Here is a 54,028-nt window from a genome sequence, read left to right as displayed (position 1 = left end):
CGCGTCGCGCAGGCCGCCCCCAGCCACTTCAACAGCCAGCCGTGGCGTTTCGTGCTGATCGAGAACCCGGACACCATCGCGCAGGTCGCCGCCATCGCCGGGCAGAGCATGACCGAACTCATCGAGGGCGGCGTGTTCTTCGAACGCTACCGCCGCTACTTCCGCTTCACGCAGCAGGAAATGGAGGACCGGCGCGACGGCATTCACATCGACCACCTGCCCGGCCCACTGAAACCCTTCACGCGGCAGGTGTTCAGCGACGCCGGACTGAAACTCATGCGGCAACTCGGCGTGCCGAAAAAACTCGGGGAGGACAACCGCAAACTCGTCGCGGGCAGCCCCCTGCTGCTCGCCGCCCTGCTCGACAAGGGCGAGTACCGCCCCGGCGAACTGTCCGGCTTCTACTCCGTGTTCGGCCTGGGCGCCGCCATGGAGAACATCTGGAACGCCGTCGGCGCGCTCGGCATGGGCATCCAGTTCGTCAGCACGCCCATGGAGATCCCCCGCCACTGGCAGGCCATCCAGGACCTCCTGCGCGTCCCGGACGACCTGGAACTCATGGCCGTGTACCGCCTCGGGTACCTGCCGCCCGACCAGGCGCGGCCCAGCATCGACTGGAGCAGCCGCCACCGCAAACGCCTCGACCAGTTCGTGTACCGCGACACCTGCGACCAGCCCGAACGCGATTCTGGTGCAGATGGGTTCTGAATGACCCCAGGGGTGATAACCTCGGGTGCTAGGGGGTAGCGACAGAACAGGAGAAAGCGGAAGCTCCGGTATGCCTACCAAAGAACTTCCGCTCCATCAGCATACCGTCGTCGACCTATTCATCATCATCTACGTCTACGTCGACGATTACCTCAAGGCCGCTGCGTGCAGCGGCCTTTTCACGCTCCCGAACGAGCCGCACCAAAAGGGCAGTTACGCTGAATTGATGACCATTGCGCTCGTCGGCGATTTGCTCGCACAGCCCTCGGCACAGCAGTGGTACGCCCAGGTGCGAGCCACGTATGGCTTCCTCTTTCCCGTCCTTCCGGATCGCACGCGGTATCTGCGGATTCAACAGAATCTCGAACGGATCTACGCGGATCTCGCGTTGCGCCTGCCCCACTTCGACGACGACACGGTGTACGTCATCGACAGTAAGCCGCTGGTGTGTTGTGTCGGAGGGCGGCACAAACGGCCCAGAGCGATGACCACGGCCACCAGTGGCCGTGGTGGTCAGGGGGGATACGGCAAAACGGGGTTCTTTTACGGCTTCAAGCTGCATGCCGTGATCGACGATCACGGCATGCTCGTGCGCTTTGCCATTGTGCCAGGTCGAGAAGGTGATCCACCGGTAGCACGGGCTCTCCTGGAAGTTCAGGAAGCCAGACTGGTCCTTGGGGATCGGGGATACCAGGGATGCGGCGTGTATGCGCAGCCGAAGAAGAACTTCAAAAGGCCGCGCCCCTGGTGGGGCGCGATGCGGTGGGTTCGGAAGACCATCGAGACTGTTTTTTCTCGGTTGGATCGTTCATTTCACTTGATGCTGCCGCAACTGAATTCAGAGCGCTCCATCCGGGCGCATGTGTGTCGGAAGGTTGCGGCACACAACCTGGGGCTTTTTTTCGGGGCATTCTGATTCCCTAGCACCCGAGGTTGATAGGCAGAACCGGGAGCGAAGAGAAGACGCTGCGTTTCCGCTTGCTCCAAACTGGTTTGTGCTGCAAACTGAAGGTATGTCCCATCCCTCCTTACCGTCTGGCATGCCCACCTCCTGGCAGATCACCGCGCCGGAGGGACGCCGCGCCCTGATCCCGCTGCTGACCCTGGCGACCCTGGGTACCGTCCACCAGACCGGATTCGGGGTCATGACCTGGGCGTGGGTGATCACGGTTGCCGGAATCCTGCTCGCCGCGGCGTGCCGCTCCCGTCCCGCCGGTGTCCTGCTGGGCCTGGGCGCCCTGCTGTTCGCCCTGGGCCTGCTGACCACCCAGACCCCGCTGCTCCTGAGCGGCCTGCTCGTCGCCCTCTGCGCTCCGGGGGCCGCGCGCGTCCGGCGTGGGGGAGGGCACGCGTGACCGCCCATCACCCCGACCCTGCCGACTACGCCCGCCTTCAGGACCTGACAGCCCGGTACAGCCGCTACTCGGCCAGCGCGCTGGGGCTGGGCCACCTGTACGGCGCGGTGACCATCCCCCTGACCTACCTGCTGGCCCGCGCCGACCTGAACGCCCCCGCACTGATGCTGTGGGCCGCCGCCGTCAGCACTGGCTTCGTGATCGTCGTGCGTCTGACGCGGCGCCAGTACCAGACCCTCGGGGCCGTGACCGAACAGACCTACTCACAGCGCGGCTTCGCATGGGGTCTGCTGGCTGGCGCGGCGGCGGGCACGCTGCTGGCGCTGCTGGCAGAACGCACCGGGCTGATCGGATCAGCCTTCCCCGCGCTGGCGCCCCTGACCGTGCCGTCCGGACTGGCGCTGCTGCTCGCCCTGACCGGAACCGTCCGCCTGACAGGCCGATCCGACACCCGCACCGTGGCTCTTGGCCTGCTGCTGCTGTCCGGAGCACTCATCGGCGGACACATGGACTTCACGGAGGGCTGGCGGATCACCGTGCAGTGGATCGTCACCGCCGCGCTGTCCCTGGGTCTGATCTGGCTCGGGTGGACGCAGCACACGCAGGCCCGGCAAGTGGCCGCCGACCTGCGTGACCTTCGCGCCCGCCTGAACCTGAGTACCTCCCAGTGAGCACCGCGCCGCCTGAATCCCATCCTCTGAACGCCCTGCTGGGCCTGAACCGCGTGATTCACGAACCCGTCCGCCTGGCCATCATGAGCGTCCTGGCGGGCGCTCATGACGTGGAATTCAAGTACCTGGAAGCTGCGCTGGGCCTCAGCCGCGGCAACCTCAGCAGTCACGCTGCCAAACTGGAAGACGCCGGGTATCTGGAAGTGCACAAGGCCTTCCGGGGCAAGCTGCCCGTCACCAGTTACCGCATCACGCCGCTGGGACAGCAGACGCTGGACAGCTACTGGGCTGCCCTGCGCGGCGCCGCGCCCCCACCCACCTGACGTCCCGCCCCGTACCCTGCCTGGCTTCACCCTCCCTTGAGGAAACTGCCACGCGCCCGGGCGGGCACTCGGCGCAGAATGCCTCCCTGGAGGGCACCACCATGACCGACACCACCCCCAGCACCCCCAGTGCCGCCCCGAGCGGCACCTTCGACATCGGCGGGGACCTGGCCGTCACCCGCCTGGGCTTCGGCGCGATGCGCGTCACCGGTGACGGCGTGTGGGGCGACCCCGCCGACCGCGAGGGCGCCCTGACCACCCTGCGCCGCCTGCCGGAACTCGGCGTGAACCTCGTCGACACCGCCGACAGCTACGGCCCGGCCGTCAGCGAGGAACTCATCCGCGAGGCGCTGCACCCCTACGACCGCGTCGTGATCGCCACGAAGGGCGGCCTGACCCGCACCGGCCCGAACGTGTGGATTCCCGTGGGTCGCCCCGAGTACCTCAAGCAGCAGGCGCACCTGTCGCGCCGCCGCCTGGGCGTGGACCGCATTGACCTGTGGCAGCTGCACCGCATCGACCCGAACGTGCCGCGCGACGAGCAGTTCGGCGCAATCAGGGAACTCATGGACGAGGGCGTCATCCGCCACGCGGGCCTCTCGGAAGTCAGCGTTGAGGAGATCGAGGCTGCCCGCGCCGTCTTCCCGGTCGCGACCGTGCAGAACCTCTACAACCTCGCCAACCGCAAGAGCGAGGACGTCCTCGACTACTGCCAGCGCGAGCACATCGGCTTCATCCCCTGGTACCCGCTGGCTGCCGGGAACCTCGCCAGGGAAGGCAGCGTCCTGACCGAGATCGCCGCCCGCCTGGGCGCCACGCCGTCCCAGGTGGCGCTGGCCTGGGTCCTGAGGCGCAGTCCCGTCATGCTGCCCATCCCCGGCACCGGCAAGGTCAGGCACCTGGAGGAGAACGTCGCCGCCGCCCGCCTGGAACTGACCGACGAGGACTTCCGCGCGCTGGACGAGGTCGGCCGTCAGGAATGGGAGAAACAGCAGAGCTGACCGCGTAGATTCCCCCCTCGCCGCGCCCACCGGTCCCACGACGGTGAGGCGCGGTGAGGCGTGCATGGACGATTCATCAACTCGGAACCGTGGCGTGCCTCCCGCATCCCCCATCCCAAAGTCGCGCAGAATGCCCTCAATGCTCCCCACGCCTCACCTGCGTGCCCTCGTGACCGGCACGCCCCCCCACCTCACGCCACAGGCCCAGGTGCAGGAGGCCGCCCGCACCCTCTTCCCGCGCATGGCGGCCCGCCCGCAACTGCTGGACGTCTTCACGAACGCCATGATCGACACGCGCGCCCTGGCCCGCCCACTCGACTGGTACCTCACCCCGCGCGGCTTCGGCGAGAAGAACGCCGTCTTCATCCAGGAGGCCCGCGCCCTGACCCGTAGGCTGGCCAGGGAGGCGCTGGACGCCGCGCAGATCGAAGCGGCCGACGTGGACGCCGTCGTCGTCGTGAATACCAGCGGCATCAGCGCCCCCAGCCTCGACGCCGACCTGATCGAACACCTGGGGATCAACCGGCATGCCGCGCGCCTGCCCGTGTGGGGCCTCGGCTGCGCCGGGGGCGCCAGCGGCCTCGCCCGCGCCGCCGACCTCGTCCGCGCCGGGTACCGCCGCGTACTGTACGTCGCCGTGGAACTGTGCAGCCTGACCCTCGTGCACGGTGACGAGACCAAGAGCAACTTCGTCGGCACCGCCCTCTTCTCCGACGGGGGCGCCGCCGCCGTCCTCACCCACCCCGACGAGTCCGGGCCCGCCCCCCTGGCCGAACTGTGCGGCGCGTACTCCACCCTGATCGAGGACAGCGAGGACATCATGGGCTGGGACGTCGTGGACGAGGGCCTGAAAGTCCGCTTCAGCCGCGACATCCCCACCCTGGTCCGCGGCATGATGCAGGAGAACGTCCAGGCTGCCCTGAGCGCCCACGGCTGGAGTCATGACACCGTGGACACATACGTCGTCCACCCCGGCGGCGTGAAAGTCCTCAGCGCCTACGAGGACGCCCTGAACCTCCCCGCCGGAGCGCTGGACGCCAGCCGCCACGTCCTGCGCCACTACGGCAACATGAGCAGCGTCACCGTCCTGTTCGTCCTGCAGGAAACCCTGCGCGCCCACCCCCAGGGCCGCGCCCTCCTGAGCGCCATGGGCCCCGGCTTCAGCGCCGAACACGTCCTCCTGAACTTCCCCGGCTGACGCCTACAGCCGGTTCAGTTCCTGCCGCGCCTCCGCGTAGCCGGGGCGCAGGCGCAGCGCCTCGCGGTACGCGGCCTGAGCTTCGGCGGTGCGGCCCAGGCCGGTCAGGGCGCGGGCGCGCCAGTAGTGCGCTTCCTCGTGCGTGGGGACCGAGCGCAGCACCGCGCCCGTCAGGGTCAGCACCCGCGCGTACTGCCCGGTGCGGGTGTACGCCTCCAGCGGCCCGAACGAGTACCACAGCGCGCGCCACGGCAGGCCACCCTGCACCCACGCGGGCCGAGTGGGGTCCAGGGTGCGGTCGGGCGGGGCGGCGAACGCCCGGTCGAAGGTGCGGGCGGCGGCGCGGGCGTCCCCGGCGTCCAGTTGCGCCTGCCCGAGCGCCAGGAAGCCCACGGCGTCGTTGCGCCGTTCCGCCTCGCGCCCGGCGACCCGCAGCGTCTCGGCTTTCTCCTGCGCGCGGTCGGCCCGCCAGCCGAGCACGCCCGCCAGGACCGCCCGTTTCGAGGGCGGGGTGACGATCAGGTACGTGCGCCCGAAGGACCGCCACTGCTCGTCGAACTTCGCGTAGTCCATCCGCAGCGGTCCCAGATAGGAGTCCAGCGCGCTGAACTGCCCGGTGGCGTCGTCGTACCCGGTCAGCAGGCGGTAGTGCCCCATCCCACCAGAGTCCGGCGTGACGAACCACGTCTCCACGATCACCGGGATGCCCGACGCGAGCAGTGACCGCAGCAGCGCCCGGTCCCCGCCGCGTGCGAGGTGCACGTCCATCCCCTGCGCCCGCGCGAACGCCGCGAGTTCCTCCGGCGAGACGTTCACGTCCCCCTTCGACGGCTTGAGTTTCGGGGCGATGTCGTACTGGTTCAGCGTGCCCCCCCAGCCTCTCAGAGCCATGCCGATCGTGACCGGCCCGCAGTTGTTCAGCCGCTGGTACTCGTGCCGGACGCCCGTGACGCTGGCCCGCGCCGGCAGCACCCGGGCAGGCGCGGCTGGAGGGGAAGCGGGTGTGACCTCCGGCGTGGGCGGCTGCACCTTTACCGGAGTGGGTGTGACCGGTTCTGGTGCGGGTGATGGTTCCGGGCTGAGTTCTGGCTCGACCGGTGTGGGCGTATCGGGCGCGGTTTCCGGAGCGGGTGGCAGCGCAGGCACCGCTGGTTGCTCGACCGCAGCCGTCTGAGCCTCCGCACCCGACTGGAAGCGCGTGACACCGAACGCGGCCGCCCCCACGAGCAGGGCCGCCGTCACCAGCAGGGCAGGGGAACGCATCCACTCCATCGTCCCCGCCCTTCATGATCCACCCCTGAGGCGAGAAGGTCGCGTAGATCACGCTAATGGCAAACGTGCGCCGCGACAGCCGCAACAACTCCGAGAAGCCCGCCGCTGCTGAAGCCCAAAAAGTAGAACCTTCCCGCACTCACCAACACGCAGAGCCACGCAACCGTCGTGGCAACGCGGCCCGTCGTGCGCGCAGCGCGCGGGGCGCAAGCGGCGAACCCGGAGGTCTGCATCCCAATACGTGGCCGTGCCCGCCGGTCACCCACACAGGAAGCCAGAGAAATACCTGCCGAGCGCAGCGAAAACTCCCCCTGCCCCTCTGGGGTAGGGGGCTGGGGGGTGGGGAGGCCCGCTGCCAGGCGCAGCCGTGTGACTCAACTGACCGTCCCAGGTCAGACGGTCAGTAGTCCATGACCTGCCGAATCGCCTTCGCCACCCGCAGCGGGTTGGGCCGGTACACGTCCTCGACGGCGGTGAAGGGTGGGTAGGGGGCGTCGAAGCCGGTGACGCGGATGATGGGGGCGCGGAGGTGTTCGATGGCTTCTTCGGCGATGATGGCGGCGATTTCGCTGTGGAAGCCGGCGGTGCGGGGCGCTTCGGTGACGATGATGGCGCGGCCGGTTTTGGCGACGCTGGTGATGATGGTGTCGGTGTCCATGGGGACGAGGGTGCGCAGGTCGATGACTTCGACGCCGATGCCTGCGGCGTGGGCGGCGGCGGCGGCTTTATGGGCGACTTCGACCATGCCGCCGTAGCAGATGACGGTGACGTCGTCGCCTTGGGTGACGATGCGGGCTTTGCCGATGGGGACGCGGTAGTCGCCGGTGGGGACGTCTTCTTTGATGCTGCGGTAGAGCTTGATGGCTTCGAAGAAGAAGACGGGGTCGGGGTCGTTGATGGCGCTGAGGAGGAGGCCTTTGGCGTCGGCGGGGGTGCTGGGGATGACGACTTTGACGCCGGGGGTGTGGGCGAGGATCGCTTCGGGGCTGTCGGCGTGTTGTTCGGGGGTGTGGACGCCGCCGCCGTAGGGGGCGCGGATGACCATGGGGAGGTGGTAGCGGCTGCGGGTGCGGTGGCGGTAGCGGCCGAGGTGGGAGAGGATCTGGTCGAGGGCGGGGTAGAGGAAGCCTGCGAACTGGATTTCCGCGATGGGTTTGAGGCCCGCGAGGCCCATGCCGATGCCCATGCCGACGATGGCGGCCTCGGCGAGGGGGGTGTCGAACACGCGTTCCTGGCCGTGTTTGGCCTGGAGGCCGTCGGTGGCGCGGAACACGCCGCCCATGACGCCGACGTCCTCGCCGAAGATGTGGACGGTGTCGTCGGCGGCGAGGGCGATGTCGAGGGCGTCGTTGATGGCGGCGACCATCGTCATGTTTTTGTGGGTTGTGGGTTGTGGGGCGTGGGTTGTGGGGGCGGTCATGCCTGCTCCTTGCTGCTCTGGGTGCCGTTCTGGGCGTGCTCGGCGAGGATCTCGGCACGCTGTTTCTTCAGTTGCGGGGTGGGTTCGGCGAACACGTGGTCGAGGATCTCGGCGGGGGTGGGTTCGGGGTAGCTGTCGGCCTCGGCCAGGGCGGCCTCGAACTCGGCGGCGATCTCGGCGAGCAGGTCGGCCTCGCTGGCCTCGGTCATCAGGCCCGCGTTCAGGAGGTGGGTGCGCAGGCGCGTGACGGGGTCCTTGGCGTCCCAGCCTGCGGTGTCGGCCTCGCTGCGGTAGCGGCTGGGGTCGTCGGCGACGGTGTGCGGCTTGACGCGGTACGTGACCGTCTCGATCAGGGTGGGGCCGCCGCCATCGCGGGCGCGCTCCACGGCCTCGCGGGTGACGTGGTAGGTGGCCAGCGCGTCGTTGCCGTCCACGCGCACGCCGGGAATGCCGTACCCGTCGGCGCGGCGGCTCAGGTCGGTGGCGCGCGTCTGTGCGCGGGTGGGGACGCTGATCGCCCAGCCGTTGTTCTGGAGGATGAACACGCACGGGGCGTTCAGGGCCCCGGCGAAGTTCAGCGCCTCGTGGAAGTCGCCCTCGCTGCTGCCGCCGTCCCCGATGAAGGCCATGGCGACGTTGCGGGTGCCCTGTCGCCGCTCGGCGAGGGCCGCGCCGACCGCCTGCGGGTACTGCGTGGCGATCGGGATGTAGAACGGCAGGACCTTCAGGTCGGCGGGCATGTGCCACCCGTGCGGGCTCGTGCGCCAGTACGCGAGGGTGCGCGCGATGGGCAGGCCGAGCGTCAGGGCCGCGCCGGTGTCGCGGTACGTGGGGAACAGCCAGTCGTTCTTCGTCAGCGCGGCGGCGGTGCCGACCTGGCTGGCCTCCATCCCGCCGAAGGGGGGGAAGACGCCCAGGCGACCCTGGCGGTACAGCACCCAGCCGCGCTCGTCGAAGTGCCGGGCGCGGCGCATCTGCCGGTACAGTTCCAGGCGCGTTCCGGGGTCGGGCAGCAGGTCCTCGCGGACGACCGAGCCGTCCGGGGCGAGGCACTGCACCATGTTGGTGTCCTGCTGCGCGGCGTCGTATGCGGCCTGCGCGGCCGCGTAGCCGGGGGCGGTGTCCTGCGACTCTGCTGGGGCGTGGGGCTGCAGGGCAGCCGGTTTGGCGTCTGGGGTCATGAAGTCTCCTGTGAAGGGCGCGTGTGCGGGGTCTGAGGCGGCGGGTGCGGGCCGCGTCAGGGCGCGCGGCGCTGGTTCAGCAGCCGGTCACTGCGACGGGGCAGGCCGGAGGAGGGACAGGGCAGAACGTCAGGCATGGCAGGGCAGGTGGGGCCGCGCGGCCCCGTCGGGATGAGAAGTGCCTCCCAGCGTAGCAGCCGGGAGGCACGGGAACCAAACGAGCGTTTGGGAGGCGGGGACGGGCGCTCAGCGGGCCAGCAGCACCGCCAGGATCGCCAGCGTGGCGGGTACCGTCTGGATGAACAGGATGCGGCGGTTCGCGGTGGCCGCGCCGTACAGGCCCGCGACCGCCACGCACGCCAGGAAGAACAGCTGAATCGCCGCCGAACCGGTGATCAGGCCCCAGATCAGGCCCGCCGCCAGGAAGCCGTTGTACAGGCCCTGGTTGCCCGCCATGACGCGGGTCTGCGCCGCGAGTTCCGGCGTGGTCCCGAAGGCCTTCATGGCGCGCGGGGTGGTCCACAGGAACATCTCCAGCACCAGGATGTACACGTGCAGCAGGGCGATCAGGCCCACCAGAACTGAGGCGATCAGGGTCATGCGCCCAGCTTACCGATCCGGGCGACCACCCGGTCACGGCCCAGCGTGGCGAGCAGGTCCGGCAGGTCCGGGCTCTCCATCGTCCCGGCGACCGCCGCGCGCACGGGGGGCATGACCTTCCCGAGCTTCAGGCCCTTCTCCTCGGCGAACGCCGCGAAGGCCGCCTTGATGGACGCCGCGTCGAAGGTGGGGAGGTTCTTCAGCGTGGCGGCCAGCTCGGGCAGCAGGTCCCGCGCGCCGTCGATCGCCGCCTGCGCCTTCTCGGTCACGGGGTACTCCTCGGACCAGAAGTAGGGGGTCTTGTCGAGGAACTCGCTGAACACCTCGATGCGGGGCGTCATCAGGCGCACCACCGAGCGGAAGTAGTCGTCCAGGGGGAGGTTCACCTTCTGATCGGCCAGGAACGCGTGCAGCCTCCGGGCGACCTCCTCTTCAGTCAGCACCTCGCGCAGGTACTTGCCGTTGTACCAGCGGAGCTTCTCCTGACTGAACACCGGGCCGCCCAGCGTCACGTCCTCCAGCCGGAACACCCGCGCGAATTCCTCCAGGTCGAACACCTCCAGGCCGTCCGGGTGCGTCCAGCCCATCGTCGCCAGGAAGTTCAGCATCGCCTCGGGCAGGAAGCCCTGCTGCTGGTACCACTCGACGCTCGTCGGGTTCTTGCGCTTGCTGATCTTCGACCTGTCCGAATTGCGCAGCAGCGGCATGTGCGCGAACACCGGCTCAGGCCAGGAAAAGGCGCGGTACAGCAGCACGTGAATGGGCGTGCTCGTGATCCACTCCTCGGCGCGGACCACGTGCGTCACGCCCATCAGGCGGTCATCCACCACGTTCGCCAGGTGGTACGTGGGGAACCCGTCCGCCTTCAGGAGCACCTTGTCGTCGATCTCGCGGTTCTGGAAGTGAATCGGGTCACGCAGGCGGTCATTCACGACCGTCTCGCCCTCACGCGGGACCTTCAGGCGGATCACGGCCGCCTCGCCCGCCTCCACCCGCGCCTGCGCCGCCGACGCGTCCAGGTCGCGGCTGGGCACCGCGATCACGCGGCCCTCCGCCTGCGCCGCCTCCCGCAGCGCCGACAGTTCGTCGGCCGTCTCGAACGCGTAGTACGCGTGCCCACTCGCCACCAGCTGACGCGCGTACTCGCCGTACAGGTCAAACCGCTCCGACTGACGGTACGGGCCGTTCGGACCGCCCTGCAGCGGCGACTCGTCCGGCGTCAGGCCCAGCCACTGCATCATCTGGAAGATGCGCTTCTCACTGTCCGGCACGTAACGGTTCCGGTCCGTGTCCTCGATGCGCAGGATGAACTTCCCGCCACCCTGACGGGCCAGCGTGAAATTGAACAGCCCGATGTACGCGGTCCCCACATGAGGGTCACCGGTCGGGCTCGGAGCAATACGGGTCACAACAGACATAGCGCACAGCATACGAAAGGGGGGCGATGGGGAGTGGGAAGTGGGTTGTGGGAAGTGGGAAAAGCGAACCCCCTCCGGCCCGCGCGGGGTGGGGGAGGGGGTTCCTCGGAGCTCACGGCTCAGAGCGGACAGTCGCGATCAATTCCAGCGGCCGCCGCGCTGCTGGCGCGTTTCGGGTTCCGGCGCGGCGTACAGTTCCTCCGCGCGGGACAGTTTCTTGCGGCCGTACAGGCCCTCCAGGATGAACTCGGCGGCGGAGACGCGCACGGCGTCCACGCTGCTCGCGGCGACCTCGGCGGCCAGGTCGCTCAGGCCCGGCACCTCACCCGCGGCTTTCAGGGCGGCGGCGCTGTCCCCGCCCTGCGGGAAGCGGAAGACGTTCCCGGCCTCGAACCATTTCTCCAGTTCGCGGGTGTTCGCGCTGCCGTGGCGGCGGGCGTACACGGCCCCGGCGGCCTTGCGGATCACGTCCCGGGCGACGTTGTCCGCGCCCTTGAGTTCCCCCTCGTACTCCAGTTCCATCTTCCCGGTGATCGCCGGGAGGCCCGCGTACACGTCACTGACGCGCACGACCGCGTCGTCGCCCTGCGTCAGGCTGCGGCGTTCGGCGTTCGCGGCGGCGACCTCCATCAGCGAGATCGGGAGGCGCTGCGACACGCCGCTCAGCTTGTCCACGCGGCCGTCCTCGCGCGCCTGGAAGGCAATTTCTTCCACGAGTTCCGCGATGAACTCCGGCACCGTCACGTCGCCGCTGCGCACGGCCTCCTGCGCGGTGATGTCCATGCCCAGGCGCACGTCGGTCGGGTAGTGCGTGCGGATCTCGCTGCCGATGCGGTCCTTCAAGGGCGTGACGATCTTCCCGCGCGCCGTGTAATCCTCGGGGTTCGCGCTGAAGACCAGCATGACGTCCAGTTCCAGGCGGATGGGGTAGCCCTTGATCTGCACGTCCCCCTCCTGAAGGATGTTGAACAGCGCCACCTGCACCTTCGGCGCGAGATCCGCCAGTTCGTTCACGGCAAAGATCCCACGGTTCGCGCGGGGCAGCAGCCCGAAGTGCATGGAGCGCACGTCACCCAGGCTGGTGCCCAGCCGCGCCGCCTTGATGGGGTCCACGTCCCCGATCAGGTCCGCGACCGTCACGTCCGGCGTCGCCAGTTTCTCCACGTACCGATCCGCGCGCGGCAGCCAGCGGACCGGCAGGTCCAGCCCGTGTGCCTCCAGCAGCGCGCGGCCCTCCGCACCCACCGGGTTCAGCACGTCGTCCGGCATGTCCACGCCCGCGATGACCGGCACCTCGGGGTCGAGCAGCTCCGTGATCGCGCGCAGGATGCGGCTCTTCGCCTGCCCGCGCAGGCCCAGCAGGATGAAGTTCTGCCGCGCCAGCAGCGCGTTCACCAGCTGCGGGATCACCGTGTCGTCGTACCCCACCACACCCGGGAACAGCTCCTCGCCGCTGCGCAGCTTGCGGGTCAGGTTGTCCCGCACCTCGTCCTGCACCAGGCGGATCTTCCCGTCGAACGGCGCGCGCCCGGCGTACCCTTCGGTCTGAAGCAGTTCTCCCAACGTCCTCGCCTTCGCAGTCACGGTCATGATGCGCGGAACGTACCACGCACCCCCGGGCGGGAATGTGCGACCTGCTGGGAATGAAGGGGGAAGTGGGTTGTGGGCAGTGGGGAGTGGGTCGGCTTGCTGTGGGCGGGTCCGGCGCGTACACGCTGTTGACCATCAACCATCAACCATCAACCATCAGCCGCCCGGCGCGCCACGCGTCCAGTTCCTTCGGGGGCAGGGCGGGGGAGAACAGGAAGCCCTGCATGTACTCGAAGCCCAGGTCGCGCAGCATGGCGTGCTGCTCGGGCGTCTCGACGCCTTCGGCGAGCACGTCGAGGTTCAGTTCGCGGCCCAGGGTGTGCACGGCGCGCAGCACCTGCGGTCCGGCGGCGGGCGCGCCCCACCGCCGGGCCCGGTCAGGAAGCTCCGGTCGAGTTTCAGCACGTCGGCCGGCAGGGCCATCAGGGCGCTCAGGGACGCGTGCTGCACGCCGAAATCATCCACGCTGATGCGGACCCCGGCGGCGCGCAGCTCGCGGAGTTTCGCGGCGGTGCCCGTGAGGTCCTGCACGAGGACGCCCTCGGTGACCTCCAGTTCCAGCAGGTGCGCGGGCAGGTCCAGGCGCGCCAGCAGGTCCTGCACGTGCGGCACGAAGTCCGGCTGCGCGAACTCCAGCGGGGAGACGTTCACCGCGACCCGCAGGGCGCGGCCCTGCCGGTGCCACGCGGCGGCCTGCTCACAGGCCCGTTCACGCACCCAGCGGCCCAGCGGGAGGATCAGGCCGCACTGTTCCGCGACCGGAATGAACCGGCCGGGCGTGACGGTGCCCAGGTCCGGCGCGGTCCAGCGCAGCAGCGCCTCGACGCTTTCCAGGTGCGGGCCGCGCAGCTGCGGCTGGTAGTGCAGGGTGAACTCGTCGCCGGTCAGGGCGCGGCGCAGGGCCGCTTCGAGAATCAGGCGTTCGCGGCGTTGCTCGTCCAGGCTGGGTGTGAACAGCTGCACCTGTTGCCGTCCGCTGCGTTTGGCGTGGTACATGGCGGTGTCGGCGCGTCGCTGCAGGGTCGTGACGTCCGTGCCGTCGCGCGGGGCGAGGCTCACGCCGATGGACGCGGACACCTGGAGGCTCAGGCCGACGAGCGGCACGGGGTCGCGCAGGCTGCCCAGCAGTTGCCGCGCGGCGTGCATGGCCTGCCGTTCGTCCGCGCCGGGGAGGACCAGCGTGAACTCGTCGCCGCCCACGCGGGCCAGCGTGGCGCGCGCCGGGAGGTGCGCCTGGAGCCGCGCCGTGACCAGCCGCAGCAGCTCGTCCCCGACCGGGTGCCCGAAGGTGTCGTTCACGTCCTTGAAGCCGTCCAGGTCGATGAACATCACGGCGGCGGGGCCACTCAGGGCCGCGCGCAGCTGGTCCTCGAACTCGCTGCGGTTGGGCAGGCCGGTCAGGGTGTCGTGCCGCGCCTGATGCCGCAGCCGCGCGCCGCGCCGCTCGAGTTCCGCCGCGGAGTGCCGCAGCTTGCGGGCCAGCAGGCGGTTTTCCTCCAGCACGGTGCTCTGGCGGATCAGGACGAGCAGGAACGTCAGCGCGGCGCCCCACAGCGTGACGGGTGTGGGCCGGGCGAGGAGCAGCGCGGCGCAGGTCAGGCCGCCCGCCAGGTATGGGAAGGCCGCCAGCCACACGCGCACGGGCCGGGGGGGGCGCCACTGGACGCCCCGCACGGACTGCTCGCGGCGCTGCCAGAGGCCCAGGGCCTGCAGGGCGGTGCCCCACAGGTACAGGAAGTCCGCGCGGTCCCCGGACGCGTAGCTGCCCAGCACGGCGTAGTGCAGGTCCCCGCCGACGATCAGGGCCAGTCCGGCGCAGATCAGCGCGACGGGGACGCTCAGGCGCTGCTGACGCAGGGCCAGCAGCCCGACGGCGATCAGGGCGAGGTCCAGCGTCATGTACACGGCGCCTGCCGCGTGCAGTGGGACGTTCCCGGTGAGCAGGAACGTCCAGCACAGGGTGCCCAGGATGACCATGACGATCAGGCTGTCGAGGATCATGGCGATGGTCCGCAGGGATCTCAGGCGTAGCCGCGTGAGTTTCAGCAGGCCCCAGGCCATCAGCAGGTAGTACGCGCCGTACAGGGTGTCCGCGACGCCCAGGGCCGGGATGGGCAGGCCGCGCAGTTCGAAGCTGAGGGTGATGGCGTCGCCCAGCAGCAGCGCGCCCAGCGCCAGCGTGAAGCGGCGCAGCAGGGGCCGCTGCGCGGGGTGACCGCCGCGGGCCGCACCGGCGGTCACGAGGACGCAGGTGAGCAGGCCCAGCAGGTACGCGCCGCCGGTGATCCAGGCGCGGCCCGGCAGGTGACCAGCCGCGAGGACCAGCGCGGCGTGCAGGGCCACTGCGGCCAGCAGGGCAGTTTCGGTCCGCTTCTCGTAGATGCGGACGTTGGCGGCGTGGATCGTCATTCCGTCACGGCTTCCTTCCCAGATTGGTCTCGGGACTGCAGGCTAGCGCACGGCACCTACAGAAACCTGACGTGTCGTCAGAGGTCAGCGGGTCAGTTGCGGGCCGGATCAGTCGCGGGCAGGGTCCGGTGCGGGGGCGCGGCGGGGCGTGGTGGCGGCCAGCGCGACCCCCGCGACGCACAGCGCGAGTCCGCCCAGCGACACCGTACTGAGGCGTTCGCCGAACAGCAGCCAGCTTTCCAGCACAGTCAGGGGCGGCACCAGGTAGAACAGGCTGTTCACGCGCGCCGCCGGGAGGTCGCGCAGCAGCCGCATGAGCAGCAGGATCGCGCCGACCGACAGGACCAGCACCAGCCACGTCAGGGACAGGATGAATTCCGCGTTCCAGTGGATCTCGCCGCCCCCGCGTGCCAGGGTGATCAGGCCCAGCGCGGCGGCGCTCGCGACGTACTGCGCGGTCGTGCCGCCCAGCAGCGGCATGTCCGCCCCGGCGCGCCGCTGGTAGAGGGTGCCCGCCGTGGTGCACAGCAGCGCGAAGCCCGCGGCTCCCAGCGCGGCGGGACTGCCCAGCGACCCGTGCAGGTTCCCGCCGAGTCGGCCTTCCATGACCAGCAGCACGCCCGCGAAGCCTAAGCCGAGCCCCGCCCACTGCCGCGCCGTGACCCGTTCGCCCAGCACCGGCCACGACAGCAGGCCCGTCAGGAGGGGTTGCACGCCCACCAGCACGCTCGTCACGCCCGCCGGGAGGCCCAGCCAGATGGCGGTCGTCACGCCGCCCAGGTACCCGGCGTGCAGCAGCAGGCCCGTCACGGCCGCGCGGCCCGCCTGCGCCCGCGTGGGCCACGGGGCGCGCAGCGCGGCTGTCAGCAGCGCCATCAGCGCGGCGGCCAGCACGAAACGCACCGTCAGGTACGCGAAGGGGTCCGCGTTGCGCGCCGCGCCCTTGGTGCCCAGGAACCCGGTGCTCCAGAGCAGCACGAACAGCAGCGGCGCCGCCGACAGGAAGGCGGCGGGCGCGAATCGCAGGCGGGCCATGCGGCAGGCTAGAGCACCCACGCGTCCGGCGCGGTTCAGGTGTCCAGCATCGCCGCGATGGCCTGCACAGTCCGCTCGTTCCGGACCGTGACCTTCACCCCCAGGTGGCGCTCGATCACGGCGGCGGACAGCCGCAGGTTCCGCACGCCGTCCGGGACCGTCTGGTACAGCGTTCCCCCCGCGACCTCCCAGCGTTCTGGGGTCACGTCCCGCCCGCGCAGGGCCTCCACGCGCGCCGGGTCGGGCGGGTCGCGCAGGAACGCCAGGACCACCGGTTCGTTTCGCAGGTGGGCCGGGCAGCCCTGGGCCGCCTCGTGCCACTCGGGGGCGGTGCGGAGCGTCACCGGGACCGGAAACCCGAAGCGGGCCCCGAGCGCGTCCTCCAGCTGCCCGCGCAGCGCCGGGTCGGGTTCCGCCTCGAACACGGCGTTCCCGCTCTGGATGTACGTCCGTACCCCCTCCAGTCCCAGCCCGGTCAGCAGGGCGCGCAGGTCCGCCATGGGCACCTTGCGTGTCGCGCCCAGGTTCACGGCGTGCAGCAGCGCCACGAAGATCATTCGACTCCCGGGATCATGGGCAGGATTCTGTCACGGGCCGTTGCTCCAGCCCCGCTCACACAGCACCAGCCGGTAGCCGTCCGGGTCACGGATCGTCACGCCCCAGCGGTCCCAGTAGGGGTTCAGCGCCGGGACGCGCGTGCCCCCGTGGGCCTCCAGCCGCCCGATCAGCTCCGGCGGGACCGGACCGTTCAGGTAGATCACGAGCAGGTCCTCCCCGGTCGGCGTGGGCGGTACGTGCACGTGATGCGCCTGCGTGAGTTCCAGGTGCCACGCGGCGCCGGGCAGACCCAGCATCAGCAGCGCGGCGAACTCGTCGTGCGAACTGCGGTGCAGCACCCGCAGGCCCAGGCCGTCCGCGTAGAAGCGCTGCGCGGCGTCCAGGTCCAGGCTGGGCCGCGCCAGCCGCACGTGGTGGGTGGGGGAGAGGCTGGGGGTGGTCATCATGGAGACCTCCGGTGTGGGTGGGGCGCGGGTCGAGGTCACGGGCGGCCGAGGTGGCAGGGGAGGGGGACGCAGGGCAGGGGTGGGCGTCGCATACTGGAATGGTAGAACCTCAAGTCAACTTGAGGTCAAATCCCGGAGGCCCCCCATGCCCGAGCCCCTCACGCCCGCCCAGCTCGCCGCGCGCAGCGGCCTGAGCGTTCCCAGCCTCCACCACTACGAACGCGAGGGCCTGATCAGCGCCGCGCGCACCGGCGGCAACCAGCGCCGCTACGCGCCCGACACGCTGCGCCGCCTCGCGTTCATCCGCGCCGCCGCCCGCGTCGGCGTGCCCCTCGCCGAGATCCGCGAGGCGCTGAGCACCCTCCGCGGTGCACGACCCCCCAGCGCGCAGGACTGGGCGGCCCTGTCCGCCACGTGGCGTGACACCCTGAACGCCCGCATCGACACCCTGACCCGCCTGCGCGACGACCTGGAGGGCTGCATCGCCTGCGGGTGCCTCAGCCTGGACCGCTGCGCGCTGCACAACCCCGGCGACCGCGTGGGCCGCACCCTGCCCGGCGGCAGTCAGCTCCTGGGGGACCGGTGACGCCCCAGCCCACCACCTTTCGGCCCCTCACCCTCCGGCCCGTCAGGCCCGGCGACGCCCACACCATCGCCGCGCACCGCTACCCGGACGCCCGCGACCTCCCCGAGCGGCCCGCGTACGCCGCGTGGGTCGCGCAGGCCATCCGGGACGGACTGTACCTGGGGTTCCTGCTGGGGGACGGGGCCGAGGTGATCGCCGGGGCGGGCGTGACCCTGCTGCACTGGGGGCCCACGCGCGGCGACCCGCAACCGTGGCGGGCGCGGATCGTGAACGTCTGGACGCACCCCGACTGCCGCCGCGCCGGGCACGCCCGCACCCTGGTCACCACTTGCCTGGACGCGCTGCGCGCGCGGGGCGTCACGCGCGTCAGCCTGGGCAGCAGCGACATGGCCCGCTCCCTGTACGCCGGGCTGGGCTTTACGGCCAGCCCGCACGAGATGACCCTCACCCTGCGCGACTGAGAGAATGCACCGCATGACCCCGTTCAAACGCGCCTTCGCGCAGGCCACCGCCCGCTACGGGCGCTTCAATCACGCCGCGCACCTGTTCGTGGCGTGGCACCTCCTGCGGGACCGGCCCGCGCTGGCCGCCCTGGCGGAATTCCGCACCGGACTGCGTGACCTGGCCACCAGCATGGGCCTGCAGGGCAAGTACAGCGAGACGCTGACCGTCGCGTGGTTCTTCGCGGTGCTCGACCACCGCGACCGGGCGGAGGACTGGGAGGCCTTCGAGGCCAGCACGCCGCACCTGCTCGACCCGGCGTACCTGCACGCCTTCTACCCGCCGGACGTGCTGGGAAGCCCGGCGGCGCGGGCGCAGTTCCTCCCGCCCGAGCGGGCCGAATGAAGCGCGCCGCCCGAACGTGGGGCGGCGCGCTTCAGTTGGGGTGGTTTACACGTCGAAGCTGTAGTCGCTCCACCACATCTTCGTGATGGCCGGCTGCTGGCTGTTGAACCGCACCGTGTGTACCGAACGGGTACTGCTGTAGATCGACAGGTAGTACGTGTCCCCGGACTGATCCGTGAACGCCAGGTACATGCTGCCGCTGCCGAAGCCGCTGGGGCCCTGCGCGTCCACGTTCACGACGTAGTCGTAGATGCCGGGCGAACCGGTCAGGGTGATGCCGTACACCTTCGCGCCGCCGTTGGCGACCATGCAGGTGGACAGGTCGGTGTTCCCGTCGATGGCGGCGGCCTCGTTGGGCTGCATGCCGCGCGGGCAGGTCACGGAGTTGGGTTGGCCTCGGGTGGAGGACTCGCCGCAGGAACCGGTGAAGTTGGCCAGGGGGTAGTTGGTCATGGGCTGCCTTTGCGTCACGGCGTGACGACTTTCAGGAGAGAACGAAAGAGAAGTCGGATGCGCCGCGCGGCAGCAGTGACAGGCCCGGGCTCCTGCCCCGGCCACCGTTCAGGCACGGGATCACTCTGCGCCCATGGCCGTTAACGGGGCGTTACGCTGAGGCGGTGATCAGTGCTGTCCGGTTCTGGAGCCTGGGGCTGGCCCTGGGTCTGGGTGGGGCGACTGCCCTGACGCCCGCCGAATCCACGGCCGTGAAGCGGCTGGTGGCGGCCTACCCGGCGTTCCTGCGCGGGGTGGACGGCAACGCGCTCGTGTGGCGCGACGGCACGCGCATGCCCCTGACCCGCAGCGCCGCCACCACGTACCCGGCGCGGCTGGACGCACCGGGCCTGCTGGATCAGCTGGACGCCGCGTACCCCGCCTGCGCGCCCCTGACCGCCCCCGCGTACCTGAGCGATCCGGGCCGCACGCGATTCGAACCCCTGCTGCGGAAGATGTACGGCGCCTCCGAAGCTGCCGTGCGCGCCAGCCTCGTGACCGTGGACTGGTTCGGGCAGCCGCTGCGGGTCACGCGCGTGAACGGCGTGGCTGACTCGCTGCGGGCCGTCGCCGCCGAGCTCGCCACGCACCCGGAGTGGCGCGCCCTCCTCACGCCCAGCGCCGGCACGTTCCTGTGGCGCACGGTGGCGGGCACGCCCCGGCGCAGCGTCCACTCGTTCGGCGCGGCCATCGACCTGAACACCGCCCGCGCCGCGTACTGGCAGTGGAGCGGCTCCCGCGAGGGCCAGCGCGGCATTCCCTGGCGCAACGCGTTTCCGGCGGGACTGGTCCACACCTTCGAGCGGCACGGCTGGATCTGGGGGGGCCGCTGGTACCACCTGGACACCATGCACTTCGAGTACCGTCCGGAACTCACGGGCGGATGCCACGCGGCCCGCTGAACACATGGCCCGCTGAGTCCATCCGCTGTTCACACCTCGCCGGGAACCACCGGGTGGCGACCCCCGTACTGGAACGCATGAAGAACCGCACCCGCACGAAAGGCAGATCCGGCAAGCTGGGTCTGATCCTGGCCGCCGCGCCCGTCGTCCTGGAACTGCTCGTCGCCGCCCGCGCCAGCCAGAAGAAACGCGGCAAATACGCCGCCGCCCGCAAGCGCGACCGCCTGATCGACTCTGTCCTCAGCGGCGCGCAGAGGGTCGTCGGGAAATCCAGTAAACGCCGCTGGTTCTGATCGCGTCAGGGTTCGCCGTGATCGGTGGACCCGGCGGGCTGGAACGGGACGTTCACGCACGGCAGTTCCCCGTCCTTGAGCCGCTCGGCGAACGCCACGGTTTCCGGCAGGGGCGTGTCCCCGACCTCGGTCAGGAGGTACTGGCGGTAGCGGCGGTAGTACTCGGTGGCGGCGTAGCGGTCCTGGGTCATGGCCAGGCACGCCATCAGGCGCTGGTGGTGATCCTCGCCGATCAGCGGGTCGGTCTGCGCGGCCCGCACGAGGTCCTGCGCGGCCAGTGGGCACTCGTGCGCCGCGCAGTGCAGCCGCGCCAGGGTCAGGTGCGCCTCCACGACCGCCGCGCGGTGCGCCTGCCGGGCCTCGTGCACCCACTCGCCCCGCAGGTGCGGCAGGTACTCGCCGTCCGCGCAGGCCAGCGCCCGGCGCAGCAGTTCCTCCTGCTCGCGGGGCAACTGCGCCGTGCGGGCACCCCGCAGCGCCCGGTGCAGCGCCGCCGTGTCACTGGCCGCCAGCAGGTCCGGGTGCAGCGTGTACCGCCCGCCGCGCTCGGTGACGGCCTCCGGGAAGTTCAGCGCGTGCCGCAGGCGGTGCAGCGCCACCCGGAAGCGGTTCGCGGCGGCCGGGGTGTCCTCCAGGTCCCACAGGTCGCGCAGCAGGTCGTGCCGGTAGCGGCCGTCCGGGTGCGCGTGCAGGTACCACAGCAGTTCCTCGGCGCTGCGGGCGGGCCACGCGACCGGCACGCCGCCGCGCAGCACCTCCGCCTGCCCCAGCGTGCGCAGCAGCCAGTCCCCCTGCGGCCTGTCCCCCTGTGGCCCGTGTCCGTCGGTCATGCCCGCCACCTCCTGCCCCCATGGTGGCACGCGCAGGCGCGCGCAGGTGTCCCGCCCGCAGGGAGTACGCTGGGGGGCACATGAACTTCGAGCTGCCCGGCGACCTGCGCGACATGCAGGCGATCATCCGCGATTTCATGCTCACGCGCGTCGAAGCCCGCGCGCACGAGATCGAGGAGACCAACCACGTCCCCGAGGACCTGCTGCGCGAGGCCGCCGAGCTGGGCCTGTTCGGCCTGAGCATCCCCGAGGAGTACGGCGGGGTCGGCCTGGGCGCCCTGGGCCGCTGCGCCGTGTACGAGGCGCTCGGCATGGGCCACATGGGCTTCGGCGGCGTGATCAGCGCGCACGCCAGCATCGGCACCAGCGGTCTCGTGAAGCTCGGTACCGACGAGCAGAAGGCGCGCTTCCTGCCGCACATGGCGACCGGCGAGTGCGTCGCGGGCTTCGCCATCACCGAACCCAGTTCCGGCAGCGACGCCGCGAACATCCGCACCCGCGCCGAGCGGCGCGGCGACGCGTACGTCCTGAACGGCACCAAACACTACATCAGCAACGCGCCCATCGCGGGCCTCCTGACCGTCATCGCCGTCACCGACCCCACCCGCGGCAGCAAGGGCATGAGTGCCTTCCTCGTCGAGCCGCAGAGCACGCCCGGCGTCAGCATCGGCAAGATCGACGAGAAGATGGGCCAGAAAGGCGCCCTGAGCGCCGAGGTGATCTTCCAGGACGCGGTGATCCCCGCCGCGAACCTCCTGGGCCCCGAACACCTCGGGTACCGCGAGGCACTGGGTATCCTCACGAACGGCCGCGTCGGCATCGCCGCGCGCAGCACCGGCGCCATGCAGCGCCTGCTCGACCTGTCCGTCGCGCACGCCCAGGCGCGCGAACAGTTCGGGAAACCCATCGCGGAGTTCCAGGCGGTGCAGTTCATGCTCGCCGAGATGGAGATCGCCGTGCAGACCAGCCGCGTCCTGTGGCAGAAAGTCGCCTGGATGGTCGACCAGGGCCAGGACGTGCGCCGCATGGCCTCTGTCGCCAAGTACCACGCCACCGAGGCCCTCTCGCAGGTGGCGGACAAGGCCGTGCAGGTCGCGGGCGGCATGGGCTACATGAAAGACAGCCCCGTCGAACGCTACTACCGCGACCAGCGCCTCCTGCGCATCTACGAGGGCACCAGCGAGATCCAGAAACTCATCATCGCGGGCGACCTGCTGCGCTGAAGGGCAGAGCAACGAGAAGGAGGTGACCCGGCATCCCGGACCACCTCCTGTCACCTGGCCGCTCAGCGGCGCTCGACCTTCACCTCGATGCGGTTGCCCTTGCGTTTCACGGTCAGTTCGGCCTTCCCGCCGTTCGCGCGGCGGTACTCGCTCTTGACCTCGCTGTTCTTGCTCTTCAGTTCCGTCAGGGTGTAGCCCTCGGCACGCAGGAACGCCGCGTACCGGTCATGCAGGGCGCGCAGGTCCGCCTGATTGGCGACCACGGTGCTCCACTCGCGCGCCGACCCCCACGGGCTGGCCGGAGTCTTGGGCTGCACCGTCACCGACAGTGCCTGGGCGGTGCGCGGCGCGGGCTGCGTCGCCACCGGGGCGGGCGCGGGGGCCGTGCGCAGGGGCGCGGCTGCCGTCGGGGCGGCCACCGCGTAGAAGGCCGTGTCGGTCACCCAGCTCGTCTGCGGGACGGGCGTCACCACGATGCTCAGCGCCTGCGCCAGCCCCTGCTGCCCGGTCACGGTCACCGACGCGAAGGAATTCTGGGATTTGAACGTCGCGATCTGATCGAGTTTCAGCGGCGTGCGGCTCGCCAGGGCCAGCACCTTGTTCACGCCGTACGGCGCGGCGATATCGAACGTGAACGGATCACCGGCGCTGGGGAACGCCTTGACGGTGTTCGCCTTCAGGAAGTTCGCGCCCCCCTGGAAGCGGTTGGGCAGGATCAGGTCCACCTGCCCCTGCGGGTCGACGTTGAACAGGTACACGTACGCGTCCTGGTTCACGCTGGTGAACAGCTTGATCTTCTCGCCGGGGCGGTACGCGGGGGTCCCCGCACCGCTGCTGTCACGGTCGGTCCAGACCTTCACGTTCAGGTCCGTCTGCACGGGGTTCACGATGATGCTCTGGGCACTCAGGGTCGGGGCGGCCAGCGCGGGCGCACCCAGGCCCAGCGCGGCGCTGAGCAGGGGAAGGGTCAGGGAGAGTTTCGCGTTCATGCACTCCATCCTGCGCCCCCGGCGTGACCCCAGCCTGACCGGCGCATCAGGGAACCCAGCAGCGGGGCTCACGCGCGCCTCACGCCTTGCCGTCCGGTCCTGTCCGGGGTGACCAGTTGAGCGCCCGCGCGGCCCCACCTACAATCGGTGCCGTGACCCCGCTGCACATCGCCCGCGTGGCCCTGAGCGCCCTGCTGCTGTCCCCCGCTGCCGCGCAGACCTGGGGCGCCCCCGCGACCTGGAAGCCCTTCACGTACGCCCGCGCCGCCCAGCCCACCCCGGCCCGAGCGTCCGGCGAGCGGATCATGCTGGAACTCGACGGGACCGCAGGCACGCTGAACCTCACGCTGCGGCAACTGCAGGCCATGCCCGCCGTGCGTTACGCCACCGAGCACCGCCAGCTGAAACAGACCTTCACGTACCAGGGTGTCACGCTGCGTGACCTCGCCGCGCGCGGCGGATTCGCCGGGAAGGACCTGCGCGTGTACGCCAGCAACGGGTACTTCACGACCATCAAGGCCAGCGACTACATGAACGACCCACTGATGCTCGCGTACAGCGCCGACGGCAAGGCCATCACCGCGCAGTTCAAGGGCCCGCTGACGGTCGTGCTGCCCCCGCAGATTGATCGGTACCGCGCTCTTGAATACGGCGCCGCGTGGGTGTGGTACGTCGAGCGGATCGCCCCGCTGAAATGAAGGCCCGGCCTGCCCACCCCCGCGACCTGCTGCGCGAGCTGACGCTGGCGCTGCTGCCGCTGATCGCGACCGTCACGCTGCTCGTCCTCGTGACCCAGCCTGCCTACATGGCGCTGCTGCACGGCGGGAAGGGCCTCAGCCCGTACGCGTACCAGGGACTGGTGCAGGACGTCCTGCAGTACCGCGTGGCGCTGGTCGACCCGGAGGTCACGCCCGAGGAACGCGAGGAACGGTACCAGCAGGCTCTGAGCAGCGCGAGCAACCGGAAACAGTATGCGTACCTGGACGACCTTGAAGCCAGCGACCAGTTCAGCTTGAGTACCGTGCAGCGTGCCCTGCAGCGGCGCACCCCGGCCGGGGCGCAGCGCGCGGCGGATGAAGCCATCGCGCTGAACAACCTCGTGCGGGACTACAGCGCGGACCAGGGCGCCGCGTACGAGCGGGCTTTCCTGGAACTGCGCCGCGCGCTGATCGGCAGCGCGGTCTTCTCGGGTCTGCTGAGCCTGCTGCTGATCCTGCGGTCGCTGCTGCTGTGGCGCACCGACCGCCTGCGCGCCCAGCAGCGCGAGGAGCGGCAGCGGGAGGCACTGAACCTCGCCAGTCACGAGATGCGCCGCCCCCTGCAGGCGCTGCTGCTGTCCGCCGAGGCGCTGAGGTCCGCGCGGGACGAGGGGATGCAGCAGCGTCTGCTGACGCAGATCGAGGACAGCGCCGCGCAGCTCGCCAGTCGCGCGGACCTGACCCGCCTGAACGACCTGTACCTGGACGTGACGTTGCGGGTGCAACCGGCGGACCTGGGGGAACTCGTGCGGCGCTTCTCGTCCAGCCGGGTGCATGTCACGGCGCCGTCGCCGGTGGTGTGGCCGGTGGATGCCAACCGCGTGCGGCAGATGCTGGAGAACCTCGTGGAGAACGCCGTGAAGTACACGCAGGGCACGGTGGAGGTCACGCTGGACGCCCCGGGCGGCGCGCCGCGCGTGCAGGTGCGGGACCACGGGCCGGGCATGAGTGACGAGCTGCGCGGCCGGGTGTTCCTGCCGTACGAGCGGGGACCGCAGAGCCTGGGGCCGGGCAGTGGGCTGGGGTTGCCGCTGGTGCGCCGCTACGCCCGCGCGCACGGGGGGGATGTCAGCCTGACGCACGCGCCGGGCGGGGGGCTGCTGATCACCCTGACGTTCGGGCAGGCAGAGGCGCGGGTGACGGCGCCTACCCCGGCGCGGAAGCTGACGCCCGGCTGATCCTGCCGGGCATTTCACAGCCCGCTGCCTTCAGCGTCCCTTAATCTGACCGGGTGCTCACCGCGCGTGCCCTGCTGCCCACCGTCCTCCTGCTCGGCCTGACCCTGCCGGTCCACGCCCAGAGCGGCGACGTGTTCCGCGTGGGGTACAGCGCCAGCGGCGACCACCTCGCCCCGCTGAACGTCACGCTGAATGCCAGCGTGCCCGCCGGATACCGCGTGCAGTGGGACTTCGGAGACGGGCAGACCGCCAGCGCCGAACAGGTCACGCACACCTACTACCGGCCCGGCACGTACCAGATCCAGGCGACGCTGCTGAACGCCCAGGGCCGCGCCGTCAGTCGCGCCGAGATCCCCATGCAGGTCCGGGGCAGCGGCAGTGAACGCGCCGACCTGACCGTCCTGCACGCCGCCGACGGCACCGTCCGCCTGAGCGGCCTGGGCAGCGTCACGTACCGCCCCGGCCCGGTGCGCGTCCTCCTGAACGGCCGGGAGGTGAGCGGCCCGCAACGCCTGAACCCCGGCCAGAACGCGGCCGCCGCGCAGGCCGTCACCAGCAGCGGGCAGACCGTGCAGCGGACCCTGACACTGAGCGCCGCGCCCATGACGACCAGCGTGCCGTTCGACAGCGAGGTGCTGCGCCTCACCAACCAGGCCCGCGCGCAGGGCTGGAACTGCGACACCAGACGCCCCGGCGGTCCCGCCCTGCCCCCCCTGAAAGGCAACACCACATTGGACGTCGCCGCCGAGGCCCAGTCCGCCGGGATGGCCCTGTACGGGTACTTCGACCACACCAGCACCCTGGACGGCAGCAGCCCCATGCGGCGCGTGCAGGCCGCGGGCATGACCCCCAGCAGCGTCGCGGAGAACATCGCCGCCGGGCAGCAGACCCCCAGAGAGGTCGTGGACGCGTGGCTGCGCAGCCCCGGCCACTGCCGCAACATCATGGGCGACTTCACCCTGATCGGCCTGAGTTACGTGCAGCGCCCCGGCAGCAAGTTCAAGAGCTACTGGACGCAGGTGTTCGCGCGGCAGTGACCCGCGCTGCTCACCGGACCGGGCGTGGCTGCGCGGCGCCCACCCGCTTGTCCGGCCCGGCTGCTGCGCGGTAACGGGACGGTAATGCGGGTCGCGCACCGTGAGCGCAGCGCGGTCCCCCGCACCGTCACGGGACCGCCGGGAGGCAGACCATGAGCACCGCCCTGAGAACCCCCACCCACGCGCCCCGCACACCCGTCACTGTTCCGGACACCCGCCTGTCGCACCTGCTGTTCGCCGATACGCGCCTCGCGCCCGTGTGGGCGCTGCTGCGGATCTACGTGGGCTGGCAGTGGCTGACGGCCGGCTGGCACAAGGCCACCGGCGGAGGCTGGATCGGCGCGGAGGCGGGCGGCGCGGTCAGCGGCTTCCTGAAGGGCGCGCTCGCCAGGACCACCGGGGATCACCCGGACGTCACGGGCGGCTACGCGTGGTTCATCGAGCACGTGGCGCTGCCCAACGCGGCGCTGTTCTCGCACCTCGTGACGTTCGGGGAACTCACGGTCGGCGTGGCCCTGATCCTGGGCCTGTTCACGGGCGCCGCCGCGTTCCTGGGCGGGTTCCTGAACGCGAACTTCCTGCTGGCGGGCACGGTCAGCAGCAACCCGGTGCTGTTCATCCTGGCGACGTGGCTGGTGCTGGGCTGGCGGGTCGCGGGCTGGCTGGGCCTGGACCGCTGGGTGCTGCCCCGGGTGGGCGTCCCGCGCGGGCAGACGTCGTAGCGCGAACCGGGCGTGCGGACCTCGCCGGGCGTCAGCGAGGTCCGTGCGTTCTGGTGCGGCCCGCGCGCCACACCGCCCAGATCAGCAGCGGTTGCAGCGGCAGGCGCCCCCACGCCACCAGCGGACTGACCCGGAACCGCCCGGGGTCCTGCGCCATCCACACGTTCGCGGGGAACACCGCGACCAGCAGCGCGATCAGGCCCCAGCGGGCCGCCGGGCGGGTGCGCGGGTGCAGCAGCCCCAGACCGCCCAGCACCTCGGCCGCGCCGCTGATCAGCGTCGCCTGCCGGGCACTCAGGGGTACCCAGGGCGGCACGATCCGGTCGAAGAAGCCGGGGGTCACGAAGTGCAGCGTGCCCGCCGTGACGAACAGCGCCGCGAGCAGCAGCGTGCCGACGCGGGGGCGGGAAGACACGGGAGAGGAGGTCACCCGGACAGGCTACGCCCCGTCCACACCGAATGTCCCGGCAGCAGCAGAGGGAGCCGCTGCGGGGCTCCCTCTGCCTTGGGGGTTCAGGTGTGACGGGGTTCAGCCGTTGCTGGAGGGAACGCTGCGGGCTTCCTCGCGGTCCTTGAGTTCCTTGTCGCTCAGGCCGTCGTCGTTGTTGCGGGGCGCGTTCGCCTCGCGGTCGTTGGCGCTCTTCATGGAAGGAGTGTTGTCGTGCTCGATCTCGTGCACTTCCTTCTTGTTGCGGTCGTAGTCCTGCGGCTGGCTGGTGTGCCCGCTGTTCTTGTCGTCCTTGTCTGGCATGCCCGTAGCCTGTCAGGTCCCGGGGCGAGAAACCCGCGCGCCGCGTGAACGCCACTTGATCTTTCAAGGTCCGCTCAAGAGGAGGGCTGGGCGTACACCCGCACCCACGGGTGCGAGCCGTCCGGGTCCGTCCAGGGCGCGCGGGTCCGCACCACGAACCGCCAGCCCTCGCGTTCGTACAGGCGCACGGCAGGCACGCTCGACTCGTTCACCTGCAGGACGCTGAACGCCCCGCGCGCCTGCGACTCGCGCAGTGCATGGGCCAGCAGCGCCCGAGCAAGCCCCAGCCCCTGCGCGTCCGGGCTGACGAACAGCCGCTTGACCTCCAAGATCTCGCCCGGCTGGCCCAGCTGCGCGGCCCACTCCGGGCGCGGGTCGGGCAGGGGGGCCAGCATGACCTGCCCTGCCACGCGGCCCGCCAGGACCGCCACCCACGCCTCGCCGCGCCCCTGCACGAACGCCGCCGGGTCGTCCGGCCACACCGACGGGTACCCCATTCGCTCGTGCACGGCGCGAAGCACGGTGACCAGTTCCGGCAGGTCGTCGGGCGAACGGGGGCGGAGGTGCAGCGTCATGCGCGCAGGGTATCAGCGGCGCGTCGCTGTCTCCGGTTGCTTCATGACCTGCGCGTTGTCCGGCTGGAAGAACATCCCGCTCAGCTCACCAGTGGCGGGATTCAGTCGGTACAGCGCCACCTGGCAGTTCTGATCGCCGAACGCGGTGGCCAGGGTGCCGTCCCGGAGGATTCCGCTGCCGCTGGTCTCGTTCTTGCCGATGATCCACTCGGGCATGGTGTAGCCGTTATGCACGGGCAGGAGCAGGTCGCCCGTGTACGTGCTGCCGTCCGGGTTGCTGCCCCGCACGTCCACCCGCGCGGCTTTCAGGCCGTCCCAGTCGAAGGTCTCGGTGCCCACCCCGGCACCGGTCACCGTCCAGATGCCCGTGAACGTCCGGCCCTTCTGCGCGTAGATGGCGACGCCGCACTCGGGCTTCCCGACCGCGACGGCCACGGCGTTCCCCAGTCGCAGGCCCAGGCCGCTGAACTTCCCGTACGGGGCGTCCCACGTGAAGCGAAGGGCCTGGCCCTCGGCCGTGATCTTCAGCGTGCCTTTCAGGGTGCCGTCCAGGAACGTGTCGCGTCTGACGTCGTACGTGCCCTCCAGCGGGTCGGCCAGCGCGGAGCCGAGCAGGAGGAGGCAGGCCAGCGGGAGGAATCGTTTCATGCGTTCAGTGTGCGCCGTGGGCGTGACACTTGCGGGGACAGTTCCGCCCGGGCGCGCTACGCTGCGCGGTGATGAGGGTCGCGGTGATCAGTGACGTGCACGGGAACGCCTTCGCGCTGGACGCGGTGCTGCGCGAGGTCCGCGCGGCCAGCCCGGACCTGATCGTGAACCTGGGCGATCAGGCCGAGGGGAGCGCCGACCCCGCCCGCGCGCTCAGCATTCAGGCGGAACTCGCGGCTGCGGGCGCGCTGGAGGTGCGCGGCAACAACGAGGAGAAACTCTGGCCCGGCGGGCGCCGCTCGGCGCTGTCACGGTCGTACGGCGCGTGGCTCGCGGCGCACACCGACCCGGCGCTGCTGGCCCGCGTGGCGGCGCTGCCGCTGACCGCCCGCGCGGGGGGGCTGCTGGCCTGCCACGGCACGCCGGACAGCGCCTGGCACAGCCTGCTGTGGGTGTGGGACCACGGCGGGTACTACCGCGCCCGCGACCCGCGCGAACTGCACGCCACGCTGGAGCCCCTGAACGCCGAGGTGGTCCTGTGCGGCCACACCCACCGCGCCGGGACGACCCGCGTGGGCGACACGCTGCTCGTGAACGCCGGGTCGGTCAGCGATCAGGTGGACGGCGACCCCCGCGCCCGCTGGACGAGGCTGGACCGCGTGAACGGCCAGTGGGCCGTCACCTTCCACGCCACCCCCTACGACATCGAGGCCGCCGTGGCCTGGGCCTGCACCCACACGCCCTTCGGGGACGGCGAGGCGCAACTGCTGCGCACCGGCACCATGGACGCCCGTGGGGACGGCGTGTGGGAGGGACCGCAACCCTGACGGTGTACGCTGCAAGCATGTTGCGATGGATGTTTACCACCGCCCTTGTTCTCGGTGCGGGCGCGCAGGCTGCCGGGTGCGGCGGCACCGAGGGAATGCCCGACTGGGCGCGCGCCGGGACGTTCCGGGGCACCCTCGGGACGCTGCCGGTCGCGCTGAGTCTGGACCCGAAGGGCGAGTCGCGGTACTTCTACGAGGGCCGCAGCCTCGACCTGTTCCTGGAGGCGCGCCGCAGCGGGAACGCGCTGGTCCTGGAGGAAAGCGTCCGGCGCGACCTGGGCGGCGAAGCGGTCGTGACCGGCTGCTTCAGCCTGATGCCCGCCCCGGGCGGCCTGAAGGGGACGTGGCAGGCGCCCGGTGCGAGTGCCCCGCTGGAGGTCACCCTGGCGCCGCTGGACGCCGCGCGTCTGCCGTTGCGGCTGCCCCTCTCGCCGGGCCTGAGTGCGCTGCGCCGCGAGGACCCGCTGGCCTTCCTGAAACTGAACCGCCCGTGGGTCACGCTCCCCGGAGGCCGGTCGGTGCGCGAGCCGTTGTCCGGCGTGACGTACCCGCGCGTGCCCGGCGCGAGCGGCGCGCTGAACGCCGCGCTGCAGGACCGGCAGCTGCGCCACGCGGCGGACGCGCTGGACTGCCGCGCCATGCTGCCCGAATCGGCGCAGAAGGACCCGGAGAACGGCTACAGCCTGAGTGCCGGTCTCACCCTGTCGAACGCCCGGCTGCTCAGCCTGCGCGAGGACGTGAATTACTACTGCGGCGGCGCGCACCCCGACAACTGGACCGAGGGCGTCATCCTGGACCGCGCCACGGGCCGCGCCGTCCCCCTGACCACCCTGTTCCCGAAACTGAGCTCCGCGCGGCAGAAGGCCTTGTACCTGTCGGCTGTGAAGGCGAAGGTGGACGCCGAGTGCCTGGACGTCCTGCGAGAGGACGCCGACGAGTTCACCGCGCACCTGAGCGCGACCGGGGTGAACCTGACCCCCAGCAGCCTGCCGCACGTCGTCGCGGCATGTGCCGAGACGGTCACGCTGCCGTACGCGACGCTGCGCGGCGACGCGAACCTCGGCAGTCCGCTCGTGAAGACGCTGTACCCGAAGTGACCTGAACAGGAAAACGCCCCCGCCAGTGCATCGGCGGGGGCGTTTTCCTGTGCGTGGGTCAGTCGCGGCTGCCGCCGATTCCGAACAGGCGCAGGATGAACAGGAACATGTTGATGAAGTCCAGGTACAGCGCCAGCGCGCCGTTGATCGCGGCCCGCTCGGCCTGCTCGCCCTGCACGCCACTCAGGGCGAGGTTGCGCAGCATCTGCGTGTCGTACGCGGTCAGGCCCGCGAACAGCAGCACGCCCACAATGCTGATCCCCAGCGTCAGGGCGCTGCTGGCGACGAACAGGTTCACGATCATGGCGACGAACAGGCCGATCACCGCGAACATGAAGAAGCGGCCCATGGCGCTCAGGTCCTTCTTGATCACGAAGCCCGCCACGCTCATCAGGCCGAAGGTCCCGGCGGTCGTGGCGAACGCGGCCGTCACGGCACTCATGTCGTAGGCCAGCAGAATCGAGGAGAAGGTCAGGCCGGTCAGGGCGGCGTACACGATGAACAGCACCCCGGCCAGCGCGCTGGGCAGGCGCTGCGCGCCGAGGCTCAGCACGAACACCAGCGCCAGCTGCGCGATGATCAGCGGCAGGCGCAGGTTCAGCACCTGCAGGGCCAGGGCCTCGTTGCTGGCGGTCAGCCACGCGATCCCGGCGGTCAGGGCCAGACCGGCGGCCATCCAGGAATAGGTGCGGGCCATGAACGTCCGCACGATGTCGGTCGAACGGGCAGTGGTGGGATAGGTCTGCATACGCCTCAGATTACGCGGTGACCACGGGGAAAGTTCCCGCAGGTGGTGAAGGTGGATTCACGTCCCGCCTCCACCCGATCCCTACTCGCGGCGCAGCAGGGCCAGGGGGAAGTCCTCCAGGATCTTCGCCAGGGGCGTCTTGCTGCCGCGCGCCCGCAGCCGCTCGCCGGTCAGGAGGTTGGTGTACGTCCCGGCGGGGAGGGTCAGCTGCCGAGTGCCCCACACCTCCCCGGTCGCCCAGGGGGTCCGTTCGCGGGTCAGCGTGAACGTCAGGCGGGGCGCGACCGTCACCACGCGTTCGGTGCCGTGCTGCCGCGCGAACGCCAGGACGTGCCGCCCCCCGTCGAGCGGCTGGTAGGACCCCTCGCGCAGCGCCGGGTGGGCGGCGCGGGCGTGCAGGGCCGCGCGGGTGACCATGACCTTCACGCTGCCGTCCTCGTACGAGCCCAGCAGTTTCCGCGCCAGAGCCAGGGTGCCCTCGCCGCGTTCCAGGCGGCCCAGCGTGCGGTTCAGCGCCGCGTAATCCACCGGGCGTCGGTTGTCGGGGTCCACGAGGCTCTGGTTCCAGCCCTCGCAGCCCTGGTACGTGTCGGGCACGCCGGGCGCGGTCAGGCGGACCAGCGCGGCACTCAGGCCGTTCTGCGCGCCGTGCGGACTGATCCGCGCGTGCAATTCCGCCAGCGAGGACATGAAGTCGTCGTCGGCCAGCAGGCCGCGCACCAGGGCGTCCAGCGCCGCCTCGTACTCCCCGTCCGGGGCGGCCCAGCTGGTGCGGAGTTTCGCCTCGCGCGCCGCCTTCAGCAGGTAGGCGCTCAGTCGGTCCGCGAAGTCCTCCAGCTTCCCGCCCAGCGGGTACGCGCCCAGGGCGTTCTGCAACAGCACGTAACTGTCGAGCGGGGTGGGCGCGCGCCCCAGTTCCGTCTGCGTTTCCAGGCTGCGAATCAGCGGGGACCAGCGGCTCAGGTACGCCGCCCACGTCTGCGGCAGTTCCGACAGCACGCTGATGCGCGCGCGGGTGTCCTCGCCCCGCTTCGTGTCGTGCGTGCTGCCCGCCAGCATCGCGTGGGGCCAGCGGGCGGCGCGCTCCTGCGTGGCCGCGTGGAACGTCGCCAGTGGCGTGCCGTACAGCGCCGGGTCGCCCCCCACCTCGTTCAGGGACAGCAGCCGCGCGAACCGGTAGAAGGCGGTGTCCTCCGCGCCCTTGGCCGTGACCGGGCCGGTCAGCTGCTGGAACTTCAGCGCGAACTCCGCGTAAGCCGCGCGCGCCCGCTCGTCCGGCGCGTTCAGCGTCAGCACCGCGTGCAGGTAATCGAAGGCGCTGGGGTCCACCGGCAGGCCGTCCTCGCGATTGTGGGCCTTCGCGTCCCGGATGGCGTGCGCGATCTTCGCGTCGTCCCCCGGCTCACGCTCGCCGTCCGCGCGGACGTACGTGCGGTACACCGGGAACGACGCGATCACCTCGCGGATCGCGGCGCGCAGCGTGCTCAGCGTGAAATCCCGCGCGTTCAGGTCCGACTCGGCCAGCCGCTCCAGGTGCTCGGTCAGGACGTTCACCTCGCCCGGCAGACTCACGCGCTGGATCAGCTGCTTCCCGCGGTACAGGTGCTCCCCGTACGAGCGGCGGTCCCCGCTGAAGCGGCGGTAGATGGCGCCCAGTTCCTCCTCGGTCGTGCGGTCCACGAACGTGCCGCTCAGCTGCGCCAGGAAGTCGTACCCGGTCGTGCCGTGAATCGCCCACGCCTCGGGCAACTTCTCGCCGGGTTCGAGGATCTTCTCCGCGACCACGTACAGCGGCAGCTCGTCGCCCATCTCGCGGTTCAGCGCGTGCGCCGCCCCCTCCTGCAGCGCCCGGAAGTACCCGGCCGGATCGAACAGCCCGTCCGTGTGGTCCAGCCGCACGCCCTGCACGAGGCCCTGCCGCAGCAGGTCGAACAGCGTCGCGTGCGCCCACGCGAACACGCGGGGGTCCTCCATGCGCAGCGCCGCGAGGTCGTTGATGTCGAAGAAGCGCCGGTAGTTGATCTCCTCGGCGGCGACCTTCCAGAACGCCAGTCGGTAGTTCTGCTCGCCGATCACGCAGTCCAGCCGCGAGGGGTCGGCGTTCACGGCGTCCAGTGTGGCATCCAGCGCGCCGCGCACCGCCCCGGACTCGTCCAGCAGGGCGCCCAGGCGGCGGGTCATGACCTGCACCTCCTGCGCGCGGATCACGCGGTCCGTGTCGGTCAGGTCCGCCGACGTGCTGCGCGGCAGCGTGTCCACCGACCGGCGGATACTCGCCAGTTCCCCCAATGTCACCGTGTCCGTCCCGGCGGGCAGCGCGGCGGCCGTCCAGGCCAGCAGTTGCGCCACGCTGCGCGGCGACAGCGGCAGCTGCCGCTCCCAGTACCGCAGCGTGAACTCGCCCCCCTGCCGTTCCAGGCGCAGTTCACCGCGTTCCAGCACGCGGCCGTACTGGTCGCCCAGCACCGGCAGCAGCACCTTCCCGTCCAGCGCCCGTTTCAGCGGATGCCAGGAGATATCGAAGAAATGCGCGTAGCGGCTGGCCTGCCCGTGCCGCAGCACGTCCTCCCAGTACGGGTTGTGCCCCCCCTGGATGCCCATGTGGTTCGGCACGAAATCCACGATCAGGCCCAGGCCCAGCTCACGCGCCCGCGCCGACAGGCGTTTCAGGCCCTTCAGGCCGCCCAGTTCCGGGTTGATCTGCGCGTGGTCGGTCACGTCGTAGCCGTGCGTGCTGCCCGGCGTGCTCGTCCAGATGGGGGAGAGGTACACGTCGGTCACGCCCAGCCGCGCGAGGTACGGCAGGACCCGCCGCGCCGAGGCGAAATCGAAGTCCCTGTGCAGCTGGAGGCGGTACGTCGCGCCCGGCAGGTGGGTCCCGGCAGGGGTCACGCGTCCACCGGCCCGGCCAGCAGCGCCGCCTCACCCGCACCGAGGCGCAGGTCGCCCAGCGCGGGGGGCGCATCGGGGTTGCCCTCGGAATGCAGCAGCACCTGCGGCGGCAGCGGGAACGGCAGCCCCAGCAGGCGCGGGTCCAGCGGCGTCTTCGTGAGGTTCCACAGCAGGACCCGCACGCCCCGCGGGGTCTCCCAGCGCACCCACAGCACGTCCCCGGTGTCGGATTTCCCGGTGCCGGTGTCCACCGCGCCCGCCCGGATGAACCGCCGCGACCGCTCGCGCAGCACCGGGTCCTCGCGGCGCAGGTGCAGCAGGCGCCGGTACAGCGCCAGGGTCCGCCCGTGCTCGCCCTGCTCGCGTTCGGCCCAGTTCAGCTTCGCGCTGTGGAACGTCCCTGGCGCCTGCGGGTCCGGTACGTTCAGCGTGCTGAACCCCGAGAAGTACGCGAACTCCCTCCGTCGCCCCTCGGTCACCATCTGCCCCAGTTCCCCGGCGTGATCGCTGAAGAACGGGAACGGCGTGCCCGCCGCCCATTCCTGCCCCTGGAACAGCAGCGGCGTCATCGGCAGCGACAGCAGCAGCGTGCTCGCCCCGCGGTACTCGGCCAGCGTCACGGACTCGAAGTGATGCAGGCGGTCCCCCAGCGCGCGGTTCCCCACCTGATCATGGTTCTGGATGCAGTACACGAAACTGGGTGCATCCAGACCGGTCGCGGGTTTCCCGCGGTGGTGTTCCTCGCCCGTCACGTTCCAGAACTGCCCCTGGTACTGCCAGCCGCGGTTGATCACCTCCGACAGCTCCCGCGCGCCGCCCCGGAAGCCCCCGTAGTACCCCTCCTGCTCCTCGGTCAGGGTCACGCGGACCTCGTGGTGGAAGTCGTCCACCCAGATACCGTCCAGACCGACCTCGGTGACCAGTTCGGGCAGGTTGCGGTGATCCTCGGCCAGCAGGACGTGCCCCCCGCCGAGCGCGTGCGTCTCGCGGGCCAGTTCGTGCAGGATGTGCTCCTCGCTGTCGTCCTGCATGCTGGCCGTCGCGTCCAGCCGCAGCCCGTCGAAGCGGTAGTCCTGCAGCCACATCCGCACGTTCCCGGTGATGTAGCGGCGCATGTGCGGCTCGGCGTAGTCCAGGCCCTGCCCCCACGCCGTGTGGAAGCGGTCCGTGAAGTACGACGGGCTGTAGCTCGTCAGGTAGTTCCCGTCCGGCCCGAAGTGGTTGTACACCACGTCCAGGAACACCGCGAGGCCCAGCCCGTGCGCGGCGTCCACGAACGCCATCAGGTCCTCCGGGCGGCCGTACGGCGCGAATGGCGCGAACATCGCCACGCCGTCGTACCCCCAGCCGCGCTCGCCGGGGAAGGCCGCGACCGGCATCAACTGGATCGCGGTCACGCCCAGGTCCACCAGCTCCGGCAGTCGCTCCTGCGCCGCGCGGTAGGTGCCCTCCGGCGTGAACGTCCCCACGTGCAGCTCGTAGAACACGCACTCGGCCAGCGCCCGCCCCGCCCAGTCCGGATGCTGCCACTCGTACACGGAGAAATCCACGACCTCCGAGTCGCCGTGCACGCCGTGCGGCATGAAGCGCGCGTACGGGTCCGGCAGCGCGTGACCGTCCAGTTCGAAGCAGTAGCGGGTGCCCGCCCCGACCGGCAGGACCGTCTCGAAGTACGCGCCGGGCAGGGCGTCCATGGGAAAGGACTCGCCCGCGATCCGCACGCACATCTTCTCCGCGCGGGTGCTCCACGCGCGGAAGCGGGTCTCGCGCCCACCCGGCAGCAGTTGCGCCCCCAGGCGGGAGCGCTGACGGGCGTTGCCCGGCTGTTCCGAAATCGTCATGTTGGCCTCCCAGCACACGGCGGCCGCAGTGGCAGGGGCGCGCCGTCTCCCGGTCAGCCTAGTCGCCCCGCCCGGCCCGCCCGATGAAAGGAACCCTAAGACGACCCACTCTTCCGGGCACCTGCATAGGTCACCCCGCCACCTCAGGGCTCCGCCCGGAGCCTTCTGGAACGTCGCGTACGGTCTTCGCCCGCCAGAGGGGCATCATGAGAGGTTGACCAAAGCGGCGGGCCGATCCCCCACAGGAGACCGGCCCGACCCGCGTCACGAGTTCAGCTCTGCGAGGGTGTGCTGCCACCGCCACGGCGGCCCCGGCGGCGACGGCGGCGCTTGGCGTCCTCACCGCCCGCGTCCTGCACCGGGGCGGGCGCAGCCTGCGGCGCCTGCACCGGAGCGGACTCCCTCTGACGACCCTGCCCCTGGCCCTGCTGACGGCCGTTCACGCGCTGCACCGCGCCCCGGTCGTTCCCGCCGCGCGTGAAACCACGCCCACGCTCCCCGCCGCCCCGTTCACGCATGGGGGGACGCCCGCCGCGCCCGCCGCCCTGACCGTCCTCGGGCGGCATGTTCTCCAGCGTCCAGTCCCCGAAGTACATGCGCTGCACCGTGATGTTCACCGGACGCAGGTGCTCGTTGCGGGGGCGTTCCAGCGTGATCACGCGCCGGGAACGGCCCATGCTGACCCCGCCGAACGTCCGGCCGCCCTGACCGGCCCGTTCCCCACGGCCCTCACGGGTGGCCTGCCCCTGCCCCTGACCCTGGCCGCGCCCGCGCCCGGTGCGCCCGCCCGCCGAGGGGGACAGCGTGGGGCGGTTCGAGGGGTCCTCCAGCGTGAACTTCTTCGGCTCGCTCACGGGCAGGCTCTGCAGCTTCTCGCGTTTTTCCTGCTCGCGGTCGTCACGGCGGCGGGCACGGGGTTTGACGGGTGAATCCATATCGGTCTCCTGATGAAGGTCGCCCGGGCGGTAGTCCGGGTCGGTCGGGTCGGCCATCGTGAAGTCCGTCTGGCGCGCCAGCGGGTTCACGGCCTGAATGGTCACGTGCACCGGGTCGCCCAGGCGGAACGACCGCCCGCGGCTGCGGCCACGCAGGATCTGCGCGTCCTCGATGAACACGTAGTAGTCGTCGTCCAGATGGGAGATGTGCAGCTTGCCTTCCACGCCGTTGTCCAGCGCCACGAACAGCCCGCTCGACACCACGCCGGACACCGTGCCGGGGAAGGACTCCCCGAGGTGCTCCTGCGCCCACTTCGCCTGGTAGTACTTCGTGAGGTCCCGCTCCGCTTCCGTCGCGGCGCGTTCCCGCTCACTGGTGTGCTCGCCCATGCCGGGCAGGCGAGATTGCAGCTGCGCCACCGCGCGCGAACTGGCCTTCAGTTCGCCCGACAGCATCCCGCGCAGCACGCGGTGCACGAGCAGGTCCGGGTAGCGGCGGATCGGCGAGGTGAAGTGCAGGTATTCCGCGAACGCCAGCCCGAAGTGCCCCAGGTTCTCCCCGGCGTACTTCGCCTGCTGCATGGAGCGCAGCAGCAGCGTGTTCACGACGCTCTCGCGCGGCGTGCCCCGCACCTGCTTCAGCACCGCCTGGTACGCCTGCGGGGTGGGTTCCCCGCCGGGGAAGGCCAGCCCCATGCGTCCGATGGCGTTCGTGACGTCCTGGAAGCGCTGCAGGGTGGGTTCCTCGTGAATGCGGAACAGGGCCGGGATCTCGCGCTGGATCAGTTCGTGCGCGACGACCTTGTTCGCCAGCAGCATCAGGTCCTCGATCATGCCGCGCGCCGTCTCCTCGCGGATCGGGATGAGTTCCATCCGCCCGTCGGGGCCGACGTCCACCTTCACCTCGCGCAGCTTGAAGTCCAGCGAGCCCTCACGCAGGCGTTTCTGGCGCAGCTTCGTGGTGATCTTCAGCAGCAGGTGCAGGTCACCTTCGAGGTGACGGGCGTGTTCGGGCAGCGTGGCAGTCGCCTCGCTGTACGCCTGCACCTCGTCGTACGTCAGGCGGGCCTTGCTGTTGATCACGCTGGGCGCCAGCTGCACCTTGAGGATCTCGCCCTCGGCACTCAGTTCCACCAGCGCCGTCATGGTCAGGCGGTCCTCGTACGGCACGAGGCTGCACACGCCGTTGCTGAGGTGCTCGGGCAGCATGGGCAGCACCCGGCCCGGCAGGTACACGCTCGTCGCCCGCGCGTACGCCTCCACGTCCAGCGGCGAGCCCTCCTGCACGTAATGGCTCACGTCCGCGATGTGCACGCCCACCACGAACGTCCCCTCGGGCGTCGGCTGGATGTGAATCGCGTCGTCGAAGTCCTTCGCGTCCCGGCCGTCCACCGTGAAGATGTTGAAGCCACGCAGGTCCAGGCGACCCTTCAGGGCCTCCTCCGGAATCTGGGTGGGAATCGCGTTCGCCTGCTCCAGCACCTCGGGCGGGAAGTCGCCGCGCAGACCGAACTTCACGATCACGGCCTCCGTCTCGGTGAAGGGATCATCCTGGTCACCCAGCACGCGCGACACCTGCCCGAATACCTCGTCCTCGCCCGTGTGCTCGGGCCAGAACAGCTCGGTCACGACGCGCGCCCCGGCCTCCAGACCGTCCAGACCCTCGGGCAGCAGCAGAATGCGGTGCCGCGCGCGGTGATCGTCCGGCTTCAGGATCGGGTGCCCGTGGTGGAATTCCAGCGTCCCCACCAGCTGACGGTAGGCGCGCTGCACGATCCGCACGACGCTCGCGCGGGGATTGCCGTCCCCACGCTGACCGCGGCGCGACCCGCCCCGGCCCCGGTCGTCCCGGCTGTCCCCCCGGCCCTCCTGGCGCACCAGCACGATGTCGCCGTTCCAGGCTTCCAGCGTCTGCTCGGCCGGCACGTAGTAGTCGTCCCCGCCACTGTCCGGAATCACGAAGCCGAAGCCCGCCGCCGACGCCTGGAAGCGCCCACGGATGAGGCTCATCGCCTCGGGCAGCCCGTACGTCTTCTTGCGGGTCCGGATGACCTGCCCGTCCTCGACCAGGCCGTCCAGCAGGTCCGTCAGTTCACGCCAGCCGCCCAGGCGGTTCATGGTCTGACGCGTGAAGGTGCGCTCCAGATCCCGCACGTGCACCGGGCGACCCAGCTTGCGCAGTTGCGCCACCACGATGGACTGCAGCGGGTCCGCGCCGGGCACAGGCTCCTCGGCCCCCTCCTCGTCGGATTCCGTTCCCTGATCCGCGACCGGGGTGGGCTCATCAGCCGCTACCGGGGTGGGCGCGGGGGTCGTCTCCGGTTTCTTCTTGCGGCCCCGGCGACCCTTCGATGCTGCCGCGGGCGCCTCCGTCACCACAGGCTCAGCGGCGACCGGTTCAACCTCGACAGCCTCGGCTGCGACCTCAGTCGTCTGAGGCTCGCTCGTGACGGCCTCCACGCCGGTCAGGACGTCCTCCAGCGGAGCGCTCGGCAGCGTGCTCTTGCGGCGGCCACCACGCTTGCGGGGCACCTCCAGGATCACCGGCTCGGACTCCGCAGGTGCCGCTGCGGGCTGGGCCTCCGCCACGACCTCCGGCTCGCTGGCCGCAGCGTCCTGCACGGGCGCCGCCTTGGGCTTGCGGCCCCGGCGGGCAGACTTCACGGCAGGCCCGGCCTGAACCTCGACGGCAGCCGCCCCGGTCGGTGCGAGGTCCGCCTGCACTTCGGGCTCAAGCTCCACCGTCGGTGCGGGCGTGGGCTCGCTGGCTTTCTGGCGACCACGACCCGCCTGCCGTCTGGGCGCAGTGACCTCTACAGGTGCCTCCTCGACAACAGGTGCCGCCTCGACGACGGGCGCGGGCTCGACGTCCGGCAGGGGCGCGACCTCGGCCTTACTGGAGCGGCGCCCGGTCTTCGCACGGGCAGCGGGCGCCTGCTCCGCCGGGGTGACCTCGACAGGCTGAGTTTCCACGGTGGTGACCGTTCCGGTGTCGGCCGCTTCCACCGCTGCCGCGCGCCCTTTCCGCCCACGGGTGGTCTGAACCGGCTGCGTCGTGGCGGGCTCCTGAATGTCGGGCTGCGCGGCGGGCGCGGTCTTCGCCTTCGCCGGACGGCCACGGCGAGCCTTCACGGGCTGCGGCTCGGACGCGGGCGCAGGGGTCGCCTCGACCTCGGCAGTCACGTCGGCGGAACCTGCCTCGGCTGGGGTTGCCTCAGCTGGGGCATGTTCCACGGGTGCGGGAGTCGGGGCCGCCTTGCGGGCGCCGCGCTTCGGCGCGGCCTGCACGGGGGTCGTGACCGTCTCGGCGACGGTGATGCCTTCGGCGGGGGAAACTGCCTCGGCGACAGGTTCAGACGTGACTGCCGCAGCCTTCTTCGCGCGGGGGGTGGCGGGTTTTTTCGCGGCAGACGTGCTGGCGCTGTTCTTCGCCGGGCGGGCCGGCGTGCTGGCGGCCTTCTTCGGTTCGGTCTGGGCGGCCGTCTTCTTCGCGCCGCGCTTGGCTGGGGTGGTCTTGGTGATGTCGGTGCCGGTCCTCTCGGTGCCGGGCACCGCTTCCGTCTTCTTCGTTTTCGGCATGTACGTTCCTGGTCACTCAGGACGCGCCCGTGGGGGTTAACTGTGAGACGCGCTTCTCAGACAGAGGCTGGCGTGCGCGCGACCCGCCCACGGGCAGCAGGTGTTCGCTATCCTCGGGTTGCGCCCTCCGTCCAGCGTCAGTCAGCGGGTGCTGAGCGGTGAGTGGGCGGGGGCGCTGTCCTGAACCCGGCAGCCCGCTCAGCATATCACGCGCCTTCCGGGCTCATCTGACGCGAACTTTACCCTTCCCCGAGCGGCCCGCCCGCCCGGATCACGCCGCTCAGGGGCGCGTGGTCACTCAGGCGCGCCTCGCGGTCCACGCGGACCTCCTGCACGGCCACGCCCGAGGCGAGCAGGTAGTCGATGCGCCACCCGACGTTGTTCGCGTACGCGTTCGCGCGGTTGCTCCACCACGTGTACGCGGCGTCCTCGCCCAGGCACTCGCGGTGCGTGTCCGTCAGGCCCGAGGCCAGGTGCGCGGTCATCCACTCGCGCTCGTGCGGGAGAAAGCCGCTGTTCTTCTGGTTCGAGCGCCAGTTCTTCAGGTCCACCTGCCGGTGCGCGATGTTGTAGTCCCCGCCGATCACGACGGGCTGGCCCTCGGCGAGCAGGGCGTCCGTCCACGCCTGGAAGTCCAGCAGCATGCGGTCCTTGAAGCCCTGCCGCTCGGGACCGCTGCTGCCGCTGGGCAGGTACACGCTCACGAAGCGCACGCCGTCCACCACGGCGCTCAGCACGCGGCCCTCGGCATCCATCTCCGCGTGCGGCATGCCCACCCGGACGTCCGACAGCGGGCGGCGCGACAGGACCGCCACGCCGCTGTACCCGGCCTTCTGCGCCGGGAACCACGCCCCCGCGTAGTCCAGATCCGCCAGAGCCTCTGGCATCGGATCGGCGCGGACCTCCTGAAGCAGCAGCACGTCCGGCTGCTCACGGGTGACCCAGTCCCGCAGCCCCTTGCGCAGCGCGCTGCGGATTCCGTTCACGTTCAGCGTGGTGACCTTCAGACCGTCCGTCATCGCCCCCACCCTAGCGTGCCCTGCCGAATCACGCGCCGGTACCGCCCGGCGGACGCCCCCTGAGCGGTACCGCTTCCACGCCCTGTAGGACACATGAAGACCCCTTCGCGCAACTCTGAACGCAGTTCACCCGGCGTCTGTTACGCTGAACCCACCATGGTCGAGATCAAGTTCCGCAACGAAGCCGACGGTCAGGAATTCCAGATGACCCACCCCAAGGCCGCCCGCGTCCTGTCGGACATCCAGACCTGGGCGCAGCACAACGCCTTCGAACACGTCGTCTTCTGGCGCGACCCCGAAGACCAGCACAAACTCTGGGTGCAGCTCGGCGACGACCGCCTGAACTACTGGATTCACGACAGCACCTTTACCGAAGGCAAGCACGACACCGTCGAGATGCAGATGGACTACGCCCGCGGCGCCCAGCGCCGCAGCGCCGCCGGGTACGGCAAGTTCGACAAGTAAGGGACATGAGCGGCGGGGCGCAGGACGTACTCAGGGCGTCCGCGCCCCGCTGTTTTACTGGACTGGCACCGTCCCCAACCGCCGCGCGGCCCCGCGCAGGATCTCGGGCGGCTGTACCAGGGCGAACCGGACGAAGCCCTCGCCGCCCGCCCCGAAGGCCGCGCCGGGACTGACCGCCACGCCCGTCGTCTCGGCGGCGCGCACCGCGAACGCCACGCTGTCCCGCAGGCCCGGCACGCGCGCCCAGGCGTACATGCTCGCCTCGGGCGTCGTCACCTCCCACTCCAGGTCCCGCAGGGCCGGGATCAGGGCGTCCCGCCGGGCCTCGAACACCGCCGCGCCTGCCCGGCCCACCTCGTCCGGCAGGGACAGCGCGTGCGCCGCCGCCCGCTGGATGCCCAGGTACGGGTGGAAATCAACCGCGCCCTTCACCCGCGCCAGGGCCGCGATCACGCCCGCGTCCCCCGCCGCGAAGCCCACCCGGAAGCCCCCCATGTGGTGCGTCTTGCTCAGCGAGTGCAGCTCCACCACACCCTCCAGCCCGGCCTCCAGCGCACTCGGCGCGCGGTACGCCCCGAAGGTCAGCTCCGCGTACGGGTGGTCATGCACCAGCAGCGCCCCCCGCGCCCGGCACCACGCCGCCGCCCGCCGGAAGAACGCCGCGTCCGCCACCGCCGACGTCGGATTGTTCGGGTAGTTCAGCAGCAGTACCCGGGGCCGCACGCCCTCCGGTACGGCGTCCAGGTCCGGCAGGAACCCCGACTCGGGCCGCAGCGGCAGCGTGACCACGTTCAGGCCCGCCACCGCCGCTGCCCCCAGGTACGGCGGGTAACAGGGGTCCGGGAGCAGCAGCGTGTCCCCCGGATCGGTCACCGCCAGCAGCAGGTGCGCGAGGCCCTCCTGCGCGCCGATCAGCGGCAGCACCTCCCTCGCCGGGTCCAGCCGAACACCGAAGCGGCGTGCCAGATAACCCGCCGCCGCCTCACGCAGCGGAGCCGTGTCGCTGAACAGCGGGTAGCGGTACGTCCCCGGATCGCGCGTCGCCCCGCGCAGCACCTCCAGCACCACGTCTGGCGGCGGAAGGTCACTGCTCCCGATACTCAGATCCACGATCTCCAGCCCCGCCGCCCGCGCCCGCCCCTTCGCGGCATCCATCAGCGCAAACACGCTGCCCGGCACCGCCGCCGCCCGCCGTGACTCCCACATGCCCCGCAGCCTAGAGCATCCGCCGCAGCGACCCGCAGACCCGCAACGCGAAAGCCCACTCCCGAACGGAAGTGGGCACGCACCCTGGTGAACCCTGTAGCGATTACTCGGCGGACAGATCTGCGCCGCCGTAGACGGGGATCTGCACGGTGGTCAGCAGCGTGTCGCCGTTCTTGATGCCGATGCTGGCCATGTCGTTCGAGGTCACGCTCGTGTCGTCCCGGCTGACGCTGACGTAGAACAACGCATTGTCACCCCGTTCCTCCACGCTGTCGAGCGTCACGTACACCCCATTCCGCAGTCCGGACACGTCGAGACTGGCGTTGCTGGGCAGAGAGCCGCCCAGGGCGCTCAGCGGCACGCTGATGGCCATCCAGCTGGATTCAGTGTACAGGCCCTGGTAGCTGTGGCCGTTCCCGTCGGTGGCGTACACGGTCATGGGGCTGGCGGCGAAGGCGGTGGTGGCGAGGCTCAGGGCAGCGGCGACGATCAGCAGCATCTTGTTCATGGTGGGTCTCCTTTTCGATCCGGGTGCGGCCCTCGCCGCTGCCCTTCTCCTGAGTCAAAGGATGACGGGGGGCCGTGCAGGGTTTTCGCAGGGAATGTGCAGATTTGTCGAAGGCGTCCCAGTGGGGTTTTAGCGTACCTTCATGGCATGGCCGACGCGAACCTGCAGGTCCTGACCGCGATGATCACCCCGGCTGTGCTGATCAGCGGCGCGGGCACGCTCCTGATGAGCACCAGCAGCCGCCTGGGCCGCGTGACGGACCGCGTGCGGCAGCTCACGGCGCGCTTCAAGGTGCTCGTGACCGACGAGGGACGCACCGAGGCGCTCGCACGGGACGAGAAACGCCTGATCGTGAAGCAGCTCCCCCGGCTGGCGCGGCGCAGTCGCATCATCGTGCGGGCCATGACGGCGCTGTACCTCGCAGTGGCGCTGCTGGTCCTGACCAGCATCCTGATCGGCGGGAGCGCCCTGATCGGCGAGGCGGCCGGGCCGCTCCCCGTGATCATCGCCATCGCGGGCGCGGCGTCGCTCGCGTACGGCGCGCTGCTGCTGAGTTTCGAGACGCGCCTGAGTGCCAGCACCACCCGGGAGGAGATGCAGTTCCTCGTGAACCTCGGCGATCACTACGCCGGTCTGTACGACGAGGCCCTGATGAACGCTGTCCGCGAGGGCATCGAGGAGCGAGGCTGAAAGCGGGTAGGCTGCCCGCATGGCCCTGACGTTCACCGCCGAGCTGTTCCACTGGCGCGGCCCCGCCCCGCACTACTTCCTGCGCGTGCCGGAGGATCTGGTTCCCGATCTGAAGGACGCGGCGCGCTTCGTGACGTACGGCTGGGGCATGATCCCCTGCGAGGCAGTGGTGCGGGAGACCCGCTTCCGGACCTCGATCTTCCCGAAGGACGGCGGGTACCTGCTGCCCGTGAAGGTCGCGGTGCGGCGCGCCGAGGCGCTGGAGGAGGGGCAGGCAGTGACCGTGACCGTCACGCCCGGCTGACCCGTCCGCCCGAGCGGCAGCCTGTCTACACACGCGCTATTCAGGCCGGGGGGGCGCGCTATGCTGCCACGCATGACCGTGTACGGTGCGTGGTGGTGGCCCAGCAGAACCTGGGTCTGATCTCGCATTCCGACACTGCACGGACGCGCCCAGGTGGAACTCCCACCCGGGCGTTTTTTTGACCCCCCGCCCCCGAACTCCAGGAGACCCATGACGCAACCGAATCCGCGCTCCCCTCTGGCCGTCGCCGTGCAGGAACTCAACGCCGACCTCGACACGCCCGTCACCGCCTACCTGAAAGTCGCGCAGGGCGAGACCGTCACCTTCCTGCTTGAGAGCGTGGAAGCCGGGGAGAAACTGGGCCGCTACTCGTTCATCGGTGTGGGCGAGCAGGGCCGTTTCGAGGCGGGCGGCGCGCACGTGACCAGCAGCGGCACCTTCGGCGACTTCGACGGGCAGGACACCGACCCGCTGGCGCGGCTGTACCACGCGACCGTCCGCCCCGCGCCCATCCCGGACGGCCTCCCGGCATTGATCGGCGGCGCGATCGGGTACGCCGCGTACGACCTGATCCGCAACTATGAGCGCCTCCCCAACGCGAACCCCGACGAACTGAACGTCCCCGACGCGTGCTTCATCGCGCCGCGCGGCATGGTCATCTTCGACCACCTCAAACACCGCCTGATCACCGTCGCCACCGCCGACACCCACGCGGGCGCGCAGGAGGAGGTGCAGCGCCTCACCCAGCGGCTGCGCGGGCCGCTGCCCGCCGTGCCGGGCCGCACGCCCACCACGCCGCCCGAGTTCACCAGCAACTTCACCCCGGACTCCTTCCAGGCTGCCGTCAGAGAGGCCCTGGAGTACATCCGCGCCGGGGACATCTTCCAGGTGGTGCCCAGCCAGCGCTTCAGCGCCGACCTGGGCGACCTGCACCCCTTCGCGCTGTACCGCGCGCTGCGCCGCGTGAACCCCAGCCCGTACCTCGGGTACCTGCAACTCGGCCCCGTCACGCTGGTCGCCAGCAGCCCCGAGAGCCTCCTCTCCAGCGACGGCCACACCGTCACCACCCGCCCCATCGCCGGAACCCGCCCGCGCGGCGCCAACCCCGAACACGACCAGGCCCTCGCGGACGAACTCCTCGCGGACGAGAAGGAACGCGCCGAGCACCTCATGCTCGTGGACCTCGGCCGCAACGACCTCGGCAAGGTCAGCGAGTACGGCAGCGTCCGCGTGCACGACGCGTTCACCATCGAACGCTACAGCCACGTCATGCACATCGTCTCCAGCGTCACCGCCACCCTCCGCAGAGACCAGACGCCCCTGCACGCCCTGGCCAGCGTGCAGCCCATGGGCACCGTCAGCGGCGCACCCAAGATCCGCGCCATGCAGATCATCGACGAACTCGAACCCGTCCGCCGCGGCCCCTACGGCGGATCTTTCGGGTACATCGCCCTGAACGGCAGCATGGACATGGCCCTCACCCTGCGCACCATGGTCATCACCAGCGGCCGCGTGCACATCCAGGCCGGAGCAGGCGTCGTCGCTGACAGCGACCCAGCCAGCGAGGAACAGGAAACCCGCAACAAGGCCGCCGCCCTCATGCGCGCCGTCGAACTCGCCGCAGGGGGGTTGTGAGTGGGAAGTGGTGAGTGGTGAGTGGTCCGGCGGCCATGCCCGGCAGTGTCCGTGACCTGCGGATCTGGCAGGAAGGCATGCAACTCGTCGAGGACGTGTACGCACTGTCTGCCGGTTGGCCCAGTTCGGAACTGTACGGCCTGACGAGTCAGGCGCGGCGCGCGTCGGTGTCCATTCCGGCCAATATCTCCGAGGGGGTCGGGCGCGGCTCGCCGGGTGAACTGGCGCGTTTCTGCCGCATCGCGCTGGGGTCCGCCTATGAACTGCTGACCCATCTGGAACTGGCCCTGCGCCTCCGGTTCTCCAGCGCCGATCAACTCGACCCCGCGTTTCAGACCCTCGGTGTCCTGATGCGCCGCATCACCCGTTTCATTCAGGTTCAGGAGGCCAGAACATGACATCTCACTCCCCACTTCCCACTTCCCACTCCCCACTCCCTCCCCTCCGCCTCCTCCTGATCGATAATTACGATTCGTTCACGTTCAATCTGGTGCAGTTCTTCGGTGAGCTGGGCGCGGAGTTGACGGTGTGGCGCAATGATGCGTTTTCGCTGGATGACGTGCGGGCGCTGAATCCGGACGCGATCGTGGTGTCGCCGGGGCCGTGTACGCCCGCCGAGGCGGGGCAGAGCGTGGCTGTGATCCGCGAGCTGGGGGCAGAGGTGCCGGTGCTGGGCGTGTGCCTGGGCCATCAGAGTATCGGGGAGGCCTTCGGGGCGCAGGTTGGCCGCGCGCTGCTGCCGGTGCACGGGAAGACCAGCCCGGTGCGGCATGACGGTTCGGGCCTGTTCGCGGGCCTGCGGGACGGCGTGACGGTCACGCGGTACCACTCGCTGGTGGTGCGGGACCTGCCCCCGGAACTGGTGGCGACCGCGTGGACGACCGACCCCGGCGAGGAGGTCGTGATGGCCCTGCGGCACCGGGAGTTCCCGGTGTTCGGGGTGCAGTTCCACCCGGAGAGTATTGCCACCGAGGACGGACTGGAGATGCTGCGGAACTTCCTGACCGAGGTGCAGGCGTTCCGTGCGCGGCTGGAGGGAGTGAAGTGATGCACGCGAGGTTGATGAACGGAGAGCGCCTGACGCAGGTGGAGGCGGCGACCTTCATGCGGGAGGTCATGGAGGGCGAACTGAGCGGCGTGCGCCTCGCGGCGGCGCTGGCGGCCCTGCGGGTGCGCGGCGAGACGCCCGAGGAGATCGCGGGCTTCGCGCAGGCCATGCGCGAGCACGCCGTGCGAGTGAACGTCGAGCCGCGCGAGGTCCTGCTGGACGTTGTCGGCACCGGTGGGGACGGCGCGCACACCTTCAACATCAGCACCACGACGGCGTTTGTGGTGGCGGGCGCGGGCGTTCCGGTCGCGAAGCACGGCAACCGTGCCGCAAGCAGCCGCGCCGGGAGCGCCGACGTGCTCGAGGCGCTGGGCGTGAATCTGGACGCCACGCCGGACGTGGTGGCGGACGCCGTGAACACCCTGGGCATTGGGTTCATGTTCGCCCGTAACTACCACCCGGCCCTGCGGCACGCCGCGCCCGTCCGCTCGGAACTCGCGGCGCGCACCGTGTTCAACATCCTGGGGCCGCTCAGCAACCCGGCGGGTGCCACGCATCTCGTCGTGGGTGTGTTCAAGCCGGAACTGACCCGCACCCTGGCGGAGGTGCTGCGCCTGCTGGGTGCGCGCGGCGCGACCGTCGTGAACGGCAGCGGCCTGGACGAGTTCACCGTCAGCGGCGTGAACACCGTCTCCGGCCTGCGCGACGGCGAGATCATCGACCGCACGATTCACCCCGAGGAGGCCGGCGTGAGCCTGCACCCGCGCGAGGCGATCGTGGGTGGCAGCCCCACCGAGAACGCCGAGATCACCCGCGTGCTCCTCACCGGCGGCGGTACGCCCGCCCAGCGGGACATCGTGGCCCTGAACGCCGGGGCGGCCCTGCGCACCGCGGGCCGCGCCGCGAGCATCCGCGAGGGCGTCGAACAGGCCCGCGAGGTCATGCGCGGCGGGCAGGGGTGGGCCATCCTGGAGCGGTACGCCGCGCACACGAGGCGTTAATGGAAGATGGTTGATGGTTGATAGAGAAGGGAGCCGGTCCTGGTCTGCCCCCCGAAAACTGGACGGGATGAAGTAGAGAGTCAGGCTCGCCCCCCCGCCAGCCGTAGGCTGGGAAGCGAGGCCCCCATGAAAAACCGGCAGTTCAGCGAAGATCAGATCATCAAACTGCTCCAGGACGCCAAAAAGGGCGAGAAGTCAGTCGAGGACCTGTGCCGTGACTTCGGCTGCAGTCCGGCGTCCTTTTACGCCTGGAAGAAGAAATACGGCGATACGGCGCCCGACGAAGCCAAACGGCTTCGTCGTCTGGAGAAGGAGAACGCCCGCCTCCTGAAAATTGTTGGGCAGCAGCGCCTGGAAATCGATGCCATGAAGGACGTGATCCAGAAAAAGCGGTGACGCCCGCCGAGAGACGGGCGGCAGCGAGGCAACTCGTCGCCGCCCAGGTCAAGCCCGAACGGGCTTGCCTCCTGGTGGGCATTCCCAGATCCACCTGGTACTACCGTCCGAAGCCGCGTCACGATGGGGATCTCCGGCAGCACATTCGCGAACTGGCCCTTGTGCATCCTCGACGCGGGTACCGGTTCATTCACGCGCTGCTCGTCCAGGAGGGACATCGCATCAACCGGAAGAAGGTCCGGCGCATCTGGCGGGAAGAGCACCTGACGGTCAATACCAGATGCCGGAAGAAGATCCGCACGGGAGCGGGTGTTCCCATGCAGGCTGCGTACCCCGACCACGTGTGGACGTATGACTTCCTCTTCGATCAGACCCTGGAGGGGACGACATTGAAGATCCTGACGCTGACTGATGAGTTCACCCGTCAGTCCCTGGCGTTGCGGGTGGCGGAGTCCTTCACGTCCATGGACGTGAAGGACGTCCTGCACGAGGTCATTGCCAAGCGTGGCGCGCCAGGATTCATCCGCAGCGACAACGGCCCGGAGTTCATCGCCCGCGACCTGGGGATCTGGCTGGCGGTTCAGGACGTTGGCACTCGGTTCATTCAGCCAGGGAAACCGTGGCAGAACGGCTTCGCTGAGAGTTTCCACTCTCGGTTGCGGGAGGAATGTCTGAATCTGGAGGTGTTCTACTCGGCGCGGCACGCCGGTGTCGTCCTGGACAGCTATCGCAACTTTTACAACGCCAGAAGACCGCATTCCTCGCTGGGCTACCGAACCCCTGACGATTTTGCTCAGCAGGCCAGGGGGCGGCCTGCCGCCCCCCTTTGCGGACAGGGCACCGCAAATGTGGACGTCAGACCGTCCCCTGGGTAAGCAGAAAGAGCCCATGTTGTACCCTGCTCTTGAGCCGAGTCTCTACTCGAAACTGTCCAAACTTTGGGGCCAGCCCAGTCCATCCTCTATCAACCATCAACCATCAACAAAAAAAGCCCCCGCATCCGAAGGTGCGGGGGCTTTTTTTGCGGGGATCAGCGCTTGCTGAACTGGGGGGCGCGGCGGGCCTTCTTGAGGCCATACTTCTTACGCTCGACTTCGCGGGGGTCGCGGGTCAGCAGGCCCTTGGGCTTGAGCTGCGCGCGGAAGTCGGGGTTGACCTTCAGCAGGGCGCGGGCGACGCCCAGCTTGATCGCGTCGATCTGGCCGGTGGGGCCGCCGCCGGTGACGGTGATCACGGCGTCGTAACGGCCGGCGGTGCCGGTTTCACGGAAGGCCTGCAGGGCGTGGAAGGCGCGGAGCAGACCACGGAAGTAGGTCTGGAAGTCCTTGCCGTTCACGATGATCTTGCCTTCGCCAGGGCGGAGGAACACGCGGGCGACGGCGCTCTTGCGGCGGCCGGTGCCGTAGAACTGTTCGGGTTGCTGAATCGCCATTATTTGACCTCGAGCGTCTGGGGTTTCTGAGCGGCGTGGGGGTGCGCCTCACCGGCGTACACCTTCAGGCGGCTGTGCATGGCGCGGCCCTGGCGGCCCTTGGGCAGCATGCCGAACACGGCGTGCTCGATGACGCGCTCGGGGTGCTTCTTCAGCGCCTCGCGGGCGGTTTCCTTCTTCAGGCCACCCTGGTAGCCGGTGTAGCGGGTGTAGACCTTGCCGTCCAGCTTGTTGCCGGTCAGGGCGACCTGGGCGGCGTTCAGGACGACCACGAAGTCACCCTGGATCATGTTGGGGGTGAAGTCGGGGCGGTGCTTGCCACGGATGCGGCTGGCGATCAGCGTCGCGAGGCGGCCGAGGGGCACGTTCGTGGCGTCCACGACGACCCAGTTCTGCTCGTCATTTTTGGGGATGTAGGTTTTCACCGTGAAACTCCGAAGTTAGGGGATTTGGCTGCGACACGGTCCAGGCCGACGGGGGAGAAGGCTGCTGGCGTGTCCGGGTGCCTCCCGGTCATCTCGGCCCTACCAAGCGCGAGACACTAAACGCAAGGGTACCAGAAGAGCGCAGACGGGGCAAGTCTCGTGTACACCAGGTCGTAGGGAGAGGGCCCGGACGGCATCCGTGTGGTGCGGTGTCACAGCCCGGTCAGCAGGAAGCGCAGTGCGGCGGGCAGCCGGGACGCCCAGGCACTCTCATGGTGCGGGGCGGCCGGGTCGGCCTGGAAGCGCAGCTTCTCGCCCAGGCCCCGGGCGCTCAGGGTGTCCGCGAAGGCGTGGGCCTCGGTCCAGTAGGCGCGCATCCGGTCCGGGAACTCGGGGCTTTCCCGCCCACCAATGTCCACCCACACGCGCCCGACTGGCAGAGGGGCCTGCTGCGCCTGTCGCAGCGAGAAGCCGCCGTTCGTCCAGAAGGCGGGGCTCATGATCCCGGTGTGCCCGAACACGTCGGGGCAGGTCAGCCAGGCGTGCAGGCTGATCACGCCGCCCATGCTGGAGCCGATCACGACCGTGTCGTCCGGGCCGGGCCGCGTGCGGAAAGCGGCGTCCACGGCGGGTTTCACCGTGCCGGTCAGGAACGCCACGTAGGCGTCCGCACCGCCTCCGCCGCCCTGCGGGTAGTCGGGGTTCTCGACCGGGCTGTACTCGTGGAAGCGGCGGTCCCCGCCGTTGGGGATGCCGACGGCGATGGCCTCGGTGCCCTGCGCGGCCAGGGCGGTCAGGGTCTCGTCGGCACTCCACTCGCCGCTGTAACTGGTGGCGGCGTCGAACACGTTCTGCCCGTCGTGGAAGTACACGACCGGGTACCGCCGCAACGTGTCCGCGTGATAGGAGGGCGGTAGCCACACCAGCACGGGCCGGGGTGCGTGCTGCGCGTCGCTCACGCCGTCCAGCTGCCAGAGTTCCCCGGTCACGGTGCTGTCCGCCCGGCGCGGGTAGGGCTGCCAGTTGCTCATCCCTGCCCCTCGACCAGCGCCTCCAGGCCCAGGCGGTAGCCGAGGAAGCCCAGGCCGCTGATCTTGCCGCGGCACACGGCGGCCGTGACGCTCCTGTGGCGGAATTCCTCGCGGGCGTCCACGTTGCTGATGTGCACCTCGATCACGGGGACGCGCTGTCCGGCGATGGCGTCGCGCAGCGCGTACGAGTAGTGCGTCAGCGCGCCGGGGTTCAGGACGATGCCGGTGAAGCCGTGCTCCTCGGCCTCGTGGATCCATTCGATGAGCTGGCCCTCGTAGTTGCTCTGGCGGCAGGTGACGGCCTGCCCGAGTTCCGCGCCCCAGGCGTCGCACTGCCGTTCCAGGTCTTCGAGGGTCTGGGAGCCGTACACGCCGGGTTCCCGCAGGCCGAGTCGGTTGAGGTTGGGGCCGTTCAGCACGAGCAGCATGCCCGCAGCGTACCGCCCCCGGCGTGTGGGCCAGGGGCGGATTGTGCAGCCCGGATGGATGGGGGCGGTCAGGCCAGCAGGTTGAGGTCGCGCAGGTCGTCCTGCCAGCCGCTGAATTCCTCGCGCAGCACGCTGTCGGGAACGCGCGTCAGGTACGGCTGCGCGAGGTCGCGCAGGAGCACGAAGCGCACGCCGTCCGCGTCGGCCTTCTTGTCGCGGGCCATGAAGGTCAGGGCGTCCTCGAAGCTCACGGGGGGCAGGGGTGTCGGCTGCTGCCACGTCAGGAACGCGCGGGTGTGCCCGGTCAGGTCCGCGCCGCCCAGCGCACGCGACAGCCGCGCCGCGTAGTGCATCCCGTACCCGACGGCGTCGCCGTGGGACACGCCGTGGTGCGTGACGGCCTCCAGCGCGTGCGCCAGCGTGTGCCCGAAGTTCAGGTACGCCCGCTCGCCCCGCTCGGTCAGGTCGCGGGTGACGACGCCCGCCTTCACGGCGATCGCGTCGGCCAGCGTGCCTTCCAGCAGTGGGCCGCCGGGCCGGAAGTCCGGGGACAGCACGCGGTCCAGCAGCGTGGGGTCGCTGATCAGGCCGTGCTTGAACGCCTCGGCGGCGCCCTCGCGGAACACCGCGCCGGGCAGGGTGCCCAGCGTGTCCGTGTCGCACCAGACGGCGCGCGGTGGCCAGAACGCGCCCACCAGGTTCTTCCCCTCGGGGAGGTTCACGCCGGTCTTGCCGCCCACCGCCGCGTCCACCATGCCCAGCAGCGTGGTCGGCAGCGTGTAGAACGCCACGCCGCGCAGGTAGCTGGCCGCCGCGAAGCCCGCCAGATCGGTCGCCGCGCCGCCTCCCAGTCCCACGACCGCGCCGTCGCGGGGAATGTTCGCGCCCGCCAGCTGGGAGAGGACGCCCGAGAGGACCTCCAGCGTCTTGCAGTCGTCCCGCGCGGGCACGGGAATCGTCACGGTGGGTTGCAGCGCCGCCTGCACCCGCATCACGAATTCCTGGGGCAGGTCGACCGGGTGAATCAGGGCGACGTGCCGCTCGGGAACCCGCAGCGTGTCCAGCAGGTCCGCACCGACCTCCACCGCGTAGGGGTGCGCGCCGCCGACCTCAATCCGACGCACGCGACTCCCCGCCCGGTGTGTGGTCGGGCGCCGCGTGATCCAGAGCCGCATGATCCAGTGCCCAGGCGTGCTGCGCGTCCGCCCACGACCACAGCCGGTCGATGATCTCCTCGACGATCTCCTCGCTGGGCCGCCCGTCGCTGTGCACGTGGATGGTGCCCTGCTGGTACACCGGGGCGCGCTCGTCCATCAGCGTGCGGATACGCTCGAGGGGGTCCTCGGTGCGCAGCAGCGGCCGGTCGCTGTGCTTCGTGCGCTGGTACACCGTCTCCGGCGTCGCCCACAGCACCACCACCGGCCCGCGTTCCAGCAGGCAGCGGCGGTTGTCCTCCTGGATGAACGTCCCGCCGCCCAGGCTGATCACGGCGTGCTCCAGCCGGGT

General features: G+C 70.4%; 59 protein-coding genes (2 of these 59 running past the window's edge). 28 read left to right on the top strand and 31 right to left on the bottom strand.

Features of this window, described 5'->3' with window-relative positions; translation table 11 throughout:
- The 7 genes from EXW95_RS07180 to EXW95_RS07150 all read left to right on the top strand — a co-directional run.
- Positions 1-708, top strand: the 3' portion of a protein-coding gene (locus EXW95_RS07180; protein WP_174366886.1) for a nitroreductase family protein. The gene continues 93 nt to the left of window position 1, outside the view; only the last 708 of its 801 coding nucleotides appear in the window; the start codon falls outside the window, past its left edge; the stop codon is at positions 706-708.
- Between the two features lie 70 nt (positions 709-778).
- Complete coding sequence (locus tag EXW95_RS07175; protein WP_174366885.1) at positions 779-1,624, top strand: transposase; 846 nt, start codon at positions 779-781, stop codon at positions 1,622-1,624.
- A 124-nt stretch (positions 1,625-1,748) separates the two neighbouring features.
- The gene (locus tag EXW95_RS07170) at positions 1,749-2,063 is read left to right on the top strand and encodes a hypothetical protein (protein ID WP_174366884.1); all 315 of its coding nucleotides are present in this window, start codon (positions 1,749-1,751) and stop codon (positions 2,061-2,063) included.
- The gene (locus EXW95_RS07165; protein WP_174366883.1) at positions 2,060-2,734 is read left to right on the top strand and encodes a hypothetical protein; all 675 of its coding nucleotides are present in this window, start codon (positions 2,060-2,062) and stop codon (positions 2,732-2,734) included. Before EXW95_RS07170 ends, EXW95_RS07165 begins: the two co-directional genes overlap by 4 nt.
- Positions 2,731-3,057 carry a transcriptional regulator gene (locus EXW95_RS07160; protein WP_217449173.1) on the top strand — a complete coding sequence of 109 codons (327 nt, stop codon included), beginning with the start codon at positions 2,731-2,733 and terminating at the stop codon, positions 3,055-3,057. Before EXW95_RS07165 ends, EXW95_RS07160 begins: the two co-directional genes overlap by 4 nt.
- Before the next feature lie 101 nt (positions 3,058-3,158).
- Positions 3,159-4,058 (top strand): aldo/keto reductase, encoded by a 900-nt coding sequence (locus EXW95_RS07155; RefSeq protein ID WP_174366882.1) that lies wholly within the window; start codon positions 3,159-3,161, stop codon positions 4,056-4,058.
- A 139-nt stretch (positions 4,059-4,197) separates the two neighbouring features.
- Positions 4,198-5,256 carry a type III polyketide synthase gene (locus EXW95_RS07150; protein ID WP_174366881.1) on the top strand — a complete coding sequence of 353 codons (1,059 nt, stop codon included), beginning with the start codon at positions 4,198-4,200 and terminating at the stop codon, positions 5,254-5,256.
- Between the two features lie 3 nt (positions 5,257-5,259).
- Here the strand turns inward: EXW95_RS07150 and EXW95_RS07145 are convergent, their stop codons facing one another.
- The 11 genes from EXW95_RS07145 to EXW95_RS07095 all read right to left on the bottom strand — a co-directional run bounded on the left by EXW95_RS07145 (position 5,260) and on the right by EXW95_RS07095 (position 17,185).
- Positions 5,260-6,519: a C39 family peptidase gene (locus EXW95_RS07145; protein ID WP_305852128.1), complete on the bottom strand. Its 1,260-nt coding sequence runs from the start codon at positions 6,517-6,519 to the stop codon at positions 5,260-5,262.
- Positions 6,520-6,928: 409 nt separating this feature from the next.
- A complete protein-coding gene (locus tag EXW95_RS07140; RefSeq protein ID WP_305852127.1) occupies positions 6,929-7,948 on the bottom strand; it encodes an alpha-ketoacid dehydrogenase subunit beta in 1,020 nt (339 codons plus the stop codon).
- Complete coding sequence (pdhA, locus tag EXW95_RS07135; protein WP_254605815.1) at positions 7,945-9,009, bottom strand: pyruvate dehydrogenase (acetyl-transferring) E1 component subunit alpha; 1,065 nt, start codon at positions 9,007-9,009, stop codon at positions 7,945-7,947. Before pdhA ends, EXW95_RS07140 begins: the two co-directional genes overlap by 4 nt.
- 366 nt (positions 9,010-9,375) lie before the next feature.
- Positions 9,376-9,729 (bottom strand): DUF1304 domain-containing protein, encoded by a 354-nt coding sequence (locus EXW95_RS07130; RefSeq protein WP_174366878.1) that lies wholly within the window; start codon positions 9,727-9,729, stop codon positions 9,376-9,378.
- The gene (gene gltX, locus EXW95_RS07125) at positions 9,726-11,147 is read right to left on the bottom strand and encodes a glutamate--tRNA ligase (protein WP_174366877.1); all 1,422 of its coding nucleotides are present in this window, start codon (positions 11,145-11,147) and stop codon (positions 9,726-9,728) included. The genes EXW95_RS07130 and gltX overlap by 4 nt, the downstream gene beginning before the upstream one ends.
- A 138-nt stretch (positions 11,148-11,285) precedes the next feature.
- Complete coding sequence (locus EXW95_RS07120) at positions 11,286-12,737, bottom strand: ATP-binding protein (protein ID WP_174366876.1); 1,452 nt, start codon at positions 12,735-12,737, stop codon at positions 11,286-11,288.
- 142 nt (positions 12,738-12,879) lie between these two features.
- Positions 12,880-13,074, bottom strand: coding sequence for an EAL domain-containing protein (locus EXW95_RS07115; protein ID WP_174366875.1), 195 nt, complete (start codon positions 13,072-13,074; stop codon positions 12,880-12,882).
- Complete coding sequence (locus tag EXW95_RS07110; protein ID WP_174366874.1) at positions 13,038-15,146, bottom strand: bifunctional diguanylate cyclase/phosphodiesterase; 2,109 nt, start codon at positions 15,144-15,146, stop codon at positions 13,038-13,040. The genes EXW95_RS07115 and EXW95_RS07110 overlap by 37 nt, the downstream gene beginning before the upstream one ends.
- Before the next feature lie 108 nt (positions 15,147-15,254).
- A complete protein-coding gene (locus EXW95_RS07105; protein ID WP_174366873.1) occupies positions 15,255-16,181 on the bottom strand; it encodes a DMT family transporter in 927 nt (308 codons plus the stop codon).
- A gap of 35 nt (positions 16,182-16,216) precedes the next feature.
- Positions 16,217-16,738, bottom strand: a complete 522-nt coding sequence (locus EXW95_RS07100; RefSeq protein WP_174366872.1) for a DUF1697 domain-containing protein — start codon at positions 16,736-16,738, stop codon at positions 16,217-16,219.
- 30 nt (positions 16,739-16,768) lie between these two features.
- On the bottom strand, positions 16,769-17,185 hold the full coding sequence (locus tag EXW95_RS07095) for a VOC family protein (RefSeq protein WP_254605536.1): 417 nt from the start codon (positions 17,183-17,185) through the stop codon (positions 16,769-16,771).
- Between the two features lie 145 nt (positions 17,186-17,330).
- Between EXW95_RS07095 and soxR the strand changes: the two genes are divergently transcribed.
- Genes soxR through EXW95_RS07080 form a run of 3 tightly spaced genes read left to right on the top strand, consistent with a single transcriptional unit; the run spans position 17,331 to position 18,617 of the window.
- The gene (gene soxR, locus EXW95_RS07090) at positions 17,331-17,771 is read left to right on the top strand and encodes a redox-sensitive transcriptional activator SoxR (RefSeq protein WP_174366871.1); all 441 of its coding nucleotides are present in this window, start codon (positions 17,331-17,333) and stop codon (positions 17,769-17,771) included.
- The gene (locus EXW95_RS20530) at positions 17,768-18,232 is read left to right on the top strand and encodes a GNAT family N-acetyltransferase (RefSeq protein ID WP_371809961.1); all 465 of its coding nucleotides are present in this window, start codon (positions 17,768-17,770) and stop codon (positions 18,230-18,232) included. Before soxR ends, EXW95_RS20530 begins: the two co-directional genes overlap by 4 nt.
- Before the next feature lie 13 nt (positions 18,233-18,245).
- Positions 18,246-18,617 (top strand): hypothetical protein, encoded by a 372-nt coding sequence (locus tag EXW95_RS07080; RefSeq protein ID WP_174366870.1) that lies wholly within the window; start codon positions 18,246-18,248, stop codon positions 18,615-18,617.
- Positions 18,618-18,662: 45 nt separating this feature from the next.
- Here the strand turns inward: EXW95_RS07080 and EXW95_RS07075 are convergent, their stop codons facing one another.
- The gene (locus EXW95_RS07075) at positions 18,663-19,070 is read right to left on the bottom strand and encodes a hypothetical protein (protein WP_174366869.1); all 408 of its coding nucleotides are present in this window, start codon (positions 19,068-19,070) and stop codon (positions 18,663-18,665) included.
- Positions 19,071-19,234: 164 nt separating this feature from the next.
- Here EXW95_RS07075 and EXW95_RS21300 point away from each other — a divergent pair, with 164 nt between their 5' ends.
- Positions 19,235-20,011, top strand: a complete 777-nt coding sequence (locus EXW95_RS21300; RefSeq protein ID WP_174366868.1) for a M15 family metallopeptidase — start codon at positions 19,235-19,237, stop codon at positions 20,009-20,011.
- A 77-nt stretch (positions 20,012-20,088) separates the two neighbouring features.
- Positions 20,089-20,304 (top strand): hypothetical protein, encoded by a 216-nt coding sequence (locus tag EXW95_RS07065; protein WP_174366867.1) that lies wholly within the window; start codon positions 20,089-20,091, stop codon positions 20,302-20,304.
- 5 nt (positions 20,305-20,309) lie between these two features.
- Here the strand turns inward: EXW95_RS07065 and EXW95_RS07060 are convergent, their stop codons facing one another.
- The gene (locus tag EXW95_RS07060) at positions 20,310-21,134 is read right to left on the bottom strand and encodes a BTAD domain-containing putative transcriptional regulator (protein WP_174366866.1); all 825 of its coding nucleotides are present in this window, start codon (positions 21,132-21,134) and stop codon (positions 20,310-20,312) included.
- 80 nt (positions 21,135-21,214) lie between these two features.
- Between EXW95_RS07060 and EXW95_RS07055 the strand changes: the two genes are divergently transcribed.
- On the top strand, positions 21,215-22,357 hold the full coding sequence (locus EXW95_RS07055; RefSeq protein WP_174366865.1) for an acyl-CoA dehydrogenase family protein: 1,143 nt from the start codon (positions 21,215-21,217) through the stop codon (positions 22,355-22,357).
- A gap of 62 nt (positions 22,358-22,419) precedes the next feature.
- On the opposite strand, the gene EXW95_RS07050 is transcribed toward EXW95_RS07055, so the two are convergent.
- The gene (locus EXW95_RS07050; RefSeq protein WP_174366864.1) at positions 22,420-23,346 is read right to left on the bottom strand and encodes a DUF4384 domain-containing protein; all 927 of its coding nucleotides are present in this window, start codon (positions 23,344-23,346) and stop codon (positions 22,420-22,422) included.
- A 152-nt stretch (positions 23,347-23,498) separates the two neighbouring features.
- On the opposite strand from EXW95_RS07050, the gene EXW95_RS07045 reads away from it, so the two are divergent.
- From EXW95_RS07045 to EXW95_RS07030, 4 genes are all read left to right on the top strand, one after another.
- Positions 23,499-24,044, top strand: coding sequence for a molybdopterin-dependent oxidoreductase (locus EXW95_RS07045; RefSeq protein ID WP_371809960.1), 546 nt, complete (start codon positions 23,499-23,501; stop codon positions 24,042-24,044).
- The gene (locus EXW95_RS07040; protein WP_174366863.1) at positions 24,041-25,282 is read left to right on the top strand and encodes a HAMP domain-containing sensor histidine kinase; all 1,242 of its coding nucleotides are present in this window, start codon (positions 24,041-24,043) and stop codon (positions 25,280-25,282) included. Before EXW95_RS07045 ends, EXW95_RS07040 begins: the two co-directional genes overlap by 4 nt.
- Positions 25,283-25,335: 53 nt before the next feature.
- Complete coding sequence (locus EXW95_RS07035; protein WP_174366862.1) at positions 25,336-26,319, top strand: CAP domain-containing protein; 984 nt, start codon at positions 25,336-25,338, stop codon at positions 26,317-26,319.
- A 152-nt stretch (positions 26,320-26,471) separates the two neighbouring features.
- Positions 26,472-27,041 (top strand): DoxX family protein, encoded by a 570-nt coding sequence (locus EXW95_RS07030; protein ID WP_174366861.1) that lies wholly within the window; start codon positions 26,472-26,474, stop codon positions 27,039-27,041.
- Between the two features lie 31 nt (positions 27,042-27,072).
- Here EXW95_RS07030 and EXW95_RS07025 read toward each other — a convergent pair whose 3' ends face one another.
- The 4 genes from EXW95_RS07025 to EXW95_RS07010 form a co-directional block, all read right to left on the bottom strand.
- A complete protein-coding gene (locus EXW95_RS07025; RefSeq protein WP_371809959.1) occupies positions 27,073-27,471 on the bottom strand; it encodes a DoxX family protein in 399 nt (132 codons plus the stop codon).
- A gap of 99 nt (positions 27,472-27,570) precedes the next feature.
- Complete coding sequence (locus EXW95_RS07020) at positions 27,571-27,792, bottom strand: hypothetical protein (RefSeq protein WP_174366860.1); 222 nt, start codon at positions 27,790-27,792, stop codon at positions 27,571-27,573.
- Between the two features lie 74 nt (positions 27,793-27,866).
- On the bottom strand, positions 27,867-28,367 hold the full coding sequence (locus EXW95_RS07015; RefSeq protein ID WP_174366859.1) for a GNAT family N-acetyltransferase: 501 nt from the start codon (positions 28,365-28,367) through the stop codon (positions 27,867-27,869).
- Between the two features lie 12 nt (positions 28,368-28,379).
- Positions 28,380-29,015 (bottom strand): hypothetical protein, encoded by a 636-nt coding sequence (locus tag EXW95_RS07010; protein ID WP_174366858.1) that lies wholly within the window; start codon positions 29,013-29,015, stop codon positions 28,380-28,382.
- A gap of 71 nt (positions 29,016-29,086) precedes the next feature.
- Between EXW95_RS07010 and EXW95_RS07005 the strand changes: the two genes are divergently transcribed.
- Together EXW95_RS07005 and EXW95_RS07000 are read left to right on the top strand one after the other, a co-directional pair.
- On the top strand, positions 29,087-29,842 hold the full coding sequence (locus EXW95_RS07005) for a metallophosphoesterase (RefSeq protein ID WP_174366857.1): 756 nt from the start codon (positions 29,087-29,089) through the stop codon (positions 29,840-29,842).
- 17 nt (positions 29,843-29,859) lie between these two features.
- The gene (locus EXW95_RS07000; RefSeq protein ID WP_254605535.1) at positions 29,860-30,939 is read left to right on the top strand and encodes a hypothetical protein; all 1,080 of its coding nucleotides are present in this window, start codon (positions 29,860-29,862) and stop codon (positions 30,937-30,939) included.
- A 58-nt stretch (positions 30,940-30,997) separates the two neighbouring features.
- Here EXW95_RS07000 and EXW95_RS06995 read toward each other — a convergent pair whose 3' ends face one another.
- The 5 genes from EXW95_RS06995 to EXW95_RS06975 all read right to left on the bottom strand — a co-directional run bounded on the left by EXW95_RS06995 (position 30,998) and on the right by EXW95_RS06975 (position 41,953).
- Positions 30,998-31,687, bottom strand: a complete 690-nt coding sequence (locus EXW95_RS06995) for a Bax inhibitor-1/YccA family protein (RefSeq protein WP_160976820.1) — start codon at positions 31,685-31,687, stop codon at positions 30,998-31,000.
- 81 nt (positions 31,688-31,768) lie between these two features.
- Complete coding sequence (treY, locus tag EXW95_RS06990) at positions 31,769-34,579, bottom strand: malto-oligosyltrehalose synthase (protein ID WP_174366856.1); 2,811 nt, start codon at positions 34,577-34,579, stop codon at positions 31,769-31,771.
- A complete protein-coding gene (gene treZ, locus EXW95_RS06985; RefSeq protein ID WP_174366855.1) occupies positions 34,576-36,420 on the bottom strand; it encodes a malto-oligosyltrehalose trehalohydrolase in 1,845 nt (614 codons plus the stop codon). The genes treY and treZ overlap by 4 nt, the downstream gene beginning before the upstream one ends.
- A 272-nt stretch (positions 36,421-36,692) precedes the next feature.
- A complete protein-coding gene (gene rnr, locus EXW95_RS06980; protein WP_174366854.1) occupies positions 36,693-40,934 on the bottom strand; it encodes a ribonuclease R in 4,242 nt (1,413 codons plus the stop codon).
- A gap of 239 nt (positions 40,935-41,173) precedes the next feature.
- Positions 41,174-41,953, bottom strand: a complete 780-nt coding sequence (locus tag EXW95_RS06975) for an exodeoxyribonuclease III (RefSeq protein WP_174366853.1) — start codon at positions 41,951-41,953, stop codon at positions 41,174-41,176.
- Positions 41,954-42,109: 156 nt separating this feature from the next.
- On the opposite strand from EXW95_RS06975, the gene EXW95_RS06970 reads away from it, so the two are divergent.
- Positions 42,110-42,418, top strand: a complete 309-nt coding sequence (locus EXW95_RS06970) for a hypothetical protein (protein WP_174368872.1) — start codon at positions 42,110-42,112, stop codon at positions 42,416-42,418.
- A 54-nt stretch (positions 42,419-42,472) separates the two neighbouring features.
- Here EXW95_RS06970 and EXW95_RS06965 read toward each other — a convergent pair whose 3' ends face one another.
- Positions 42,473-43,624, bottom strand: a complete 1,152-nt coding sequence (locus tag EXW95_RS06965; protein WP_174366852.1) for an aminotransferase class I/II-fold pyridoxal phosphate-dependent enzyme — start codon at positions 43,622-43,624, stop codon at positions 42,473-42,475.
- Between the two features lie 103 nt (positions 43,625-43,727).
- Positions 43,728-44,132, bottom strand: a complete 405-nt coding sequence (locus tag EXW95_RS06960) for a hypothetical protein (RefSeq protein WP_174366851.1) — start codon at positions 44,130-44,132, stop codon at positions 43,728-43,730.
- 147 nt (positions 44,133-44,279) lie between these two features.
- Between EXW95_RS06960 and EXW95_RS06955 the strand changes: the two genes are divergently transcribed.
- The 8 genes from EXW95_RS06955 (at position 44,280) to EXW95_RS06920 (ending at position 50,081) form a co-directional block, all read left to right on the top strand.
- Positions 44,280-44,822 carry a DUF2721 domain-containing protein gene (locus EXW95_RS06955; protein ID WP_174366850.1) on the top strand — a complete coding sequence of 181 codons (543 nt, stop codon included), beginning with the start codon at positions 44,280-44,282 and terminating at the stop codon, positions 44,820-44,822.
- 19 nt (positions 44,823-44,841) lie between these two features.
- Positions 44,842-45,126, top strand: coding sequence for a DUF1905 domain-containing protein (locus tag EXW95_RS06950; RefSeq protein ID WP_174366849.1), 285 nt, complete (start codon positions 44,842-44,844; stop codon positions 45,124-45,126).
- Positions 45,127-45,336: 210 nt separating this feature from the next.
- Entirely contained in the window at positions 45,337-46,761 is a 1,425-nt protein-coding gene (gene trpE, locus EXW95_RS06945; RefSeq protein WP_174366848.1) for an anthranilate synthase component I, read from the top strand.
- 17 nt (positions 46,762-46,778) lie between these two features.
- On the top strand, positions 46,779-47,159 hold the full coding sequence (locus EXW95_RS06940) for a four helix bundle protein (RefSeq protein ID WP_371809958.1): 381 nt from the start codon (positions 46,779-46,781) through the stop codon (positions 47,157-47,159).
- Entirely contained in the window at positions 47,156-47,809 is a 654-nt protein-coding gene (locus EXW95_RS06935) for an aminodeoxychorismate/anthranilate synthase component II (RefSeq protein ID WP_174366847.1), read from the top strand. The genes EXW95_RS06940 and EXW95_RS06935 overlap by 4 nt, the downstream gene beginning before the upstream one ends.
- Before the next feature lie 14 nt (positions 47,810-47,823).
- The gene (gene trpD, locus EXW95_RS06930) at positions 47,824-48,810 is read left to right on the top strand and encodes an anthranilate phosphoribosyltransferase (RefSeq protein ID WP_174366846.1); all 987 of its coding nucleotides are present in this window, start codon (positions 47,824-47,826) and stop codon (positions 48,808-48,810) included.
- A 126-nt stretch (positions 48,811-48,936) separates the two neighbouring features.
- Positions 48,937-49,206 carry a transposase gene (locus EXW95_RS06925; RefSeq protein ID WP_174366294.1) on the top strand — a complete coding sequence of 90 codons (270 nt, stop codon included), beginning with the start codon at positions 48,937-48,939 and terminating at the stop codon, positions 49,204-49,206.
- Positions 49,203-50,081 (top strand): IS3 family transposase, encoded by an 879-nt coding sequence (locus EXW95_RS06920; RefSeq protein ID WP_174366293.1) that lies wholly within the window; start codon positions 49,203-49,205, stop codon positions 50,079-50,081. Before EXW95_RS06925 ends, EXW95_RS06920 begins: the two co-directional genes overlap by 4 nt.
- A 155-nt stretch (positions 50,082-50,236) precedes the next feature.
- Here EXW95_RS06920 and rpsI read toward each other — a convergent pair whose 3' ends face one another.
- From rpsI to EXW95_RS06890, 6 genes are all read right to left on the bottom strand, one after another.
- Positions 50,237-50,638 (bottom strand): 30S ribosomal protein S9, encoded by a 402-nt coding sequence (rpsI, locus tag EXW95_RS06915; RefSeq protein WP_174366845.1) that lies wholly within the window; start codon positions 50,636-50,638, stop codon positions 50,237-50,239.
- Complete coding sequence (gene rplM, locus EXW95_RS06910; protein ID WP_046843114.1) at positions 50,638-51,063, bottom strand: 50S ribosomal protein L13; 426 nt, start codon at positions 51,061-51,063, stop codon at positions 50,638-50,640. The genes rpsI and rplM overlap by 1 nt, the downstream gene beginning before the upstream one ends.
- Positions 51,064-51,275: 212 nt before the next feature.
- Positions 51,276-52,094 (bottom strand): alpha/beta hydrolase, encoded by an 819-nt coding sequence (locus EXW95_RS06905; protein WP_174366844.1) that lies wholly within the window; start codon positions 52,092-52,094, stop codon positions 51,276-51,278.
- On the bottom strand, positions 52,091-52,522 hold the full coding sequence (aroQ, locus tag EXW95_RS06900; protein WP_174366843.1) for a type II 3-dehydroquinate dehydratase: 432 nt from the start codon (positions 52,520-52,522) through the stop codon (positions 52,091-52,093). Before aroQ ends, EXW95_RS06905 begins: the two co-directional genes overlap by 4 nt.
- A 68-nt stretch (positions 52,523-52,590) precedes the next feature.
- Positions 52,591-53,646 carry a 3-dehydroquinate synthase gene (aroB, locus tag EXW95_RS06895; RefSeq protein WP_371809957.1) on the bottom strand — a complete coding sequence of 352 codons (1,056 nt, stop codon included), beginning with the start codon at positions 53,644-53,646 and terminating at the stop codon, positions 52,591-52,593.
- Positions 53,633-54,028, bottom strand: the 3' portion of a protein-coding gene (locus tag EXW95_RS06890) for a shikimate kinase (protein WP_371809956.1). It continues 381 nt past the right edge of the window; the window shows 396 of its 777 coding nt (coding positions 382-777); its start codon lies beyond the right edge, outside the window — the gene reads right to left on this strand; the stop codon is at positions 53,633-53,635. The genes aroB and EXW95_RS06890 overlap by 14 nt, the downstream gene beginning before the upstream one ends.

The sequence above is a fragment of the Deinococcus sp. JMULE3 genome (genome assembly GCF_013337115.1).
Classification (GTDB): Bacteria; Deinococcota; Deinococci; order Deinococcales; family Deinococcaceae; genus Deinococcus.
The sequence above is the reverse complement of the archived record's forward strand: the minus strand, read 5'-3'. Positions and strand labels throughout refer to the sequence as shown.

What these genes read in the sequence shown, in the direction of transcription:
- EXW95_RS07020 (WP_174366860.1), bottom strand. Translation starts at nt 27,792, where the DNA reads ATGCCAGACAAGGACGACAAGAACAGCGGGCACACCAGCCAGCCGCAG.
- rnr (WP_174366854.1), bottom strand. Translation starts at nt 40,934, where the DNA reads ATGCCGAAAACGAAGAAGACGGAAGCGGTGCCCGGCACCGAGAGGACC.
- rpsI (WP_174366845.1), bottom strand. Translation starts at nt 50,638, where the DNA reads ATGGCGATTCAGCAACCCGAACAGTTCTACGGCACCGGCCGCCGCAAG.
- EXW95_RS07175 (WP_174366885.1), top strand. Translation starts at nt 779, where the DNA reads ATGCCTACCAAAGAACTTCCGCTCCATCAGCATACCGTCGTCGACCTA.
- EXW95_RS07065 (WP_174366867.1), top strand. Translation starts at nt 20,089, where the DNA reads ATGAAGAACCGCACCCGCACGAAAGGCAGATCCGGCAAGCTGGGTCTG.
- gltX (WP_174366877.1), bottom strand. Translation starts at nt 11,147, where the DNA reads ATGTCTGTTGTGACCCGTATTGCTCCGAGCCCGACCGGTGACCCTCAT.
- EXW95_RS07150 (WP_174366881.1), top strand. Translation starts at nt 4,198, where the DNA reads ATGCTCCCCACGCCTCACCTGCGTGCCCTCGTGACCGGCACGCCCCCC.
- EXW95_RS06995 (WP_160976820.1), bottom strand. Translation starts at nt 31,687, where the DNA reads ATGCAGACCTATCCCACCACTGCCCGTTCGACCGACATCGTGCGGACG.
- EXW95_RS07015 (WP_174366859.1), bottom strand. Translation starts at nt 28,367, where the DNA reads ATGACGCTGCACCTCCGCCCCCGTTCGCCCGACGACCTGCCGGAACTG.
- EXW95_RS07100 (WP_174366872.1), bottom strand. Translation starts at nt 16,738, where the DNA reads ATGATCTTCGTGGCGCTGCTGCACGCCGTGAACCTGGGCGCGACACGC.
- EXW95_RS06960 (WP_174366851.1), bottom strand. Translation starts at nt 44,132, where the DNA reads ATGAACAAGATGCTGCTGATCGTCGCCGCTGCCCTGAGCCTCGCCACC.
- EXW95_RS07140 (WP_305852127.1), bottom strand. Translation starts at nt 7,948, where the DNA reads ATGACCGCCCCCACAACCCACGCCCCACAACCCACAACCCACAAAAAC.
- EXW95_RS07055 (WP_174366865.1), top strand. Translation starts at nt 21,215, where the DNA reads ATGAACTTCGAGCTGCCCGGCGACCTGCGCGACATGCAGGCGATCATC.
- aroQ (WP_174366843.1), bottom strand. Translation starts at nt 52,522, where the DNA reads ATGCTGCTCGTGCTGAACGGCCCCAACCTCAACCGACTCGGCCTGCGG.
- EXW95_RS07040 (WP_174366863.1), top strand. Translation starts at nt 24,041, where the DNA reads ATGAAGGCCCGGCCTGCCCACCCCCGCGACCTGCTGCGCGAGCTGACG.
- EXW95_RS07060 (WP_174366866.1), bottom strand. Translation starts at nt 21,134, where the DNA reads ATGACCGACGGACACGGGCCACAGGGGGACAGGCCGCAGGGGGACTGG.
- EXW95_RS06935 (WP_174366847.1), top strand. Translation starts at nt 47,156, where the DNA reads ATGACATCTCACTCCCCACTTCCCACTTCCCACTCCCCACTCCCTCCC.
- EXW95_RS07130 (WP_174366878.1), bottom strand. Translation starts at nt 9,729, where the DNA reads ATGACCCTGATCGCCTCAGTTCTGGTGGGCCTGATCGCCCTGCTGCAC.
- EXW95_RS06905 (WP_174366844.1), bottom strand. Translation starts at nt 52,094, where the DNA reads ATGAGCAACTGGCAGCCCTACCCGCGCCGGGCGGACAGCACCGTGACC.
- EXW95_RS07000 (WP_254605535.1), top strand. Translation starts at nt 29,860, where the DNA reads ATGTTGCGATGGATGTTTACCACCGCCCTTGTTCTCGGTGCGGGCGCG.
- treZ (WP_174366855.1), bottom strand. Translation starts at nt 36,420, where the DNA reads ATGACGATTTCGGAACAGCCGGGCAACGCCCGTCAGCGCTCCCGCCTG.
- EXW95_RS07155 (WP_174366882.1), top strand. Translation starts at nt 3,159, where the DNA reads ATGACCGACACCACCCCCAGCACCCCCAGTGCCGCCCCGAGCGGCACC.
- EXW95_RS07105 (WP_174366873.1), bottom strand. Translation starts at nt 16,181, where the DNA reads ATGGCCCGCCTGCGATTCGCGCCCGCCGCCTTCCTGTCGGCGGCGCCG.
- EXW95_RS06950 (WP_174366849.1), top strand. Translation starts at nt 44,842, where the DNA reads ATGGCCCTGACGTTCACCGCCGAGCTGTTCCACTGGCGCGGCCCCGCC.
- EXW95_RS07120 (WP_174366876.1), bottom strand. Translation starts at nt 12,737, where the DNA reads ATGACCGTGACTGCGAAGGCGAGGACGTTGGGAGAACTGCTTCAGACC.
- trpD (WP_174366846.1), top strand. Translation starts at nt 47,824, where the DNA reads ATGAACGGAGAGCGCCTGACGCAGGTGGAGGCGGCGACCTTCATGCGG.
- EXW95_RS06975 (WP_174366853.1), bottom strand. Translation starts at nt 41,953, where the DNA reads ATGACGGACGGTCTGAAGGTCACCACGCTGAACGTGAACGGAATCCGC.
- EXW95_RS07050 (WP_174366864.1), bottom strand. Translation starts at nt 23,346, where the DNA reads ATGAACGCGAAACTCTCCCTGACCCTTCCCCTGCTCAGCGCCGCGCTG.
- soxR (WP_174366871.1), top strand. Translation starts at nt 17,331, where the DNA reads ATGCCCGAGCCCCTCACGCCCGCCCAGCTCGCCGCGCGCAGCGGCCTG.
- EXW95_RS07145 (WP_305852128.1), bottom strand. Translation starts at nt 6,519, where the DNA reads ATGCGTTCCCCTGCCCTGCTGGTGACGGCGGCCCTGCTCGTGGGGGCG.
- EXW95_RS07080 (WP_174366870.1), top strand. Translation starts at nt 18,246, where the DNA reads ATGACCCCGTTCAAACGCGCCTTCGCGCAGGCCACCGCCCGCTACGGG.
- EXW95_RS06965 (WP_174366852.1), bottom strand. Translation starts at nt 43,624, where the DNA reads ATGTGGGAGTCACGGCGGGCGGCGGCGGTGCCGGGCAGCGTGTTTGCG.
- EXW95_RS07095 (WP_254605536.1), bottom strand. Translation starts at nt 17,185, where the DNA reads ATGATGACCACCCCCAGCCTCTCCCCCACCCACCACGTGCGGCTGGCG.
- EXW95_RS06970 (WP_174368872.1), top strand. Translation starts at nt 42,110, where the DNA reads ATGGTCGAGATCAAGTTCCGCAACGAAGCCGACGGTCAGGAATTCCAG.
- EXW95_RS07170 (WP_174366884.1), top strand. Translation starts at nt 1,749, where the DNA reads ATGCCCACCTCCTGGCAGATCACCGCGCCGGAGGGACGCCGCGCCCTG.
- EXW95_RS07030 (WP_174366861.1), top strand. Translation starts at nt 26,472, where the DNA reads ATGAGCACCGCCCTGAGAACCCCCACCCACGCGCCCCGCACACCCGTC.
- EXW95_RS06925 (WP_174366294.1), top strand. Translation starts at nt 48,937, where the DNA reads ATGAAAAACCGGCAGTTCAGCGAAGATCAGATCATCAAACTGCTCCAG.
- EXW95_RS07010 (WP_174366858.1), bottom strand. Translation starts at nt 29,015, where the DNA reads ATGAAACGATTCCTCCCGCTGGCCTGCCTCCTCCTGCTCGGCTCCGCG.
- EXW95_RS07005 (WP_174366857.1), top strand. Translation starts at nt 29,087, where the DNA reads ATGAGGGTCGCGGTGATCAGTGACGTGCACGGGAACGCCTTCGCGCTG.
- pdhA (WP_254605815.1), bottom strand. Translation starts at nt 9,009, where the DNA reads ATGGTGCAGTGCCTCGCCCCGGACGGCTCGGTCGTCCGCGAGGACCTG.
- EXW95_RS07075 (WP_174366869.1), bottom strand. Translation starts at nt 19,070, where the DNA reads ATGACCAACTACCCCCTGGCCAACTTCACCGGTTCCTGCGGCGAGTCC.
- trpE (WP_174366848.1), top strand. Translation starts at nt 45,337, where the DNA reads ATGACGCAACCGAATCCGCGCTCCCCTCTGGCCGTCGCCGTGCAGGAA.
- EXW95_RS06955 (WP_174366850.1), top strand. Translation starts at nt 44,280, where the DNA reads ATGGCCGACGCGAACCTGCAGGTCCTGACCGCGATGATCACCCCGGCT.
- EXW95_RS07110 (WP_174366874.1), bottom strand. Translation starts at nt 15,146, where the DNA reads ATGACGATCCACGCCGCCAACGTCCGCATCTACGAGAAGCGGACCGAA.